The organism is Burkholderia sp. Ac-20365, from assembly GCF_017104715.1.
Taxonomy (GTDB): domain Bacteria; phylum Pseudomonadota; class Gammaproteobacteria; order Burkholderiales; family Burkholderiaceae; genus Paraburkholderia.
In genome coordinates this window covers 57,672-114,418 of sequence record NZ_JAAGPI010000022.1, presented here as the reverse complement: position 1 = coordinate 114,418, position 56,747 = coordinate 57,672, and the positions used below count along the sequence as shown (strand labels likewise).

54 protein-coding genes (1 of these 54 only partly in view) are annotated in these 56,747 nt (G+C 63.2%); 18 read left to right on the top strand and 36 right to left on the bottom strand.

The window, feature by feature from the left end; all coding sequences use genetic code 11:
* From G3O01_RS29155 to G3O01_RS29115, 9 genes are all read right to left on the bottom strand, one after another.
* Positions 1-32: the 5' end (the start) of a CopD family protein gene (locus G3O01_RS29155; protein ID WP_205810061.1), read on the bottom strand. Its footprint begins 391 nt before the window's first position; only the first 32 of its 423 coding nucleotides appear in the window; it begins with the start codon at positions 30-32; its stop codon lies off the left edge, out of view.
* A gap of 26 nt (positions 33-58) precedes the next feature.
* Positions 59-1,330, bottom strand: a complete 1,272-nt coding sequence (locus tag G3O01_RS29150; RefSeq protein WP_205810060.1) for a glutamate-5-semialdehyde dehydrogenase — start codon at positions 1,328-1,330, stop codon at positions 59-61.
* 243 nt (positions 1,331-1,573) lie between these two features.
* Entirely contained in the window at positions 1,574-2,719 is a 1,146-nt protein-coding gene (gene holA / locus G3O01_RS29145) for a DNA polymerase III subunit delta (RefSeq protein WP_205810059.1), read from the bottom strand.
* Positions 2,720-2,743: 24 nt separating this feature from the next.
* Positions 2,744-3,295 (bottom strand): LPS assembly lipoprotein LptE, encoded by a 552-nt coding sequence (gene lptE / locus G3O01_RS29140; protein WP_205810058.1) that lies wholly within the window; start codon positions 3,293-3,295, stop codon positions 2,744-2,746.
* 36 nt (positions 3,296-3,331) lie between these two features.
* The gene (gene leuS / locus G3O01_RS29135; RefSeq protein WP_205810057.1) at positions 3,332-5,926 is read right to left on the bottom strand and encodes a leucine--tRNA ligase; all 2,595 of its coding nucleotides are present in this window, start codon (positions 5,924-5,926) and stop codon (positions 3,332-3,334) included.
* A 262-nt stretch (positions 5,927-6,188) separates the two neighbouring features.
* Positions 6,189-6,659: a biopolymer transporter ExbD gene (locus G3O01_RS29130; RefSeq protein ID WP_205810056.1), complete on the bottom strand. Its 471-nt coding sequence runs from the start codon at positions 6,657-6,659 to the stop codon at positions 6,189-6,191.
* A 27-nt stretch (positions 6,660-6,686) separates the two neighbouring features.
* Complete coding sequence (locus tag G3O01_RS29125; RefSeq protein ID WP_205810055.1) at positions 6,687-7,412, bottom strand: MotA/TolQ/ExbB proton channel family protein; 726 nt, start codon at positions 7,410-7,412, stop codon at positions 6,687-6,689.
* Positions 7,413-7,475: 63 nt separating this feature from the next.
* Positions 7,476-8,273, bottom strand: coding sequence for a 4-hydroxy-tetrahydrodipicolinate reductase (gene dapB, locus G3O01_RS29120; RefSeq protein WP_205810054.1), 798 nt, complete (start codon positions 8,271-8,273; stop codon positions 7,476-7,478).
* Between the two features lie 166 nt (positions 8,274-8,439).
* The gene (locus G3O01_RS29115; RefSeq protein WP_205810053.1) at positions 8,440-9,300 is read right to left on the bottom strand and encodes an outer membrane protein assembly factor BamE; all 861 of its coding nucleotides are present in this window, start codon (positions 9,298-9,300) and stop codon (positions 8,440-8,442) included.
* A 150-nt stretch (positions 9,301-9,450) separates the two neighbouring features.
* Here G3O01_RS29115 and fur point away from each other — a divergent pair, with 150 nt between their 5' ends.
* A complete protein-coding gene (fur, locus tag G3O01_RS29110) occupies positions 9,451-9,879 on the top strand; it encodes a ferric iron uptake transcriptional regulator (protein ID WP_012401967.1) in 429 nt (142 codons plus the stop codon).
* Positions 9,880-10,009: 130 nt separating this feature from the next.
* Here fur and G3O01_RS29105 read toward each other — a convergent pair whose 3' ends face one another.
* The 3 genes from G3O01_RS29105 to G3O01_RS29095 all read right to left on the bottom strand — a co-directional run bounded on the left by G3O01_RS29105 (position 10,010) and on the right by G3O01_RS29095 (position 13,011).
* A complete protein-coding gene (locus G3O01_RS29105; RefSeq protein ID WP_205810052.1) occupies positions 10,010-10,522 on the bottom strand; it encodes an ureidoglycolate lyase in 513 nt (170 codons plus the stop codon).
* A gap of 41 nt (positions 10,523-10,563) precedes the next feature.
* Positions 10,564-11,574, bottom strand: a complete 1,011-nt coding sequence (alc, locus tag G3O01_RS29100) for an allantoicase (protein ID WP_205810051.1) — start codon at positions 11,572-11,574, stop codon at positions 10,564-10,566.
* Positions 11,575-11,682: 108 nt separating this feature from the next.
* Positions 11,683-13,011 (bottom strand): C4-dicarboxylate transporter DctA, encoded by a 1,329-nt coding sequence (locus G3O01_RS29095; RefSeq protein ID WP_205810050.1) that lies wholly within the window; start codon positions 13,009-13,011, stop codon positions 11,683-11,685.
* A 239-nt stretch (positions 13,012-13,250) separates the two neighbouring features.
* Here G3O01_RS29095 and G3O01_RS29090 point away from each other — a divergent pair, with 239 nt between their 5' ends.
* Positions 13,251-13,943: a FadR/GntR family transcriptional regulator gene (locus G3O01_RS29090; RefSeq protein WP_205810104.1), complete on the top strand. Its 693-nt coding sequence runs from the start codon at positions 13,251-13,253 to the stop codon at positions 13,941-13,943.
* An 859-nt stretch (positions 13,944-14,802) separates the two neighbouring features.
* Here G3O01_RS29090 and gap read toward each other — a convergent pair.
* Complete coding sequence (gene gap, locus G3O01_RS29085; protein WP_205810049.1) at positions 14,803-15,813, bottom strand: type I glyceraldehyde-3-phosphate dehydrogenase; 1,011 nt, start codon at positions 15,811-15,813, stop codon at positions 14,803-14,805.
* Between the two features lie 109 nt (positions 15,814-15,922).
* Positions 15,923-17,941 (bottom strand): transketolase, encoded by a 2,019-nt coding sequence (gene tkt / locus G3O01_RS29080; protein ID WP_205810048.1) that lies wholly within the window; start codon positions 17,939-17,941, stop codon positions 15,923-15,925.
* A 638-nt stretch (positions 17,942-18,579) separates the two neighbouring features.
* Here tkt and G3O01_RS29075 point away from each other — a divergent pair.
* Both G3O01_RS29075 and G3O01_RS29070 read left to right on the top strand, forming a co-directional pair.
* A complete protein-coding gene (locus G3O01_RS29075) occupies positions 18,580-18,993 on the top strand; it encodes a glyoxalase/bleomycin resistance/extradiol dioxygenase family protein (RefSeq protein WP_205810047.1) in 414 nt (137 codons plus the stop codon).
* Between the two features lie 19 nt (positions 18,994-19,012).
* Positions 19,013-19,753: a 16S rRNA (uracil(1498)-N(3))-methyltransferase gene (locus tag G3O01_RS29070; RefSeq protein ID WP_205810046.1), complete on the top strand. Its 741-nt coding sequence runs from the start codon at positions 19,013-19,015 to the stop codon at positions 19,751-19,753.
* A gap of 148 nt (positions 19,754-19,901) precedes the next feature.
* Here the strand turns inward: G3O01_RS29070 and G3O01_RS29065 are convergent, their stop codons facing one another.
* The 3 genes from G3O01_RS29065 to G3O01_RS29055 form a co-directional block, all read right to left on the bottom strand.
* Entirely contained in the window at positions 19,902-20,465 is a 564-nt protein-coding gene (locus tag G3O01_RS29065) for a barstar family protein (protein ID WP_205810045.1), read from the bottom strand.
* A 16-nt stretch (positions 20,466-20,481) separates the two neighbouring features.
* Complete coding sequence (locus tag G3O01_RS29060; protein WP_205810044.1) at positions 20,482-20,883, bottom strand: ribonuclease; 402 nt, start codon at positions 20,881-20,883, stop codon at positions 20,482-20,484.
* Positions 20,884-21,288: 405 nt separating this feature from the next.
* Complete coding sequence (locus G3O01_RS29055) at positions 21,289-23,583, bottom strand: NADP-dependent malic enzyme (protein WP_205810043.1); 2,295 nt, start codon at positions 23,581-23,583, stop codon at positions 21,289-21,291.
* A 250-nt stretch (positions 23,584-23,833) separates the two neighbouring features.
* On the opposite strand from G3O01_RS29055, the gene thiL reads away from it, so the two are divergent.
* The 4 genes from thiL to G3O01_RS29035 are packed head-to-tail and all read left to right on the top strand — an operon-like array spanning position 23,834 to position 26,518.
* Positions 23,834-24,829: a thiamine-phosphate kinase gene (thiL, locus tag G3O01_RS29050; RefSeq protein ID WP_205810042.1), complete on the top strand. Its 996-nt coding sequence runs from the start codon at positions 23,834-23,836 to the stop codon at positions 24,827-24,829.
* Positions 24,819-25,460: a phosphatidylglycerophosphatase A gene (locus tag G3O01_RS29045; RefSeq protein WP_241024344.1), complete on the top strand. Its 642-nt coding sequence runs from the start codon at positions 24,819-24,821 to the stop codon at positions 25,458-25,460. Before thiL ends, G3O01_RS29045 begins: the two co-directional genes overlap by 11 nt.
* Positions 25,461-25,493: 33 nt before the next feature.
* Positions 25,494-25,994 (top strand): CinA family protein, encoded by a 501-nt coding sequence (locus G3O01_RS29040; protein WP_007743603.1) that lies wholly within the window; start codon positions 25,494-25,496, stop codon positions 25,992-25,994.
* 14 nt (positions 25,995-26,008) lie between these two features.
* Complete coding sequence (locus G3O01_RS29035) at positions 26,009-26,518, top strand: cupin domain-containing protein (protein ID WP_205810041.1); 510 nt, start codon at positions 26,009-26,011, stop codon at positions 26,516-26,518.
* Between the two features lie 34 nt (positions 26,519-26,552).
* On the opposite strand, the gene pyrF is transcribed toward G3O01_RS29035, so the two are convergent.
* The 16 genes from pyrF to mpl form a co-directional block, all read right to left on the bottom strand.
* Entirely contained in the window at positions 26,553-27,368 is an 816-nt protein-coding gene (gene pyrF / locus G3O01_RS29030) for an orotidine-5'-phosphate decarboxylase (RefSeq protein ID WP_205810040.1), read from the bottom strand.
* Positions 27,369-27,494: 126 nt separating this feature from the next.
* Positions 27,495-28,556 (bottom strand): aldose 1-epimerase, encoded by a 1,062-nt coding sequence (locus G3O01_RS29025; protein WP_205810039.1) that lies wholly within the window; start codon positions 28,554-28,556, stop codon positions 27,495-27,497.
* Positions 28,557-28,747: 191 nt separating this feature from the next.
* Positions 28,748-29,665 carry an SMP-30/gluconolactonase/LRE family protein gene (locus G3O01_RS29020; RefSeq protein WP_205810038.1) on the bottom strand — a complete coding sequence of 306 codons (918 nt, stop codon included), beginning with the start codon at positions 29,663-29,665 and terminating at the stop codon, positions 28,748-28,750.
* Positions 29,662-30,462 carry an SDR family oxidoreductase gene (locus G3O01_RS29015; RefSeq protein WP_205810037.1) on the bottom strand — a complete coding sequence of 267 codons (801 nt, stop codon included), beginning with the start codon at positions 30,460-30,462 and terminating at the stop codon, positions 29,662-29,664. Before G3O01_RS29015 ends, G3O01_RS29020 begins: the two co-directional genes overlap by 4 nt.
* A gap of 62 nt (positions 30,463-30,524) precedes the next feature.
* Positions 30,525-31,541: an L-arabinose ABC transporter permease AraH gene (gene araH / locus G3O01_RS29010; protein WP_205810036.1), complete on the bottom strand. Its 1,017-nt coding sequence runs from the start codon at positions 31,539-31,541 to the stop codon at positions 30,525-30,527.
* A 98-nt stretch (positions 31,542-31,639) separates the two neighbouring features.
* Positions 31,640-33,154 carry an L-arabinose ABC transporter ATP-binding protein AraG gene (araG, locus tag G3O01_RS29005; protein ID WP_205810035.1) on the bottom strand — a complete coding sequence of 505 codons (1,515 nt, stop codon included), beginning with the start codon at positions 33,152-33,154 and terminating at the stop codon, positions 31,640-31,642.
* A gap of 163 nt (positions 33,155-33,317) precedes the next feature.
* Complete coding sequence (locus tag G3O01_RS29000; RefSeq protein WP_205810034.1) at positions 33,318-34,316, bottom strand: arabinose ABC transporter substrate-binding protein; 999 nt, start codon at positions 34,314-34,316, stop codon at positions 33,318-33,320.
* Positions 34,317-34,497: 181 nt separating this feature from the next.
* A complete protein-coding gene (locus G3O01_RS28995; RefSeq protein ID WP_205810033.1) occupies positions 34,498-35,274 on the bottom strand; it encodes an SDR family oxidoreductase in 777 nt (258 codons plus the stop codon).
* Entirely contained in the window at positions 35,271-35,951 is a 681-nt protein-coding gene (locus G3O01_RS28990) for a 2-dehydro-3-deoxy-6-phosphogalactonate aldolase (protein ID WP_205810032.1), read from the bottom strand. The genes G3O01_RS28995 and G3O01_RS28990 overlap by 4 nt, the downstream gene beginning before the upstream one ends.
* Positions 35,952-35,981: 30 nt before the next feature.
* Entirely contained in the window at positions 35,982-37,013 is a 1,032-nt protein-coding gene (locus G3O01_RS28985; protein ID WP_205810031.1) for a 2-dehydro-3-deoxygalactonokinase, read from the bottom strand.
* On the bottom strand, positions 37,010-37,963 hold the full coding sequence (locus tag G3O01_RS28980) for an IclR family transcriptional regulator (protein ID WP_205810030.1): 954 nt from the start codon (positions 37,961-37,963) through the stop codon (positions 37,010-37,012). Before G3O01_RS28980 ends, G3O01_RS28985 begins: the two co-directional genes overlap by 4 nt.
* A gap of 398 nt (positions 37,964-38,361) precedes the next feature.
* Positions 38,362-39,093 (bottom strand): monofunctional biosynthetic peptidoglycan transglycosylase, encoded by a 732-nt coding sequence (mtgA, locus tag G3O01_RS28975; protein ID WP_205810029.1) that lies wholly within the window; start codon positions 39,091-39,093, stop codon positions 38,362-38,364.
* Positions 39,094-39,141: 48 nt separating this feature from the next.
* Positions 39,142-40,023 (bottom strand): shikimate dehydrogenase, encoded by an 882-nt coding sequence (gene aroE / locus G3O01_RS28970; protein ID WP_205810028.1) that lies wholly within the window; start codon positions 40,021-40,023, stop codon positions 39,142-39,144.
* On the bottom strand, positions 40,020-42,125 hold the full coding sequence (locus tag G3O01_RS28965; protein ID WP_205810027.1) for an RNB domain-containing ribonuclease: 2,106 nt from the start codon (positions 42,123-42,125) through the stop codon (positions 40,020-40,022). The genes aroE and G3O01_RS28965 overlap by 4 nt, the downstream gene beginning before the upstream one ends.
* Before the next feature lie 117 nt (positions 42,126-42,242).
* Positions 42,243-42,845, bottom strand: coding sequence for a YqiA/YcfP family alpha/beta fold hydrolase (locus tag G3O01_RS28960; protein WP_205810026.1), 603 nt, complete (start codon positions 42,843-42,845; stop codon positions 42,243-42,245).
* On the bottom strand, positions 42,842-44,251 hold the full coding sequence (gene mpl, locus G3O01_RS28955) for a UDP-N-acetylmuramate:L-alanyl-gamma-D-glutamyl-meso-diaminopimelate ligase (RefSeq protein WP_205810025.1): 1,410 nt from the start codon (positions 44,249-44,251) through the stop codon (positions 42,842-42,844). The genes G3O01_RS28960 and mpl overlap by 4 nt, the downstream gene beginning before the upstream one ends.
* Positions 44,252-44,455: 204 nt before the next feature.
* Between mpl and G3O01_RS28950 the strand changes: the two genes are divergently transcribed.
* From G3O01_RS28950 to G3O01_RS28905, 10 genes are all read left to right on the top strand, one after another.
* Positions 44,456-45,109: a UDP-N-acetylmuramate--alanine ligase gene (locus G3O01_RS28950; protein ID WP_205810024.1), complete on the top strand. Its 654-nt coding sequence runs from the start codon at positions 44,456-44,458 to the stop codon at positions 45,107-45,109.
* Positions 45,110-45,135: 26 nt separating this feature from the next.
* The gene (locus G3O01_RS28945) at positions 45,136-45,681 is read left to right on the top strand and encodes a TlpA disulfide reductase family protein (RefSeq protein WP_205810023.1); all 546 of its coding nucleotides are present in this window, start codon (positions 45,136-45,138) and stop codon (positions 45,679-45,681) included.
* 194 nt (positions 45,682-45,875) lie between these two features.
* Entirely contained in the window at positions 45,876-46,340 is a 465-nt protein-coding gene (aroQ, locus tag G3O01_RS28940; protein ID WP_205810022.1) for a type II 3-dehydroquinate dehydratase, read from the top strand.
* A 68-nt stretch (positions 46,341-46,408) separates the two neighbouring features.
* A complete protein-coding gene (gene accB, locus G3O01_RS28935) occupies positions 46,409-46,882 on the top strand; it encodes an acetyl-CoA carboxylase biotin carboxyl carrier protein (protein ID WP_205810021.1) in 474 nt (157 codons plus the stop codon).
* Between the two features lie 132 nt (positions 46,883-47,014).
* On the top strand, positions 47,015-48,382 hold the full coding sequence (accC, locus tag G3O01_RS28930; protein ID WP_205810020.1) for an acetyl-CoA carboxylase biotin carboxylase subunit: 1,368 nt from the start codon (positions 47,015-47,017) through the stop codon (positions 48,380-48,382).
* A gap of 3 nt (positions 48,383-48,385) precedes the next feature.
* On the top strand, positions 48,386-49,288 hold the full coding sequence (gene prmA / locus G3O01_RS28925) for a 50S ribosomal protein L11 methyltransferase (RefSeq protein ID WP_205810019.1): 903 nt from the start codon (positions 48,386-48,388) through the stop codon (positions 49,286-49,288).
* A gap of 69 nt (positions 49,289-49,357) precedes the next feature.
* Entirely contained in the window at positions 49,358-51,133 is a 1,776-nt protein-coding gene (locus G3O01_RS28920) for a DUF3426 domain-containing protein (protein WP_205810018.1), read from the top strand.
* 93 nt (positions 51,134-51,226) lie between these two features.
* Entirely contained in the window at positions 51,227-51,727 is a 501-nt protein-coding gene (gene tpx / locus G3O01_RS28915) for a thiol peroxidase (protein ID WP_205810017.1), read from the top strand.
* A gap of 119 nt (positions 51,728-51,846) precedes the next feature.
* The gene (locus tag G3O01_RS28910) at positions 51,847-52,791 is read left to right on the top strand and encodes a carbohydrate kinase family protein (RefSeq protein WP_205810016.1); all 945 of its coding nucleotides are present in this window, start codon (positions 51,847-51,849) and stop codon (positions 52,789-52,791) included.
* 88 nt (positions 52,792-52,879) lie between these two features.
* The gene (locus tag G3O01_RS28905) at positions 52,880-53,368 is read left to right on the top strand and encodes a glycine zipper 2TM domain-containing protein (RefSeq protein ID WP_205810015.1); all 489 of its coding nucleotides are present in this window, start codon (positions 52,880-52,882) and stop codon (positions 53,366-53,368) included.
* A 966-nt stretch (positions 53,369-54,334) separates the two neighbouring features.
* On the opposite strand, the gene G3O01_RS28900 is transcribed toward G3O01_RS28905, so the two are convergent.
* The 3 genes from G3O01_RS28900 to G3O01_RS28890 form a co-directional block, all read right to left on the bottom strand.
* Entirely contained in the window at positions 54,335-54,925 is a 591-nt protein-coding gene (locus G3O01_RS28900; protein WP_205810102.1) for a histone H1-like DNA-binding protein, read from the bottom strand.
* Positions 54,926-54,956: 31 nt separating this feature from the next.
* On the bottom strand, positions 54,957-55,286 hold the full coding sequence (locus G3O01_RS28895; RefSeq protein WP_205810014.1) for a hypothetical protein: 330 nt from the start codon (positions 55,284-55,286) through the stop codon (positions 54,957-54,959).
* Between the two features lie 79 nt (positions 55,287-55,365).
* Positions 55,366-56,583 carry a ribonucleotide-diphosphate reductase subunit beta gene (locus G3O01_RS28890; protein ID WP_205810013.1) on the bottom strand — a complete coding sequence of 406 codons (1,218 nt, stop codon included), beginning with the start codon at positions 56,581-56,583 and terminating at the stop codon, positions 55,366-55,368.
* Positions 56,584-56,747: the final 164 nt, after the last annotated feature.

Here is a 56,747-nt window from a genome sequence, read left to right as displayed (position 1 = left end):
ATGTGAAACGTCTTGATCCAGAGCATCGACATTCCTTGTTCTTGTTTTGTCAGCCGGTTTATTGACGGCCTTCGCCATGCCCCAGCACGACGTATTTCATCGACGTCAGCCCTTCCAGTCCAACCGGCCCGCGCGCATGCAGCTTGTCGTTCGAGATGCCGATTTCAGCACCCAGTCCGAATTCGAAACCGTCGGCAAAACGCGTCGATGCATTGACCATCACGCTCGCCGAATCCACTTCTCGCAGGAAACGCATCGCGCGATCGTGGTCTTCCGTGACGATCGCGTCCGTGTGATGCGAGCCGTATTCGTTGATATGTTCGATCGCCTGATCGATACCGTCGACGACCTTGACGGCCAGCACGGGCGCAAGATATTCGGTGCGCCAGTCTTCTTCCGTCGCATCGACGAGGGGCGCGACACCAGCGGATTCGAGCACCTTGCGCGCCGCCGGATCGACGCGCAGTTCCACATCCTTCTCGCGATATAGCTTGCCGAGCGCCGGCAGCACTTCAGCCGCAATGCCGCGTGCAACCAGCAGCGTTTCCATCGTGTTGCAGGTGCCGTAGCGATGCGTCTTCGCGTTGTCGCACACGGTCAATGCCTTCGCGATATCCGCGCGATCGTCGACATACACGTGGCAGATGCCGTCGAGGTGCTTGATCATCGGCACGCGACCTTCTTCGATCAGGCGCGCGATCAGGCTCTTGCCGCCGCGCGGCACGATCACATCGACGTACTCGGTCATCGTGATCAGCTTGCCGACGGCCGCGCGATCCGAGGTTGCGACCACCTGCACGGCCTCTTGCGGCAAGCCCGCTTTTTCGAGCCCTTCGCCGATCAGCTTCGCGAGCGCCGTATTGCATTCGAGCGCTTCAGAACCGCCACGCAAAATCGTCGCGTTGCCGGACTTCAGGCACAGCGCGGCTGCATCGATCGTCACGTTCGGGCGCGATTCGTAGATGATGCCGATTACACCGAGCGGCACGCGCATCTGGCCGACCTGAATACCGCTCGGCCGATACTTCATGTTGCTGATTTCGCCGATCGGATCGGGCAGCGCGGCCACTTGCCGCAGACCTTCGACCATCGTTTTCAGTGCCTTGTCCGACAGCGTCAGGCGATCGATGAACGCGGCGTCATGCCCCTTGTCCCGTGCGCGTGCGAGATCGCGCGCATTCGCTTCCTTGAGCGCGTGCGTCTCACGCTCGATGGCAACAGCAACGGCTTCGAGCGCGGCATTCTTCGCCGCCGTCGACGCTCGCGCCATCGCACGCGATGCGTGACGTGCGCGGCGACCGAGGTCGGTCATGTACTGATCGATATCCATGATTATTCCCGTTGTGCCGCGTGATGCTTCAGTTTCCTCTGAAGTGCGGCTGACAATTTCTGAAAGCGGAACGATGCGACGATTGTATGACGTGTGACACTTGTCTGCTCGTGCGAGCGGCGTCGTGTCACGGGCTGGGGAAGGCTGGCGCGCTGCGTTTGAGACAGATCTGGGTGTCTCGCCAATGCGCTTGAGTTACTTCAGAAAGCGCTCAGCGATCGGATCCGTCAGCCGTGCGACAGCCTACGACGGTCGGCGCATTGGCGCCGGTCGTGCCGGTGCTGGCGCGGGCCTGCCCGGCGCGGGACGCATCGGCGCGGCGCGCGACTGTGAGGCTGACGCGCCCGCCACGGCCATCGCGAGTTCGAAGAGCCCTGCCCACGGATCGGGTGGCGGATCATTGCGATGATTGCCAGGCGTGCCGCCCGACAAACCCTTCACCTGCCGATCGAGCTTCGCAGCAAGCGCCAGTGCCTTTTCCAGCGACGCCTCCGTCACACGCGACAGCGCCGGCCCGACGAGCCGCTCGCGCGGTCCCCACACGCGGTTTTCGCGCAGCAGCATCGCGAGCGGCTTGCCCGCCTCGACGCCGCGCTTGATGCGCAACAGCGTACGAATTTCTTCGACGACGGCCCACAGCACCAGCACGGCCGCTTCGCCTTCGCCCTTCAGGCCATCGATCATCCGCGACAGACGGCCGACATCGCCCGCGAGCATCGCTTCGTTCAGCTTGAACACGTCGTAACGGGCGACGTTGAGCACGGCGTCGTGAACCTGTTCGAACGTCAGCGCGCCCGACGGATACAGCAGCCCGAGTTTCTGGATTTCCTGGTGCGCGGCGAGCAGATTGCCTTCGACGCGCTCCGCGATGAACTGCAACGCACGTTTGCCCTCTTCGCCCGGCGCGACGCGCTGCCCTTGCTGCGCGAGACGCTGTCCGACCCAGCCAGGCAATTGCGCGCGTTCGACGGGATCGATCTTCAGCGCGACGCCGGCATCGGCGAGCGCGGTGAACCAGGCGGCCTTCTGCGTCGCCGCGTCGAGGCGCGGCAACGTGACGAGCGTCAGCACATCCGGATTCGCCGATGCCGCCAGTGTCTTCAGTGCGTCCGCGCCTTCCTTGCCGGGCTTGCCCGTCGGAATGCGCAATTCGACCAGTTGACGGTCGCCGAACAGCGACATCGACTGGCTCGCGCCGAGCAGCGAGCTCCAGTCGAAACTGCGCTCAACCGTGAACACGGTGCGGTCCGTAAAACCGCTCGCGCGCGCCGCCGCGCGGATGCGGTCGCACGCTTCCTGCGCGAGCAGGTGCTCGTCGCCGTACACGACGTACAGACCGGCGAGACCTTTCGCGAGATGCGCTTCGAGCGCGTCAAGACGCAGTTGCATGGCGGCGGATGAACGAGAGGCGGATCAAAGCGGCGGCGGCGGCAGAGGCGCGCGCGGATTGACGCCGGGCACTTCCTGGCCTGGCGCCGGATGCAGCGAATGCACGACGGCGAGACGGCGCATCAGCTGATCGACGGCGTCGTTCTGCATGTCGGCGTAGAGCAGATCCGATTCGGAGGCCTTCGCCTGCGAGAACTGGTCGCTATACGTCATCGCGCGGTTCAGGTGAATCGCGCTAGGCGGAATCAGCACGGTGCCGTCCGCGCCGCGCACGGTGTAGTTCAGCCAGTAATCGAGTGCGTACTCTTCGACCACACCGAGCGAGTTCAGCGTCAGCACACTGTTGCCGCGTCCTTCGGAAATCGACAGGACCGCGTCGGCGTTGGCGGACGACGTCACGATTACGGTATCGCTGCCACCCTGCACCATACGGGTCAGCCGAGCAGCGACAGGCGCCGACGCGCCCGTGATAGCCAGGCGCTTGAACGCATAGTCCTGCTGCCCGCGCAGCTGGAAGCCGCACGCGGACAGCAGCACCGCGCTGCACGCCAGAGTCAAAAACGATCTGCGAGTCACATGAGCTCCTGGTTCGCAGTTAAGGCGGCGCATCCGTCAGACGACGATGTTCACGAGACGGCCCGGCACGACGATCACTTTCTTCGCCGGCTTGCCTTCGCTGAACTTCGCGAACATCTCGTGCGCGAGCGCTGCAGCCTCGATCGATTCCTTCGATGCGTCCTTGGCGACCGTCACGGCGCCGCGCACCTTGCCGTTCACCTGCAGCACGAGTTCGATCTCGCTTTGCTCCAGCGCCTTTTCGTCGACCTTCGGCCACGGCGCGTCGAGCAGCGTGCCGAACTCTGCTTCGTAGCCGAGTTCCTGCCACAACTGGAACGTGACGTGCGGCACGACCGGATACAGCACGCGCAGCAGCACGCCGTACGTTTCGCGCAGCACCGCGCCGCTTGCGCCCTTCGCGCCTTCGATCGCGTTGAGCATCTTCATCGCCGCCGACACAACCGTGTTGTACTGCAGACGCTGATAGTCGAAGTCAGCCTGCTTCAGCACGCTGTAGATTTCGCGGCGCAGCGTCTTGTCGGTGTCGGCGAGCTTCGCGGCGTCGAATGCGGCGCGCTCGGACAGCGCGGCTTCGTTCGCCTGACCGAAGGCCCACACGCGGCGCAGGAAGCGGCTCGCGCCTTCCACACCCGCGCCCGACCACTCGAGCTGCTGCTCGGGCGGTGCGGCGAACATCGTGAACAGTCGCGCGGTGTCCGCACCGTACTGGTCGATCAGCACCTGCGGATCGACGCCGTTGTTCTTCGACTTCGACATCTTCTCGACGCCGCCCAGCACGACCGGCTGGCCGTCGGCATTCAACGTCGCGCCGAGCGGGCGGCCCTTGTCGTCGTGCGTGACGGTGACGTCGGCCGGGTTGTACCAGGTCTTCTTACCCGCGTCGCTTTCGCGGTAATACGTTTCGTTGAGCACCATGCCCTGCGTGAGCAGGTTCTTCGCCGGCTCGCCGAACTTCACGATACCCAGATCGCGGCAGACCTTCGCCCAGAAACGCGAATACAACAGGTGAAGAATGGCGTGCTCGATGCCGCCGATGTACTGATCCATCGGCATCCAGTAATCGGTGCGCTCGTCGACCATCGTCTTCGCATCCGGCGCTGCATAGCGATAGAAGTACCAGGACGAATCGACGAACGTGTCCATCGTGTCCGTTTCGCGCTTCGCAGCCGCGCCGCAGGTCGGGCACGTGCAGTTCAGGAACGCTTCCGACTTCGCGAGCGGATTGCCCGTACCGTCCGGCACGAGATCTTCCGGCAGCACGACAGGCAGATCCTTCTCCGGCACAGGCACGTCGCCGCACGACGGACAGTGGATGATCGGGATCGGCGTACCCCAGTAGCGCTGGCGCGAAATGCCCCAGTCGCGCAGACGCCACGTGACCTGCTTGTCGCCGAGGCCGAGCGCCTTCAGATCAGCAGCGATTGCATCGACGGCTTCCGCGTACTTCAGGCCGTCGTACTTGCCGCTGTTGATCAGGATGCCGTTTTCCTTGTCACCATACGACTCCTGCCATGCGTCAGTCGAGAACGTCTGGCCTTCGACTGCGACGACCTGCTTCACAGGAATGCCGTACTTCTTCACGAACGCGAAGTCGCGCTCGTCGTGTGCGGGCACGCCCATCACAGCGCCTTCGCCGTAGCTCATCAGCACGTAGTTGCCGATCCACACTTCGACTTTTTCCTGCGTCAGCGGATGCGTGACGAAAAAGCCCGTGGCCATGCCCTTCTTTTCCATCGTCGCGATGTCGGCTTCGGCGACACCGCCGTGCTTGCATTCGTCGATGAACGCCTGCAGTTCCGGACGGCCTTGCGCGAGATGCGTCGCAAGCGGATGTTCAGCGGCAACGGCGCAGAACGTCACGCCCATGATCGTGTCGGCGCGCGTCGTGAACACGCGCAGCAGCTTCTGCTCGCCGTCGAGTTCGTACGGAAAACCGAAGTTCACGCCGAAGCTCTTGCCGATCCAGTTCTGCTGCATGATCTTCACGCGCTCGGGCCAGCCGAGGCCGTCGAGATCGTTCAGCAGTTCATCCGCGTACTGCGTGATGCGCATGTAGTACATCGGGATTTCGCGCTTTTCAACCAGCGCGCCCGAACGCCAGCCGCGGCCGTCGATCACCTGCTCGTTCGCGAGCACGGTTTGATCCACCGGGTCCCAGTTCACCGTGCCCGTCTTCTTGTACGCAATGCCCTTTTCGAGCATCTTCAGGAAGATCCACTGGTTCCACTTGTAGTAGTCCGGGCTGCACGTGGCGACTTCACGCGACCAGTCGATAGCAAGGCCCATCGACTGCATCTGCTTCTTCATGTACGCGATGTTGTCGTACGTCCACTTCGCGGGCGGCACGTTGTTGGCCATTGCCGCGTTTTCGGCGGGCATGCCGAACGCGTCCCAGCCCATCGGCATCAGCGTGTTGTAGCCGTTCATCCGCAGATAGCGGTACATCACGTCGTTGATCGTGTAGTTGCGTACGTGCCCCATGTGCAGCTTGCCCGACGGATACGGCAGCATCGAAACGCAGTAGAACTTGGGCTTGTCGGCCTTTTCCGTCGTTTTGTACGCGTCGGTGGCGCGCCATTGTCCTTGCGCGGCGGATTCGACGTCGGAGGGAACGTATTTTTCGTGCATGGTGTGATGGGATCGCTATTCGGTGCCGCGGTTCAGGTGCTTCGGCACCGCACGGTGCTCTGCGTGATGAAAATCTGGTCGGGTCCCCTTTCGTCAAGGGGAAAGGGCTGATTATACCGTTCGGCCGGGCTCACGCCGCGCGCGATTGAGCGCAGGCGCCGCGTTTTGCGCGCAAATTAGGCGCGATGGACGATGGAAGCGGGCTTTTGGCCCGGTGGTGATCCGCTGCGGCCTGCTCTGGCCAGGTACGGCTTACGTCTGCTTACTGCGCCGCCGATGCAGCGACCGGCTGCGCCGGCTGGCCCGCTTTGGCGTCGGCCGCCGGCGGTTCCGTCACGAAACCGATGCGCTCGAGACCCGCCTGCTGTGCCGCGCCCATTACCTGGGCGATCACTTCGTAGCGCGTCGAGCGCTCGGCGCGCAGGTGAATTTCAGGCTGTTCCTTCTGCTTGCCGGCTTCGTTGAACTGCGCGCGCATCTGCTCCAGCGTGATGGGCTTGTCGTTCCAGTAGAGCTTGCCCGCTGCATCGATCGACAGCGTGACGGTCTGCGGCGTCTCGCGCGCTTCGGCGGCCGCGACGCGCGGCAGGTCGAGCCGGATCGCATGCGTGAAGAGCGGCGCGGTGATGATGAAAATGACAAGCAGCACGAGCATCACGTCGATCAGCGGCGTCATGTTGATGTCCGCCATCGGTGCGGCTGTCTTGTGCCTGTCGAGTCCGCCGAATGCCATATCTCGCGCCTTTCGTCCGATAAGCCGTCAGGCCTGCGTGCGCGCGGGCGCCCGCGAGGCGCGGCCGTCGCGCGGCGCGTCTCCGCGTGTGTCGTCGGGTGCGCAGACGTACGCGTGCAGATCGTGCGCGAAGCCGTCGAGTTCTTCCGACACCTGCCGCACCATCCGTCCCAGCACGTTATAGGCGAGCACAGCGGGAATCGCGACGACGAGGCCGAAGGCCGTCATGATCAGCGCTTCGCCGACAGGACCGGCGACGTTCTCGATCATCGCCTGCCCGCTTTGCGCGATGCTGCCGAGCGCGTGATAGATGCCCCACACGGTGCCGAGCAACCCGACGAACGGCGCCGTGCTGCCCACCGACGCGAGCAGCACCTGACCGAACTCGAGCCGCCGCTGCGAGCGGTGCAGCGCCTGGCGCAACGCCCGCAGCACGCGTTCACTGCGCTCAACGCGCGCAAGCAGCACGCCCGGCGTCTCGACTTCAGAGGCCTGCAGCGCCGCTTCAGCCAGCGGAGAAAAGATATGCTCGCGGTCCGCGAGACGCAGCGTGGCGACGCCTTCGGCAAGCGTCGGCGCCTGCCAGAATCGCGCAACGGCGCGCGGCCCTTGCCGCTTCGCGCGGCTCAGCATCCAGCTTTTGACGATCAGGAAACACCAGCTCGCAACAGACATCGCCAGCAGCACGTACGCGACGCCATGCGTGATGGCGTCGCTGGTTTGCAGGTAGTGGATGATGCCGGTGTTTGCCATCTGACCTCTTCGGTCGCCTCAGCAGAAGCGCTTTGGCGGGTGAGAGCAGGCTCACGGGCTGGCTTAGCGCAAGCCGAGCACGTCCTGCATGTCGAACAGGCCGTTCGCGTGGCCTTCGAGGAAGCGCACCGAGCGCACGGCGCCTTGTGCGTACGACAGACGGCTCGCCGACTTGTGCGTGATTTCGATGCGCTCGCCGATGCCCGCAAACAGCACCGTATGATCGCCGACGATATCGCCGCCGCGAATCGCCGAGAAACCAATCGTGGATGGATCGCGTTCGCCCGTCACGCCTTCACGCGCGTAGACGGCGCAATCTTCGAGCTTGCGGCCGAGCGCGTTGGCGATTACTTCGCCCATCGTCAGCGCCGTGCCCGACGGCGCATCGACCTTGTGACGATGATGCGCCTCGATGATCTCGATGTCGTAACCCTGCGAGAAATGCTTCGCGGCGAATTCGAGCAGCTTCATCGTCACGTTCACGCCGACACTGAAGTTCGACGCGAACACGATGCCGACTTTTTCCGACGCGGCGTGGATCTGCGCCTTCTGCGCTTCGTCGAAACCCGTCGTGCCGATCACGAGCTTCGTGTTCGTGCGCAGCGCGGCTTCGATGTGCGCGAGGGTGCCTTCCGGACGCGTGAAGTCGATCAGATAGTCGGATTGCGCGAGCACGGCGTCGATGTCGTCCGACATCAGCACGCCCGTCTGCTTGCCGAGGAACGCGCCCGCGTCCTGGCCGAGTTGCGGCGCGCCCGTGCGGTCGAGCGCACCCGACAGCGTGACTTCAGGATCGTTGAGGACGGTTTCGATGAGCATCCGGCCCATGCGGCCCGATGCGCCGGCGATGGCAATTTTCATGGGTAGTCCTGCAAGCAGCGCCCGTGGATTGCGTCGGCAGGCAGCGCGCCGACGGGCGACAAAAGAAACCAAGCGAAACGAAGCGAGCGGCAGCCGGATTGACAGCGCATCGCGGCAAGACACATGACGGACGGACACGCCGCCCGTCATGTTAGGGACAACGGAATCAGCCGCCCGTTCCCGTGCCCGTTTGCGTCGAGGAAGACTGCGACGATTTGGCGGCCGTGTCTTTCGATTGACCGTTGTTGCTTTCCGGGCCAGTCGGGCCGACCGGGTTGTCGCTCGGCACGCCCTGCATCTGCGGAGGCGGCGGACGCGTGAAGCGGAATTGAGGCTGGCCCGGCTCCGTTGCGTTCTGCGGCACACCGCCGTTCGATGCCGGCGTGTTCGCGCGCACCGACGGCGTCGCGCCCGGCGCGGGCGACTGCACCGCGTTGGTCAGACGGTTCGCGGCCTGCGCGGCTTGAGCGTTCGGATCGACGGCGGGCAGAGTGCCTGCCTGAGCTGCGTCGGACGTGGCCGAGCGCACGGTATCAGGCACCGTCACGCCCGCAGGCGCCGCTGCTGCGGCCGCCGGCGCGCTTGCCTCGCCCGTTGCACTGGCGACGACAGGCGCAGCCTTCGTCTTCTTGCCCGTGCGATCGCCGTCGATTTCCGCGAGCAGTTCGAGGTTGGACGGCAGATCTTCACCGCCTGACCAACTCGCCACGCGATCGCCCGTGAAATTCACAACGAAGTCACGCTGCTGCACGACGGCCGTCGAGCCGCGCTTGAAATAGAAGACGTAGTCCCAGCGGTCCGCGTGGAACATGTCGGACAGAAGCGGCGTGCCGAGTACCTGCTTGACCTGGGCGCGCGACATGCCAACCTGCATCTGCGCGGCCGCTTCCTTCGACACGAAATTGCCTTGAACCACAGTGATCCGGTACGGCGTGATGCTTTGGGCAACACGCTGCGTCAGGCTGTCATACGTGGAACATCCAGCAAGAACCGCCACCGCTGCGGCGACGATCAAGGTGCGCCGCATGCGGGTCCCCCGGTTGATCAATAGAGCTTTTGGAATCATTTCCCTCACCGTGCGGGCTCCCCGAGCCGCGCGTGTTTCCGTGTAAGATGACCTGAACAGCAATTCACATTACTATTAGAACCCTGCATTGTACTCTAGGGATCCCTTGCCATGACCAATCCAACCGATCTGAAAAATATCGGACTCAAGGCGACCCTACCGCGCCTCAAGATTCTGGAAATCTTTCAGCACAGCCCGGTGCGCCATCTGACCGCCGAAGATGTCTACCGCAATCTGCTGCATGAAGAGCTGGATATCGGGCTCGCTACGGTGTACCGCGTGCTCACGCAGTTCGAGCAGGCGGGCCTTCTGTCGCGTAGCAACTTCGAGTCGGGTAAAGCCGTTTTTGAGCTGAACGAAGGGACGCACCACGACCATCTGGTGTGTATCGATTGCGGTCTCGTCGAAGAGTTCTTCGACCCCGAAATCGAAAATCGCCAGCAGGCGATCGCCAAAGAGCGCGGCTTCAAGCTGCAGGAACACGCGCTCGCACTGTACGGCGCGTGCACCAAGGACAAATGCCCGCATCGCAAGCACTGACGGGCGTTTCCGGGCAAGCCGCATTGTACGGCCCGCACGGTCCCGCCCAGTAAGACGTAGAAAGGCCCGGTCAGATTCGTCGACCGGGCCTTTTTGCTTTCTTCTGCTTACCAACGCGTTTGAACGCGTGTCAGACGTCCGCCGTTTCGAACGATTCACGCTCCAGCCGCCACGTCTGCGGCAATGCCAATTCATCGCAGTTCGGCCCGTCTCCACCTCGGTCGACGATCAGGAAATCGCTCACTCGCTCCAAGGCGAGCAGCGGATGATGCCAGACGCCTTTCGCGTAGTTGACGCCCTGCCAGCCGCGCGTCGAGAACGCTCTTAACTTTGTCGGATCGAGGTCGCCTGCCGGTGCGACGACGATCAGATAAGGCGCATCCGACAATGGCACGAACGCCTGACTGCCGAGCGGATGCCGCTCCATCATCGCGATGTCGATCGGCCATGCACGCGGTTGCGCGCGAAACACGTTGATCAGCGGACGACCGCCTTGCGTGCTCACGTCGACCTTGGCGAGATCGTGAAAACGCTCGGTGGTGCCTTCGTTGATCGGGTAGTGGCGCGCGCCGTCCAGCTCGATCACGTCGCCGAACGGGGCGAACGCTTCGCGGGTGAGGCGCTCGATGCGCAGTGTGTTCATGGCCGTCTCCGAGGTCCGTGCAAGTTCAGTGGCTGGACGCGTTACTCGAGTTCGCCCCACAGACGCAGCCGCGACACGCCGCCGTCCGGGTAGATGTTGAAGCGCACGTGCGTCACCGGGCCGAGCGCGGCCAGTTCGGCGCTGAACGTGTGGATGTTGTCCATTTCCAGCTTCTGCTCGGGCAGCAGGACCGGCCAGAACATCGCTTGCGTGACGAGCGAATCGTCGGTGCCACCCGTGACGGACGCCGCCTGCAGCGAGCAGCGATCGGGGAAATTGCCCTTGAAGTGCGCGGTATCCACTTCGACCTTGCGGATCACGCCCGGCCGCGCGAGCGCAACGATCGCCCAGTCGTTGCCCGGCTCGCGGCGTCGGCGCGTTTCCCAACCGTCGCCCATATTCACGCCGCGTCCCGGCATCAGCATCTGCGAGGCCGGCCCGAAATGCTGGTTGTTCGCCGCGACGAGATACGCGCCGTTTTCGACTGCGGCCAGATCGAGCAAAGTGCCGCGTTCGGCGCGCTCCCAGTCGCGCTTCGGCTGGCCGTAGACGCGCAACCGCGCGAGGCCGCCATCCGGATACAGGTTCACGCGCAGATGCGTGAAGGCGCGCGTATCGCTGACTTCGACGTAGTGATGCTGATTGCCCTGCAAGGTCGTCGCGGGGACGATGGCTTGCCAGTCGGCGTTATCGGCGGGCGTGTCGTCGGTCGAGTAGCAGGCTTCGATCGATGCAGCCGGCGGGAAATTACCCGTGAAGTGGCTCGTATCGAGATCGACGCCATGCACGATGCCCGGCCGCGCGAGGCGCACGACGCAATAATCGTGGCCCGTCGTGCGTTTGCGGCGCGTTTCCCAGCCGTCCATCCATTTGCCGTGATCGTCGTATTTGCCGGGGATGAAGACGGCCGGCTGCGGGTCGAGCATGCGTTCCTTCGGCGCGAAGAATTCGTCGCTGGCGAAGAGCGCCTTCGCGCCCAGACGCGGGTCGGCGAGGTTCATGTAGCGGCGCGTGAAAGCAGGTGCGTTCGGATCGAGAATCGGATTGGCCATGATCGGTTCGGTGTTCGGTCGATTGAGGTGAGGAGCGGCGGACCGTCGGGCCCGCCGCGCTTGCCATAGGTGGTCGGTCAGATGGCGGAAAGTGGTGTCGCAGTGGTCTCAGACGGCGTGCGCCGGATTCGCGTGGCCCGTGTCGTGGTCCGGATCGGCGCTGGCGGGTACGAAGCGGTAGTCGCTATCGAGATTCAGCACGCGGTGGGCGCGCGCCCTGTCGATGTCGTTCTCCCACACGCCGACGACGACGGTCGCCACGCAGTTGCCGATCAGATTGGTCAGTGCGCGGGCGATGCCGACGAACCAGTCGACAGGCAGGATCAGCACGAGGCCGAGCACGGGAATCGCGGGAATCGCCGAGAGCGTTGCGGCAAGAATCACGATCGCCGAGCCGGGAATACCGTGCGCGCCCTTCGACGTAATCAGCGACACCAGCACGACGACGATCAGATCGTGCATCGACAGCGGCGTGTTGGTAGCCTGCGCGATAAAGATGACGGCGAGCGTCAGATAGATCGAGAAACCGTCGAGGTTGAAGGAGTAGCCGGTCGGAATCACGAGGCCAACCGTCGAATCCTTCACGCCCATCCATTCGAGCTTGCGCATGATCTGCGGCAGCACGGCATCCGACGAAGCAGTGCCGAGCACGATCGACAGTTCTTCACGCAGATAGCGGATCAGCTTGAAGATGCTGAAACCGGCGAGACGCATCACGACGCCCAGCACGACAGCGACGAACACGAAGCAGCTCGCGTAAAAGACGATGACGAGCATGCCGAGCTGCTTGAGCGACGCGACGCCGTAGGTGCCCGTCGTGAACGCGATTGCGCCCAGCACGCCGAGCGGCGCGAGCTTGATGATGAAGCTCATCACACGGAAGAACACTTGCGACAGCTCGTCGATCAGGTCGTTGACGCGCTGCGCACGCGGCCCGAGCAGCGACAGCGCAGAGCCGACCAGCACGGAGAACACGAGAATCTGCAGGATGTCGCCCTTCGCGAAGGCATCGATTGCCGTGTCGGGGATGATCTTGAGCAGGAAGCCCGCCGTGTCTTTGAGGCTCTTCGCATGCTCCGTGTAGGTGGCGAGCGAAGCGGCGTCGAGCGAATGCAGGTCGATGTTCATGCCGACGCCCGGCCGTGTCACGTATGCGAGCACCGCGCCGATCACGAGCGCGATCGTCGTCATGATTTCGAAGTAGACGACGGCCTTCAGGCCGACGCGCCCCACTTTCTTCAGATCGCCCGCGTGAGCCATGCCGCTGACGACGACGCAGAACACGATCGGTCCGATCACCATCTTGATCAGCTTCAGAAAACCGTCGCCCAGCGGACGAAGCGACTGCGCGAAATGTGGAAATAGCGCACCGAGCACGATGCCCGCTACGAGAGCGATCACGACACGGCCAAACAGCGAATTGAAGAACTTCAACACGGCTTTCTCCCGGTCAAAATGGGGTCTTGAATCACCTGTTCATACTGGTCCGACCAGTAGTGTTATGGCGAATAGTAGGAAGCCGATATAGTGAGGTCAAGGATCGCAGTGGCGGTGTTTACCCGAACAGGTCTGACCGGCCTTCTCGCGCTTGGCTCGCATGCCTGCGGCAGGTTGCACGCGATAGCGGAAGCCGTTCTACAATGCTGGTCAGACCGCACCAAACCGCCGCCGACATCATGAAAAACGTGCCGCACACCGTCACCGACGCTGCCATCGCGACAATCCGCGAGAGGATCGAGAGCGGCGTTTATCCTGTCGGCTGTCTGTTGCCGGCGCAGCGGCAGTTGTCGGAGGAAATGGACATCAGCCGGGCGTCGCTGCGCGAGGCGTTATCGACGCTCGAAGCGCTCGGCATGCTGACCATCCGGCCTGGCAAAGGCGTGTATGTGCAGTCGGCGAAGGCGTCGTCGGCGCATCCATGGCGTTTCGCCGATCAGTCTTCGCTGCCTGACACTTATCAGATGCGCTTCGCGCTGGAGGGTTTTGTCGCCCGGATGGCGGCGCTGGCGATTGGTGATGACGATGTCGAATGGTTCGAGGAGAACATTGCTTCGTTGCATGGCGCGCTGACTCAGGGCGAGCTTGATGATGCGGCGCAGCTGGATTTTGATTTCCACATGCGGATTGTTGCGATTGCCGGGAATGCCGCGATTGAGTCTATTTTGCGGAGTAGCGCGGACATCATGAAAGAAAGTCAGCGGATGCCGTTTTATCGGCGTGAACTGGTGTTGTCTACTTTCCATGAACACCGCGCGATTCTTGATGCGCTCAAGGCACGCGATCCACATGCCGCCGGGCTTGCTATCGAGAAGCATATTGCTAATGCTGCGCAGCGGGCTGGGGTTTATTTTCCTACGCCTTTGGCGTGAAGTTTTTTTTGGGGGTGCTGGGGTTTGGGGTTTTGGGTGGTTTGCTGTCTTGCGATGCTGGTTTGGTTTTTTGTGTTTGGCGCTGGCATCCGCGTTTTGCCTTCGTGCTTCAAGCGTTGCCCCTGTGCGGGGCGGCACTTACTTTCTTTGCCGCCGCAAAGAAAGTAAGCAAAGAAAGCGGGCTAACACCGCCCGTTCTTGACCTCCGCCTGAGGGCCCCCAACGGGTCTTCCGCTTCACACGGCAACCGCTCCGTTTGAATGCGCGTTGCCAACGCCTTGAATAATCGCCTCACCCGCTTCAATCACCCGTAGCGCAGCCAGCGGCAGCGACTGGTTACGGCCGCCCAGGTGGCAAACTGTGTGTAGGTCGTAGTACTCCACACCTCAGCGCTCTTACGACACCGATCGTGATTTTCAGTCCGGAGTGAGTGCGCGTAAGCCGCGACAGCCTACACACAGTTTGCCGCTATAGAACGCTGGCGATTTGGTCGCACGTGTGGCGACGCGGGAGTGTGAAGCGGGTGAGGCGCTCAATAAGAGCGCTGGCAACGAGCATTGAATGGCAGAACGCCGTGTGAAGCGGAGGACCCGTCGGGGGCCCTCAGGCGGTGGTCAAGCACTTGCGGTGTTAGCCCGCTTTCTTTGCTTACTTTCTTTGCGGCGGCAAAGAAAGTAAGTGCCGCCCCGCACAGGGGCAACGCTTGAAGCAGGCAAGACAAAACGCGGATGCCCGTGACAACAAAAGCAAACCACCCCAGCGTCGCAAGACAAAACCAGAAAACCAAAACCCAAAAGAAAAAGCCGCCCGCAGGCGGCCTTCCTTCGCTAAAAGCGAAAAAGCAAAAAAACCAAAAACCTTACTTCGCGTTAGCGAACGCCACAGCCGTATCCAACATGCGGTTCGAGAAACCCCACTCGTTGTCGTACCAGCTCGACACCTTCACCAGACGGCCCGACACCTTGGTCAGCGTTGCATCGAACGTCGACGAAGCCGGGTTGTGGTTGAAGTCGATCGACACCAGCGGCGCTGCGTTGTAACCCAGAATGCCCTTCAGCGCGCCTTCCGATGCTTCCTTCATGATCGCGTTGACTTCATCGACCGTCGTGTCGCGCTTGGCGATGAACGACAGGTCAACGATCGACACGTTGATCGTCGGGACGCGAATCGCGTAACCGTCCAGCTTGCCGTTCAGTTCCGGCAGCACCAGGCCGACAGCCGATGCAGCACCCGTCTTCGTCGGGATCTGGCTGTGCGTAGCCGAGCGCGCGCGGCGCAGGTCTTCGTGGTACACGTCCGTCAGAACCTGGTCGTTCGTGTACGCGTGGATCGTGGTCATCAGACCCGTTTCCAGGCCGATCTTGTCGTTCAGCGGCTTGACGAGCGGTGCCAGGCAGTTCGTCGTGCACGATGCGTTCGAGATGACCGTGTGCTCAGCCTTCAGCACGTTGTGGTTCACGCCGTAGACGATCGTCGCGTCGACGTCCTTGCCGCCCGGCGCCGAGATGATCACCTTCTTCGCGCCGCCCTTCAGGTGGGCGCTCGCCTTTTCCTTCGTTGTGAAGAAGCCCGTGCACTCCATCACCACGTCGACGCCCAGCTCGCCCCACGGCAGTTCAGCCGGGTTGCGGTTGGCCAGCACGCGGATCTTGTCGCCGTTGACGATCAGGTTCTCGCCGTCGACGGTCACTTCGCCCGGGAACTTGCCATGCGCCGTGTCGTACTGCGTCAGGTGCGCATTGGTCTTGGCGTCGCCGAGGTCGTTGATCGCAACGATCTCGAGGTCGTGCTTCTTGCCGTTTTCATAGAAGGCGCGCAGCGTGTTGCGGCCGATCCGGCCGTAGCCGTTGATTGCGACGCGAATCGTCATGTTCTATCTCCTGATGGCTAAAAAAACTCTTCCGTGATGCTTCGGCTGATGCGCGTTGTAGCTGCCGTGCGCACCGCGCTGAACGCGGCACGCACAACGCGATGCGCAATTAACCGAGTGCGGCCTTGGCCGTCTCGACAACCTTCTCGACGGTGAAGCCGAAGTATTTGAACAGCGCGCCGGCAGGTGCCGACTCGCCGAACACGTCGATGCCGACGACGCCGCCTTCCAGGCCCACATACTTGCGCCAGAAGTCCGTCACGCCGGCTTCGATCGCGACGCGGCGCACGCCGTGCGGCAGCACGCGCTCGCGGTACTCGGCGTCCTGCTGGTCGAACACGTTGGTGGACGGCATCGACACGACGCGCGCTGCAATGCCTTCACGCGCCAGCGGCTCGACCGCCTTCATCGCCAGCTCGACTTCCGAGCCGGTCGCGATCAGGATGATCTTGCGTGCCGGGATGTCGTCGTTCCAGTCCTTCAGCACGTAGCCGCCCTTCGCGACGTTCGCGATCTGCTGCTCGGTGCGCGGATTGAATTGCAGGTTCTGACGGCTGAAGATCAGGCACGACGGGCCATGATGTTCGACAGCCTGCGTCCAGGCCACAGCCGTTTCAACCGTATCAGCCGGACGCCACACCTGCATATGCGGAATCAGACGCAGGCTCGAAACGTGTTCGATCGACTGGTGCGTCGGACCGTCTTCGCCGAGGCCGATCGAGTCGTGCGTGAACACGAAGATGGACGGCGCCTTCATCAGTGCGGCGACGCGCAGCGCGTTGCGGCTGTAGTCCGAGAACGTCAGGAACGTGCCGCCGAATGCCTTGTGGCCGCCGTGCACGGCGAGGCCGTTGATGGCCGCGCTCATGCCGAATTCGCGCACGCCATAGTTGACGTAGTTGCCCGCCGCGCCGTTTTCGCCGACGCGCACGTACTTCGCCGCCTTCCAGTTGGTCAGGTTCGAGCCCGTCAGGTCAGCCGAGCCGCCGACCAGTTCCGGCAGCACCGCTGCGAGACCTTCGATGGCCTGCTGCGACGCCTTGCGGGTCGCGATGGTTTCAGCGCGCTCGTTCGCGCCGGCGATGATCGCCTGTGCCTTCTCCGCCCAGTCGGCGGGCAGCTTGTTCGCCATACGGCGCTCGAAATCCGCGGCTTCTGCCGGGTACTTCGCGCGATAGGCGGCGAACGCGTCGTTCCACTCGCCTTCGAACTTCGCGCCCTTCTCCTTCGCGTCCCACGCTGCGTAGACTTCTTCCGGAATCACGAACGGCGGATAATGCCAGCCGAGCTTCTCGCGCACCGCCGCGACTTCCTTCTCGCCCAGCGCCGAGCCGTGCACGTCGTGCGTGCCGGCCTTGTTCGGCGAGCCTTCGCCGATGATGGTCTTGCAGCAGATCAGCGTCGGCTTGTCCGACAGCTTCGCTTGCTTGATCGCAGCGTCGACGGCTTCGACGTCGTGGCCGATCACGTGCGGAATCACGTTCCAGCCGTATGCTTCGAAGCGCTTGGGCGTGTCGTCGTGGAACCAGTGAATGACTTCACCGTCGATCGAAATGCCGTTGTCGTCGTAGAACGCGATCAGCTTGTTCAGCTTCAGCACGCCCGCCAGCGAGCAGGCTTCGTGCGAGATGCCTTCCATCAGGCAGCCGTCGCCGACGAACACGTACGTGTGGTGATCGACGATCTTCGCGTCAGCCTTGTTGAATTCGTTCGCAAGCAGCGACTCGGCCAGCGCCATGCCGACCGCGTTCGCCAGACCCTGACCCAGCGGACCCGTGGTCGTCTCGACGCCCGGCGTGATGCCGTATTCCGGGTGACCCGGCGTCTTCGAATGCAGCTGGCGGAAGTTCTTCAGCTCTTCCATCGGCAGGTCGTAGCCAGTCAGATGGAGCAGCGAATACAGCAGCATCGAGCCGTGACCGTTCGACAGCACGAAGCGGTCGCGATCGGCCCATTGCGGGTTCTTCGGATTGTGGCGCAGGTGACGCGACCACAGCGCAACGCCGATCTCGGCCATACCCATGGGCATGCCGGGGTGACCGGAGTTCGCTTGTTGAACGGCATCCATGGACAGCGCGCGGATCGCGTTGGCCATCAGGGAGGTGGGGGCGGGAGACGAGGTCGTCATGTCGATTCCGGAGAATGGTCCAAAAAGCGGAAGCGCCGTTGGTGGTCCGGAAGCCCGGCGGCAGTCTGCTTCGGCGCACGGTGCGGCGCCGGGAGACGCGAGGCGGACGGAGCAAACGGACAGGGCTGCAAAGCGGGATATTCTAGCAGATAGCCGCGCTCGTCTTCGGCCATAGGACAGGCGTTTCGGCACGATCCGGCGCGCATGGATGCACCGCCCGCGCCGCCTGCCGGTGCGATCGCACGAGGCACGCGGGCCGCGTCCAATCGCCATGCCGGACGAATTGCCCTCTCGTCCCGTGTCCGCGCTTGATATCGCGCAAATCTTCAGAACTTTCTACCCGCTGTCTGAATCTTTCCGAGAGCGGTCGGTGTCAAGGAAGCGGCAAAACAGGCGCGAACGACTCGATTTGGGCCGCGCGAAGCTGCGAAAATCCCGCCAGGCCTGACGCCGGAAATATCGCTGCGTGCTTCTTTATTCGCTGTTCGTCGCGTATCCAAGGATAAACTAAGCCGATTCTTAGAGCGCTCGCAGTGAGAGTGCTGCAAAATTCATCGCTTCTTCGGCACCGGGCGCCGTCAGGCAGGCGCAGGTAGCGAAGGCGATGGCATAACGACCTACTGGTTCAGGAGAGTTCGATGACTGCCCCACGCCCCGCCGGAGTGCCGTGGCTCACGCCGTATCTGACCGTCCGCGACGCCCGCACGTCGATTGCGTTCTTCGAAGCGGCGTTTGGCTTCCGTGTCCGGGACAGCGTGCACGACGACGGCGTCGTCATGCATGTCGAGATGACCTATCAGGATCAACTGATCGTGATGTTCGCCCCGGAAGGCGCGTTCGGCTCGACGGCGCAAACGCCGAAAAGCGCAAGTGTCACGGCACCCCAATCGTTTTATCTTTATGTCGACAATGTCGACGCAGTCTACGCCCGCGCCATCGCGGCCGGCGCCAGGTCGCTGAGCGAACCGCAAGATCAGTTCTGGGGAGATCGCTTTGCCCAGATCGAAGATCTCGACGGCTATCGCTGGGCGTTAGCCTGCCATCTGTCTTGAGTGAATGAGAACTTTCCTTATGCCTCGCTTCTTCGTCGGCACCCCGTTCAAAACCGACGACATCGTTTCCCTCCCCGATGAAGTCAACCGGCACGTCCGGGTTCTGCGCCTGCAACCGGCCGACACCATCAGCCTGTTCAACGGCACCGGCGGCGAGTACGGCGCCGAAATCGTCGATATGGACCGGCACGGCACCATTGTGCGGATCGGCGAGTTTCGCGATATCGAAGCCGAACCTCCGTATCACCTGACGCTCGCGCAGGGCATTGCCGGCAGCGACAAGATGGATTGGCTGATCGAAAAGGCCACCGAACTTGGCGCATCCGAATTCGTGCCGCTGACAACGACGCGCAGCGTCGTGCGCCTTGCCGGTGAACGCGCGCAGCGCCGCCAGGCGCACTGGCAGCGGATCGTGCAGGCTTCGTGCGAGCAATGCGGGCGCAACCGCATGCCCGAAGTGATGCCGACACGCGAACTCGCCACCTGGCTCAGTTCGATGCCGAAGCAACCCGTTGAAGGTGAATTGCGTCTGCTGCTGTCGCCGCGCGCGAGCGTGCCGTTCTCGGAGCTGCCGAGCGAGCCGCCGAAGGTTCGCGCGCTGGTGCTGGTCGGGCCGGAAGGCGGTTTTTCTGCCGCCGAGGAAGCGGCTGCGGCCGGCCACGGTTTCACCGCTGTCGGACTTGGCCCGCGCGTGTTGCGCACCGAAACGGCTGGAATCGCGGTGCTGTCTGCGCTGGCTGCGCGTTGGGGCGGCTGGTAACCGCTACATTTCGAGGCGCCTGCATCCGCGACGGACAAGTCGCGCCTGAAATGCAAAAGGCCCGCCAGTGATGGCGGGCCTTTTAGTTTTCATCGTGCAGCGGATCGCGCAATTTACATTCCGATAACGCCACGTTGAGACCAGATCGTCACGCGAATGAATAAAACACCCGGAACGCCACTTTGCGCTCAGCCCAGAACTCCGCCGCTTCACGGAACACGTCGAGCAGCGTCTCGCGCCCTTCCTTGTCGAACTTGGTCGCGATCGGCAGCGCTTCGAGCACAATCACGAAGCCCGGTTGCGAACCAGCCTTGTGCACGAGATCGGTCAGCGAATCGTACAGCGCGTCGTAATTCTTGCCGAAATGCTTCGGGAACAGAAAAGAGGTCGCGATCGTCTCCATCACTTCCTGCTTCGACTGGGCGTTGCCCACGAACGCGTAGAGAAAATGCTGACCGAGCCGACTGGCTTCGTCGGCGAGATCCTGCACGCGGAACGCGCGGATCGACTGCACGATGTTCGGTCGTACGGTCTGGAAAAGACTCATGCGCTCCTCTTCCGATGAAAGGCCCGTACTGGCTTCGTTCTGGACGTCACGGGCCTGGCCGGCATCGCGCATCTGCATGACGCGCTGAAACATATTGCCGTCGCCGCCGGGCGCGAAAAAATCCGTCGCGACTTTCGAGTCGTGCGCGTAGACGTTGTCGCTCATGCCGATTATCCCGATGTCATTCAATAATGCGATTAAAACTGGCGTAGTGGTCGTCTGAGTAGTAGCAATTGGTGGTCCGCCTGAACGGTCCTCCACAGACTATGCGGCGTGCGCCGCGGTCACGGGCGCCTGGCGTGGGGACGGTGTATTCGTGGTAATAGCCGCGCCGGTGCGGCGGCAGCAACCGCTCACGATTGCCGAATACGACGCCGTCCTTCTCATACGGATAAGGCCCGCCAGCTGCAATCAAGTTCAATGTCCTGACTGCTTCGGGCGGCAATTGCGCCGCCGCGACGGTGCCTCCGACCTGTCCCTGCTGTGCTTCCCGGGCCATGGCGCCTGCCGGAAAACCGGCGGCAAGACCGCCGACCGTCAAGGCGGCGATCAGCACGCCGTCGCGGAGCCACTTGCGTGCCATGAATCAGGATTCCCGCTGTTAACTAACGAGTTTGACGACCATGAAAGTCGTAAGGGTATCGCTAATGTCTTTTGGAATCAATGTTCATTGGTCGGACGAATGGTCGGCCAAGCGAAATCTGACAGGCGTCGAAGCCCGAATTGACAAATCTTGACAGCGATTTTATCTCGCACGAGATAAAGTTATCGCAGGGCACGATGTTGGACGACTTTCATGCCTCGTCGTCCCGACAGTCCACGAATGGATTCCTGTCACGCGTCTGCCTTTTTTGCGGGATGGCTAATCCCCAGCCATTGCTCGAAGGCGTGCCCATTGCGGGCACGCCTCTTTTTTTGCCTGCTTTTTTGCCAGCGCGGGCTAAAAACCAACAGCCCGCGCCGTTACGACTTCAGCGCTGTATGTGACTTAGCGCGTCGCGTTCACGTCGGCGACGAGCAACGCCGTCATGTTGACGATCCGGCGAACCGTCGCCGACGGCGTCAGCACGTGCACCGGCTGCGCCGCGCCGAGCAGGATCGGCCCGATCGCGATGTTGTTGCCGGCTGCCGTCTTCAGCAGGTTGTACGAGATGTTGGCGGCATCGATGTTCGGCAGCACCAGCAGGTTCGCGTCGCCTTCCAGCGTCGAATCCGCGAGGACTTCCTTGCGCAGGTTCGCGTCGAGCGCCAGGTCGCCGTGCATTTCGCCGTCCACCTGCAGATGCGGCGCACGTTCCTGCAAGATAGCCAGCACATCGCGCATTTTCTGTGCAGAAGGCGCATTGCTCGTACCGAAGTTCGAGTGCGACAGCAGCGCAATCTTCGGCTCGATGCCGAAACGACGCACTTCTTCCGCTGCCATGACCGTGATCTCGGCCAGTTCTTCCGCCGTCGGATCGACGTTCACGTGCGTATCGACGAGGAAAATCTGGCGGTTCGGCAGCACTAGCGCGTTCATCGCTGCGTAGACCTTCGCGCCTTCCTTCTTGCCGATCACCTGATCGATGAAGTGCAGGTGGCGGTGCGTCGTGCTGACCGTGCCGCAGATCATGCCGTCGGCGTGACCCTTCTTCACCAGCATCGACCCGATCAGCGTCGTGCGGCGGCGCATTTCCAGCTTCGCCATCTGCTCGGTGAAGCCCTTGCGCGCCATCATCTTGTGATACGTCTGCCAGAAGTCGCGGTAGCGTTCGTCGTGATCCGTGTTGACGATCGTGTAGTCCTGGCCGTTCACCAGACGCAGGCCGAACTTGGCGATGCGTTGCTCGATCACAGCCGGACGGCCGATCAGGATCGGCTTCGCGAGCTTCTCGTCGACGACGATCTGCACCGCGCGCAGCACGCGCTCTTCTTCGGCTTCCGCGAACACGATGCGCTTCTTCTCCGGCTCGACGCCACGCGCCAGCTGGAAGATCGGCTTCATCGTCGTGCCGCTGTGATAGACAAATTGCTGCAGATGCTGCTTGTACGCTTCCATGTCCTCGATCGGACGCGTGGCAACGCCGGCGTCCATCGCAGCCTGTGCGACAGCGGGCGCGATCTGGACGATCAGGCGCGGATCGAAAGGCTTCGGAATCAGGTATTCCGGTCCGAACGACAGATCCTGAATGCCATACGCCGTCGCGACGATGTCAGATTGCTCCTGACGCGCCAGTTCCGCGATCGCGTTGACCGCGGCAATTTCCATTTCCTTCGTAATCACCGTCGCGCCGACGTCAAGTGCGCCGCGGAAGATGAACGGGAAGCACAGAACGTTGTTGACCTGGTTCGGATAGTCGGTACGGCCCGTTGCGATCACGGCGTCCGGGCGCACTTCCAGTGCGAGTTCCGGCAGGATTTCCGGCGTCGGGTTGGCCAGCGCGAGAATCAGCGGCTTGTCGGCCATCTGCTTGACCATGTCCTGCTTGAGCACGCCACCGGCCGACAGGCCGAGGAACACGTCCGCGCCGCCCATCACTTCGGCCAGCGTGCGTGCGTCCGTTTCGCGTGCGAAGCGCTCCTTGTCCGGGTCCATCAGCTCCGTGCGGCCCTTGTAGACCACGCCTGCGAGGTCCGTCACGTAGATATTCTCGATCGGCATGCCCAGATCGACGAGCAGGCTCAGACACGCCAGCGATGCCGCGCCCGCGCCGGAAGCCACTAGCTTCACTTCCTTGATGCTCTTGCCGACCACCTTCAGGCCGTTCGTGACAGCCGCCGCGACGACGATTGCCGTGCCGTGCTGGTCATCGTGGAAGACGGGAATCTTCATGCGCTTGCGGCATTCGCGTTCGACGATGAAGCAGTCCGGCGCCTTGATGTCTTCCAGATTGATGCCGCCGAAGGTCGGCTCGAGCGCCGCGATCACCTCGACCAGCTTGTGCGGGTCCGATTCGTTCAGCTCGATGTCGAACACGTCGATACCGGCGAACTTCTTGAACAGGACAGCCTTGCCTTCCATGACCGGCTTCGACGCGAGCGGCCCGATGTTGCCGAGGCCAAGCACTGCCGTGCCGTTCGACACGACACCGACCAGGTTGCTGCGCGCCGTGAAGCGCGCGGCGTTCAGCGGATTCTCGACGATCGCCTCGCACGCGAACGCGACGCCCGGCGAGTACGCCAGCGCGAGATCGCGCTGGTTGATCATCTGCTTGGTGGGCGCGATCGCGATCTTCCCGGGGGTCGGGAATTCGTGGTAATCGAGAGCGGCTTCACGGAGTTTGGTATTGACGGGAGTCGACATAAGCGAACTTGGAAGTGCGGATTAGAATAGGTGTTCGACGGCATTGTAGCGCCAATCCCAAAAGTCGAACCCTGCAATCCGGGTGCAAGTGCCGCGACCGAAACAGCGTGAAAGGAAAGCGCCTGGCTTGGTCGGCAGCCACGCCGCGACTACAATGCGCGCCTTTAGCGTCGTGTTAGCTTCCAATCGCGTTTCTTGAGCGCATCCGTTCACCCGCTTTCGCTGTCATTCGCACTCATACGCCCTGTCTATGCTTTCAGAGTTTTCGCTGATCGACCGATTCTTCGCGCGCCGCGCGTCCGGTTCGACTTATCCGCAGCGCGCCCCGCTTGGGATCGGTGACGATTGCGCGTTGCTCGCGCCGCCCGTCGGCGAGATGCTGGCCATTTCGACGGACATGCTGGTCGAAGGCCGCCACTTCTTTCCCGATGTCGATCCGAAGGCGCTCGGCCACAAGGCGCTCGCGGTAAACCTGTCGGACCTCGCGGCGATGGGCGCGAAGCCACAGGCGTTCACGCTCGCGTTCTCCTTGCCGAAAGCCGATGCCGACTGGCTTTCCGCGTTCAGCGACGGTCTGTTCGAACTCGCTGAGCGCCATGGCTGTGAGCTGATCGGCGGCGATACGACGGGCGGGCCGCTGAATCTGTGCCTCACCGTCTTCGGCGCGGTGCCGCCGCAGCTTGCGCTGCGCCGCGACGCCGCGCAGCCCGGCGACGATATCTGGGTGTCGGGCACGCTAGGCGATGCGCGCGCGAGTCTCGGCGTGCAACGCGGCGAGTGGTCGGCCGACGCCAGCGACGCTGCGACATTCCGTCGCGCCATGGAGTGGCCGGAGCCGCGCGTCGCGCTCGGTCTTGCGTTGCGCGGGATCGCGCGCGCCGCGCTCGACATCTCCGACGGCCTCGCGGGCGACCTGATGCACATCCTCGAACGCTCGCAGGTGAATGCCACCGTCGACGCCGACGCACTCCCGCGCTCGGACGCACTGCGCCGTCTTTCCACCGATCTCCAGCGCCGCTGCACCATCGCGGGCGGCGACGACTACGAGCTGTGCTTCACCGCGCCGTCGTCTGCGCGCGACGCCGTCGTTGCAGCGGGTCAACAGGCGCATGTGCCCGTGACGCGCGTCGGTACAATAACTCCGCTCGACGCGGCCGGCGCCGCGCCCGCGATCGCGTGGCGCGACGCGTCAGGCGCTCCACTCACACTGACGTTGCAAGGCTTCGATCATTTCCATGCAGAATGAATCCTCGCTTGGCCCGGCCGGAAACTTCTCCGACGCGCCAACAGGCGGACAACCCGGCTCATCGGGCGAGACGCCCAGCGGAACACGCGAAGGCGTATCCGAAGGCGCCTCGAGCGGTGCGCCGCAGGGCAAGCCGCGCGCGCCGCAGCCGCGCCGTGCGACCGCGCGCTTCATGCTTTCACATCCGTTGCATATCCTGTCGCTGGGATTCGGCAGCGGCCTGTCGCCGATCGCGCCCGGCACGATGGGAACGCTGTTCGCGTGGGCATCGTTCGCTGCGTTCAGCGCGCAACTGACCGTCATCGAATGGGGCATTCTGATCATCGCCGGTTTCATCGGCGGCATCGGGATTTGCAGCTTTACGGCGAACCGGCTCGGCATCGACGATCCGTCGCCCGTGGTGTGGGACGAAATCGTCGCGTTCTGGCTCGTGCTGCTGATGGTCACGCCCGCCACCTTCACCGGGCAATTGTGGGCATTCATCGTCTTCCGCTTCTTCGACATGGTGAAACCGCCGCCCATCCGCTATTTCGACCGCAGACTGAAAGGTGGTTTTGGCATCATGTTCGACGATCTCGTCGCGGCGTTCTTCACGTTGCTCGTGATTGCGCTGTGGCGGATGTCGGTCTGATTTTTCCCGCGTTTCTCTTAACCCGAGTCAAGCATGGCTACCGATTCCGTCGTTCACCAACTCGCCATCCGCGCCGGCAACCGTCTGCGCGACGAGCGGCTGATGCTTGCCACGGCTGAATCCTGCACGGGCGGCATGGTCGCGACGGCCATCACCGATATTTCCGGCAGCAGCGGCTGGTTCGAGCGCGGCTTCGTCACGTACTCGAATCAGGCGAAGAGCGAAATGATCGGCGTGCCGCCCGATCTCATCGAGAAACACGGCGCCGTGTCCGAACCGGTCGCGCGGGCAATGGTGGAAGGCGCGTTGCGCAATTCGCGCGCGCAGGTCGCGCTGTCGATTACGGGCGTCGCGGGTCCTGGCGGCGGCACCGAGACGAAGCCGGTCGGCATGGTGTGCTTCGGCTGGAGCAACCGGCTGCATACCGTCGTCGAAACGCTCGTGTTCAAGGGCGACCGTGAGCGTGTGCGCGTGCAGGCGGCGACGCATGCGTTGCGCGGGCTGCTGACCTTGCTCGACGAACGCGAACGCTGAGCGAGCAGGCAATCATGGCCCGTCATATCGACCGCGATGAACTGATTCGCCGCTTCGATCTCCAGCCGCATCCCGAAGGCGGATTCTTTCGCGAGACGTACCGTTCAGCGGATGCCGTGCATCGCGAAGGTTCCGCCGACTCCCGTTCCGCTTCGACGGCAATCTATTACCTGCTGTGCGACGGCGCGCATTCGGCGTGGCATCGCATCAGGTCCGACGAAGTCTGGCATTTCTACGCGGGCGATCCGCTCAACGTCTACGTGCTCGAAGACGACGGCTCGCTGAGCGTTCACCGCCTCGGCAACGCGCTAGAGCATTCAGATTGCGTGTTTCAGGCAGTGGTGTCGTCCGGCCGCTGGTTCGCCGCGCAATGCGACGATGCGACGAGCGTTGCGCTCGTCGGCTGCACGGTCGCGCCGGGATTCGAGTTCAGCGAGTTCGAGATTGCGGATGTCGATGCGCTGTTGCGCGAGTATCCGCGGCACCAGGATCTGGTCGCGAAACTCGGTCCGGCCGGCGCTTGAGCAAGGCCGGCCTTCACTACATTCAAGCTGCGTCTTAGAGAAACGCGTTGATGCGATCGCGCGTATCCTTCGCGGCCTGCGCGGCGGCCTCGACCCAATCGTCGCCCTTTCCCGCATACAGGATCGCGCGCGACGAGTTGATCAACATGCCCGTACCTGCTGCCGTGCGGCCCGCGTTGACGGTCGCCTCGACATCGCCGCCTTGCGCGCCGATGCCCGGAATCAGCAGCGGCATATCGCCGACGATGCCGCGCACCACTTCGATTTCCTTCGGGAACGTCGCGCCGACTACCAGCCCCAGCTGGCCCTTCGCGTTCCACTTTTCCGCCGCGAGCTGCGCGACCACCTGATACAGCGGACGTCCGCCTGTCTCCAGGAACTGCAGATCCGAGCCGCCCGGATTCGACGTACGGCACAGCACGATTACGCCCTTGCCTTCGTGATTCAGATACGGCTCGATCGAATCGAAACCCATGTACGGATTCACCGTGACGGCATCGGCGCGATAACGCTCGAACGCTTCGCGCGCGTACTGCTCGGCCGTGCTGCCGATATCGCCGCGCTTCGCGTCGAGAATCACGGGCAGACCCGGATGCTTCAGATGAATGTGCGCGATCAGCTGCTCGAGCTGGTCTTCGGCGCGATGCGCGGCGAAGTAGGCGATCTGCGGCTTGAACGACGAAGCGTAAGGCGCGGTCGCGTCGACGATCTTCTTGCAGAAATCGAAGATGGCGTCCGAACGGTTGGCGTACGCGCCGGGAAACTTCGACGGCTCAGGATCGAGGCCGACGCACAGCAGCGAATTCGTCGTGTGCCATGCGTGGTCGAGCGTCTGGATGAATGTGGACATAGGAAATCTCGCGGCGCGCGAATGCGGGTAACTGATGAGCCGCGTATTTTACTCGCGACGCCGCTTGCGGGCTGATTCTGGGCTGCTTCCGGGCCGGGTTCCTGCGCCAGCCCTGCTTAAGCTCGCTTACTGCCCGCGCTTCGCCGCACGCCCGCCCGCCGCCGCCCGCAGCCCCGTGCGCTCGACCGCGAAGCTGAACGAACGCACGAGCCGCTCGCCGCGCCCGAGCATCGTCATGCCGTTTTCGGCCGCGCCGCCCGGCAGGTTCATCGCGTTGATCGGATGATCGACGGGTTCGAAGCAGAAGAAGTCCTTCGACGCCGGCGTGTAGAGAATGTAGTACTCAGTGTTCGACGACATCGTCAGCGACAGGCGGCGCTTCGGCCACACGACCGTCGCGTGCCCGCTCCAGCCGGTGAACGCGTGATTGACGACCGTACGCGGCAACGGATACGCGACGCCGAACTGCCACGCGGGCGGCACGGGCACATGGCGCACCGGCAGCCAGTCTTCGCCCGACAGCCACAAGCCCGCAGCCGCCGCCGACAACTGCGTGTCGGCATCGCGCACCAGAAACGGATGCACGCCGACGCCGAACGGCATCGCTTCGCGCCCCGTATTTTCGACTTCGAGCGTGATGACGAGCGTCGAGCCGTCGAGCGCGTAAGTCTGCGTCGCACGATACGCGTACGGCTTGCCGTCTCGGCGATCGAGCGTGAGCGTGACGCTTTCGGCATCGGCGGCGGCGATGTCCCACTTCGCGAGCCAGCCGTCGCCGTGAATGGGCAGCGATTCGCCCGCGCGGTTGAGCGGCACGTCGATAGCGCGCTCGCCCAGCATGAATTGCCCGCCGCCGATCCGGTTCGAATACGGCAGCAGCGAGTAACAGGCGAGATCGTTTGCATCGGTGTTGCCGTCGACGTGACGGCAGCGCCGGAACACGGGCACGAGCGTGCCTTCGTTGCGGAAGTCGAAGCGCGTGATGCCGCCGCCCAGCGCGGGCGCCACATCGAGACGCAGCAGCGAATTGGCGAGCGTCACGCAGGCGACATCGGCGGCACTGCCCGCGCCGACGGCCACTGCGGATGTGCTCGGCCCGGCGAGCACCGGCTGCACGGTGGCCGCGAGCCGGGCGCGCCGCGCGCGGGATTGTGGAGAAGACGGGACAGCGGAATTCGCGACAGTCATATCAAACTCCCACGAGAGGCATCGGACAGCGTTATCGGCGCATCGGAGAACAGATGGCTGCTTGTGCGGGCGACACGTCGTAGCGGCCGCTTCCTGATTCTTTGCTGCATGTACTGTTGCCCCAACTTCATTGCTTTCGGGGCGTGAACTGCCCTGCTGCGGATACTACGGAAATCTTTCGCCCAATGGCGTCAGGTGTTGCGTTTCGTCACAGGCGATCCCTTGAACACGGGTTCCGGCAGACCGCGCCGGCCCTGCGTCGCGACGTACACACCGCCGGCGCGCGTATCGCCCGCCAGCGCCTGTGCATCGAGCCCGACGCGCGCGCTCGTCACATACAGCGTGCCGAGCTGCGCGCCGCCCAGCGCGACGCAGCTTGGCTGCACGGTCGGCACGTCGACGCGCTCCGTCTCGACGCCGCTCGCGTCGTAGCGCACCACGCGCCGCCCGCCCCACTGCGCATTCCACAGCCCGCCTTCGCTATCGACGGTCGAACCATCCGGCTCGCCCGTCTTGTCGGTCAGCTTCACGAACAGGCGCTCGTTCGCGACGCTGCCGTCTGCGAGGTAATCGCACGCGCGGATTTCCAGCGTCGGCGAATCGCAGAAGTACATCGTCGTGCCGTCGGGGCTGAACGCGATACTGTTCGAAATTGCCGGCGATGGCAACGACAAACGTTCGAGTGTCAGATCCTGATTCAGTCGATAAAACCCGCCGACCGGCTTCACCGGCGACGCTTCATCCTTCGTACCGAACACGAAACGTCCCTGACGATCGCAGCGGCCGTCGTTGACGCGCGTGTTCATCCCAGGTTCGACATCGACGATGGGTTCGATCTCGCCCGTCGCAAGGTCGAAGAACGCCAGCCGCGACGCGAGGCCCAGCAACATGTAATGCGGATCGGCGCACAACGCGAAGGTCGACAGCCGTTCGGGCATGCGCCAGAACGTGCTGCGGCCATCGCGCGGATCGTAACGCCACAGCCGCGCGCCTTCAATATCCGTCCAGTAGAAGAGACCGCTGCGCGCGTCCCACGTTGCGCCTTCGCCCAGCGTGCACTTCGAATCGACGAGCAGCGCGGCCTGGACGTTGGTGATCGTGTCGCTCATGCCCACCCTCCGTCGACGATGACTTCCTGCGCGGTGATCATGCGGCTGTCGTCGGCGGCGAGGAACAGCGCCATGCGCGCGAGATCTTCCGGCAGCAGTTCGCCGTCGATGCACTGACCCTGTTTGATCGCGAGCCGTCCGGCGTCGTCGAGCCACAGGCGCTTCTGCTTTTCCGTCATCACCCAGCCCGGCAGCAGCGAATTGACGCGAATGTTGAACGGGCCGAGATCGCGCGCGAGACCTTTCGTGAGCCCTTGCACCGATGCTTTTGCCAGCGTGTACACCGGGTAGCCGCCGTTCTTCAGCATCCAGCTGATCGAGCCGAGATTGATGATCGAGCCGCGCCTGGCCGCCTTCATGTCTTCTGCGACGGCTTGCGCCGCGAAGAACTGATGGCGGATATTGACGGCGATGCCTGCGTCGAACGATTCGGGCGTCACGTCTTCGATCTTGTGACGCTTGTCGTTGGCCGCGTTGTTCACCAGCGCTTCGATCGGGCCGAGCGCCGAGCGAACGTCGGCGATGGCCTTCTTCAGCGCGTCGATATCGGTCAGATCGACGCGCAGGAACAGCGGTTTGTGGCACGAATCGCCGAGTTGATCGGCGAGCGCGTCGCCCGCCGTTTCATCGATATCGAAGAACGCGACGCGCGCGCCCTGCGCGACGAAATGCTCGACGAACGATGCGCCGATGCCCGTCGCGCCGCCCGTGATCAGCACCGTGCGATCCACGAGGCTCGGATAGCGCGCGTAGACGCCCTGTTGTTCACGCGCGTTCGCGCTGGCGGGAGACGACATCGTTCGGTTTCCTTCTTCTGACTTGATTGCTGATGTAAAGCGCGACGAAAAATCAGTCACGCTCAGTCACGCGAGCCGCGGTTCTTCAACTGGTCCAGCAGCACCGCAGCGAGCAGGATCGCGCCGCGCACGAGGTACTGATAGAACGCGTCAATGTTCATCAGGTTCATCACGTTTTCGACCGTGCCCATGATCAGCACGCCGATCACCACGCCCGAAATCGTTGCGCGTCCGCCGAGCAGCGATACGCCGCCCAGCACGCACGCCGAAATCACGTTCAGCTCGAAGCCTTCCGCGGCGTTCGGCTGACCCGACGTGATACGCGACGCGAGAATCACACCTGCCAGCGCCGTCACCGCGCCCTGGATCAGGAAGATGTAGACGCGCGTGCGTTCCACATTGATACCCGCCAGACGCGACGCTTCCGGATTGCCGCCGATTGCCAGCGTGTTACGCCCGTACACCGTCGAGTTCAGCATCACGCCGAACACGATGAAGCAGACCAGCGTCACCCAGATCGGCAGCGACACGCCGAACATCGACAGGCTGCCGAGCGCGATGAACGTATCCGACGACACGCCCACAGCCTGACCGTGCGACACGATGAAGCCGAGGCCGCGCACGATTTCCATCGTTGCGAGCGTCGTGATCAGCGCGTTGATGCGCAGATACGCGATCACCGCACCGTTCACGAAGCCGATCACCGAACCCGCGACCACCGCCGCGATGATCGCGATGAACGTATTGCCCGTCGCGTTCAGCACCATCGCGCAGAGCACGCCGGCGAACGCGACCGTCGAACCGATCGACAGATCGAAGTCGCGCGACGCGAGACAGAACATCATCGTGCACGCGACCATGCCGATCTGCGAGATCGACAGCGCGAGGCCCAGCATATTTTCGATCGAGAAGAAGTGATCGACGGTCAGCGACATCGTGACGAACATCACGACGAAGATCACGATCAGGCTGTACTCCGTGATCTGCTGCCACCACTTCTGCTTGTCGTTGGCTTGCGGAATCAGCGCATCAGCGGCGCTCTTGGCGGCCTGTTGCGCGAGGTTTTCTCTGGCTTGCATTTGGTTCACTCCTCCCGTTCCCCACGGGTTACAGGTCTGTTGTAGATCCTGTCAGTTACAGATGTCTTGCAGCTTTCGTTTCATCGGGCGCGAGGCAGTCACGCCGCCTGCGCCGTCGTCGAACTCTTCGGCAGCGCGAGGCTCAGCACCGATTGCTCGGTCGCGGCACTGCGCGGCAGTTCGCCGGAAATACGCCCCTGACGCATCACGATGATCCGGTCGGACACGCCCAGCACTTCCGGCAGTTCCGACGAAATCATCACGATTGCGCAGCCGCGCTCGGCCAGCTCGTAAATCACGTTGTAGATCTCGTGCTTCGCGCCGACGTCGATACCGCGCGTCGGTTCGTCGAGAATCACCACACGCAGATCCGGCTCGGCCAGCCAGCGCGACAGAATCGCCTTCTGCTGGTTACCGCCCGACAGAAAACGGATCTTCTGGCGGCGGCTCGGCGTCTTGATCTTCAGCAGCTTGATGAAGCGGTCAGCCGTCTCGGCTTCCTTCTTGCGATCGAGAAAGAGCCCCGCCTTCAGATAATGACGGCGGCAGCTGATATTGATGTTCTCCGCCACGGAAGCAATCGCGACGATGCCTTCTTCCTTGCGGTCTTCCGGACACAGCACGATGCCCTGACGGATCGCTTCGCCCGCGCTCTTCACCTTGATCGGCTTGCCGTCGAGCACGAGTTCGCCGCCCTTCTTCGGATCGTCGCCGTAGATCAGGTGCATCAGTTCGCTGCGGCCTGCGCCAACGAGACCAAAGAAGCCGACGATCTCACCGCGCCGCACGTCGAAGCTCGCGGGCTCCGTCAACGGTTTGCCTTCGATGTTCTTCACCGAGAAGCGCACTTCGCCCAGTTCGCGCGCGCGATAACCGTAAATGTCCGAAATCTCGCGGCCGACCATTTCGCTCACGATCGTGTCGCGGCTCACGCCTTCCAGCGTTGGATGCGACGCGACCTTGCGGCCGTCGCGGAAAATCGTGCACGCGTCGCACAGCTGATAGATCTCGTCCATCCGGTGCGAGATGTAGATCAGCGCGCGGTTGTCGGCGCGCAGGTTGCGCACCAGCTTGAACAGCACTTCCGTCTCGCGGTGCGACAGCGAACTGGTCGGTTCGTCGAGCGCGATCACGCGAGCGTTGCGCATCAGCGCCTTGCAGATTTCGACCATCTGGCGTTGCGCGATGGAGAGCTTGCGCAGCTTCGCGTTCGGATCGAGATCCACGCCCATCGCCTGCAGCTGCTCGCGCACATAGCGCTTCGCGTCGCCCTTCTTCACGAAGCCGACCGTATTCGGCAGGCGGCCGAGCAGCAGGTTTTCGGACACCGTCAGGTCCGGCACGTACTGCAGTTCCTGGTGAATCACCGCGATCCCCGCGCCGATCGACGCGCCCGCATTCGCGAAGCGCACTTCATTGCCGTCGATCATCACGCGGCCGGAATCCGGCTGATATTCACCGCCAAGAATCTTCAGCAGGGTCGATTTCCCTGCGCCGTTTTCGCCCATCAGGCCATGCACCTGGCCCGCGTGCACGTCGAAAGAGATGCCGTCGAGCGCACGCACGCCTGGAAACACCTTGCCGATATTGTCAAAACGCAGCGTCGCTGACACTTTGCCTCCTGTTACTTCGATTGAACCGTCGCGCTTCCAAAGGCAGCCGCGATGGCTTGTCCCTCTGCTTCTGATCCGTTCCTGCTCGCGCGTCCCGTCATTCGCCGACGGGACGCGCGGCACATGAATGCCGCTCAGCAGCACTCACGCGCATGCGCTTCGCTTACTTCGACGCGAGGCCCATCTTTTCACGCACTTCGCCGACGTTGTCGCGCGTGGCCAGCATGCCCGTCGTCAGCGTGAGCTTCGGCGGTTCCTTGCCTTGCGTGATCCACGAGTACATCAGTTCCGACGTCTCTTCGCCGTGGCGCTTCGGGCTGATGATCACGGTGCCGAAGAAGCCAGTCGGGTTCGGCTTCTTGAACTCGTTCAGTGCCGAGTCCGAACCGCCGATACCGATGCCGATCATGTTGTCCGCCTTGAAGCCGCGGCCTTCCGCTGCGCGCACCGCGCCGAGCACGGCTTCGTCGTTCAGGCCGTAAGCGACCCAGTGCTTGAAGTTCGGGTTCTTCGTCAGCGCGATGTTCGCCGCGTTGAACGCGTTTTCCGTGTCGGTCTTCGATTGCGGCGCGGCGATGATGTTCGCCTTCGGGAAGCCCGCTGCGATCAGCGCGTCGGTGGCGCCTGCCGTGCGGTCATGCGCGGTCGGCAGCTGTTCGTAGGTCACGTCGATGGCGCCGACGTCCTTCATGTCCCAGCCACGCTTCTTGATTTCAGCCGCGATGCCTTCACCGACCTGCTTGCCGATGTTGTAAGCCGAGATGCCCATATGCGGCACCGACTCGATCGGCTTGCCTGCGCCGTCGACCAGACGGTCGTCCACCGTCATCATCTTCAGGCCGTCAGCCTTCGCCTTCGCGACGATGCCCGGTCCGAGCTTGACGTCCGGCGTGCAGATCACGAAGCCTTGCGCCTTTTGCGCAGCGAGGTTGTCGATTGCGCTCATGACCTTCTCACCCGACGGCGCGCCGATCTTCACGAGCGTGAAGCCCTTTTCCTTTGCGGCCGCTTCGGCGAACTTCCACTCGTCCTGGAACCACGGCTCTTCCGGCTGCTTCACGAGGAAGCCGATCTTGACCGGGTCGGCGGCTTGCGCAACGGGTGCGTTGAACAGCACCGCCGTCGCCGCTGCTGCCAGCGTGAGGAAAATTCTGCGTTTCATGATGCGTGTCTCCTGACTAATGAGTAACGAGAAGGTTATCGGCCGCGTCTTCTTGTACCGCCACCGACGCACGCGGCCAGCGCGTCAGGCGGTTCACGTCGCCACCTCGTTTCACAAGGCGGCTTTGCTGCTTTTTCTGTTCCTTCGCTACTGCTTTGTTCTGCTTTGTTCTTTGTACTGCTCAGTCGTGATAGAGCGCCGAGCGCCCGCCATCGACGGTGATGCAACTCGCGTTGATGAAAGGCGCTTCATCCGATGCGAGGAAGACGGCTGTCATCGCGACTTCTTCCGGCTTGCCGATGCGGCCCATCGGCTGCAAGTCGAGCGTTGCCTGTTTTGCGGCGGCGGGATCGTTCTGGCCGTCCCACCAGTCGCGCGTCAGTTGCGTTTCGATGTAGCCCGGCGCAATCGCATTCACGCGCACGTTGCGCGGCGCGTATTCGATGCCGAGCGCACGCGTGAGGCCAATCACACCGTGCTTCGCAACCGGGTACGGAAAGCAGCCCGGAATGATCTTGAACGAGTGCGTCGACGCGATGTTCACGATGCTGCCCGCGCCGCGCTCGACCATGCCCGGCAACACCGCGCGGCAACCGTTCCATACGCCGTCGAGGTCGACGGCGAAGCAGCGGCGCCAGTCGTCGTCGGTCATCGTGAGCGGATCGCAGAACACATTGATGCCGGCGTTGTTCACCAGCACGTCGATCGCGCCGAATGCCTTTTCGCCTTCGCTCACCGCACGCTGCACGGAGGCCGATTGCGTGACATCGGTTTGCACGGCGAGCGTCTTGCCGCCCGTTTGCGCAGCGATGTCGGCGGCAGTCGATTGCGCGGTTTCGAGGTCGAGTTCCGCGAGCACGACAGCCGCGCCTTCGCGGGCAAACGCCGTCGCGATCGCTGCGCCGATGCCGCGTCCCGCACCCGTCACGAGCGCGACCTTGCCTTGCAGCCGATTCATTTCTTCACGCCCGCGCGTGCGATGCGCAAGCCGTTGATGAACGCCTTCGCATGCGCTGCCGTCGTTGTCGCCGGCTGGCCGGGTTTGTACAGCGCCGAGCCGAGTCCGAAGCCATTCGCGCCTGCGCTGAGGAACGGTCCCATGTTGTCCGGCGCAATCCCGCCGACGGGGAGGAGCGGCACGTCCTTGTGAACCACCGCGCGCCACGCCTTCACGACCTGGCAGCCGAGTTGCTCGGCCGGGAACATCTTCAGCACGTCGGCGCCGTTCTTCAGCGCGATGAAGGCTTCCGTCGGCGTCGCGACACCCGGCGCGCACGCCATCGCGAGCGATTTCGCCGTCGTCACGACTTCGGGATCGCTGTGCGGCATCACGATCAGTTCGCCGCCCGCTGCTTTCACGTCGTGCACGAGCTCGCCGCGCAGCACCGTACCCGCGCCGATGATCGCGTCGGCGGGCAGCGCCTGGCGGATCGCCGCGATGCTGTCGAACGGGTTCGGCGAATTGAGCGGCACTTCGATGATGCGAAAACCTGCTTCGTAGAGCGCGCGGCCATGATCGGCGGCATCGGCGGGCGTGATGCCGCGCATGATCGCGACCAGCGGACATGCTTCGAAGGCGGCCATCAGGCCGGCGTGCGGCTGGTACGGTGCGGGCAGATTCAGATCGAGCTTCATGACAGTTCCTTTGGTTCGTAGCGCGCCGGGTCAGGTCGCGCGCGCGGCGTCCGACGCCTCGCTGACGAGACCCGCTTGCGCCGCGATGCGCCACAAGCCGCGCTCGGTGGCCTGCTTCACGAGTTCCGCCTGATGGCAGCCGAACTGCGCGAGCGCGAGTTGATAGCGTTCGCACAGCGCCTCGTTGCCGATCAGTTGCAGCGAGCCGCCCGCGAGCGTCGATTGCTGTTGCGCGAGCGCCGCTTCGAGGCCGCTCAGTTCGTGGCCGATCAAAAGGCCGGACAGATAATCGGGTTGCTGCTCACGCGCCAGCTGGCCGGTGAGGCCCAGCGTGCGCGTGCTGAAAATCGTCGCGAGTACGCCCGCACGGCCCTTGTCGCGCGCGACTCGCACGCCGCGCAGGAAGGCCTCGGTGTCGGGCCGGTCGGGCGTGACCATCGTGCGGCCGAGAATCGTGTGCTCGGAGAGTGCGGCGAATACTTCGCCCGTCATGAACGTGTCGAAGCGTTCGATCTGCGCGTCGCGCACCATCACCCACTTCGCGTGCGTGCCGGGCAAGCCGATCAGCAAGCCCTTGCCCGCCGCCGACGGTTCCGCGCAAGCGAGCGCGCCAAAAATCTGCGTTTCCTCGCCGCGCATCACGTTCGGCAGTTCGCCGTTCTGCAGCACGCCGGGCACGATGTTCAGCGCCACGCCGCGCGCCGTCTGCACGCGTACGATGCCGGCGACGAGCGCATCGGCGCTCGCGGGCGCATTTACGTAAGGCGCCTCTTTCCAGCCTTGCGCGCTGCCGACCATGCCTGCAGCGATCACAGGCAGATCAGGCGTGCTGTCGAGCCACGCGCCGACGACAGCGTCGAACGCAGCGTCGAAACCGCCTTCGGCCGCCGGGCGCGGCAGATTCATGATGCCCGCCGTCGACGCACGCGTTTCCAGCACGGCGCCGTTCGCATCGAACAGATACGCGCGCAGCGAGGTCGTGCCCCAGTCGAGCGCGATCAGTGCGGGAAGGCCCGCCGTCTGCGCTTGTTCCATGGACAGGTTCGAGCCCGTCTGAGTCATCGTTTGATCCTGCGGGTAGTCGGTTGCGGAACACGCCAGCCCAGTTCTTCCGAAATCGCGCGCGCTTCGCGCTGCACGACAGGAATCAGCTCGTCCATGCGCTCGAGCGACATGTAGGGAATGGTGCTTGCCACCGACAGCGCCGCGACGATCGCGCCCGACGCATCGCGCACGGGCGCCGCCACGCAGCGGATCGACGCTTCGTTCTCTTCGAGGTCGAAGGTGAAGCCGCCCGCCGAATAGTTCGTCATGCGCTGCATGAAGGTCTGCTGGTCGGGCCGGTTGTCAGGCTTGAAGCTGACGCCCGCGAGCGCGCGGCGCGACGCGTCGAACAGCGACTGCCACTGGTCCGGACCGAGGTCGAGCATCATCGCCTTGCCGATACCCGTCGACGCGAGCGGCATCCGGTGACCGACGCGCGAACGCATTTCGAGGCCGCGCGTACCGGGAATCTTGTCGATGTACAGCACGTCGTCGCCGTCGCGCACGCCGAGGTGAATCGTGTCGTGCGTGAGTTCCGCGAGCGCGGCCAGATGCGGGCGCGCGACGGTCGTCAGCGGCATCTGTTCGAGCGCGATCGTGCCGAGTTCGATCAGCTTCGGGCCGAGCAGATAGCCGCCCTGCACCTGGCGCAGATAGCGCGCCTGCACGAGGCTGCTCACCAGCCGATGCGTGGTGCTGCGCGTCGTGCCGAGCGCGGCGCCGAAGGTGCGCAGGTCGCGCACGCCTGCGGCGGCGGCTTCGAGAATCGCGAGGCCGCGCAACAGCGTCTGCGTGCCGGCTTGCTGCGGCGTGATGTCGAGCAGCGTGCTCGGCAGGCCGATCGAGTCGGTGGGCGGCGTCGGCAGGACAGCGCCGTTCGCGGGCCGCGCGGCGGGCTTGCGCGGGGCTTCGACTTCATGCGCCTCAGGCGCTTCGGACTCGACGTGAGAGGTCATCGCTTTGTTCATGGCGACTGGCAACGGACAAGAGGTGAATTACTGCGAAATGCCGGCGTGACGGTTCGCGTCGGGTGCGGATCGATGCTGCGGGTGCGTGGCTGCGGACGTCACGAGCTTCGCGTGCGGACGATGCAGCAAGGTGCTGGAAGGCATGGCGTGGTGTCTCCGATTTTCGTCCCGCCTCATGCGCCGCGCTTGTTTCGCTGGCGATGAGGCGGTGTGTCTGGCCGGTTTCGGCCTTGTTGAACCGGATTGTAGGGCGCTTTTTTGAGATTCACCAACATATGAGCGTCGCGTCCATATTTTGGGAATTATGCGTTTTTGAGTTGCGGGCGACCACGCGCCAACGAAAAACGGCGGCTCCCTGTCGGGAAGCCGCCGTGTTGCTGTTGCGTTGGGTTATTCGCCTAATCGGGCAATTCCGCCGCGCCCATTCTGCGGGCGATCACCCGCGCGCGCTGCGTCAGGTAGGCCGAACCGCGATGCTCGTCGAAGTATTTCGGCCGCGGCAGCATCACCGCGAGCCGCGCCGATTGTCCCGCCGTCAGTTTCGCCGCCGACGTCTTGAAGTAATAACGCGCCGCCGCTTCCGCGCCGTACACGCCATTGCCCCATTCGACGGAATTCAGATAGATCTCGAAGATGCGCTCTTTATCCATCAGCGTCTCGAGCATCCACGTGATGATCAGTTCCTGGCCCTTGCGGATATAGCTCTTCTCACGCGACAAAAACAGATTGCGCGCGAGTTGCTGCGTGATCGTGGAACCGCCTGCGACGATTCTGCCGCGCGCCTTGTTCTTCTCCCAAGCCTTGAGAATCGCGTCGGTGTCGTAGCCGTTGTTCGTCGCGAAGTTCGCATCTTCCGACGCGATGATCGCGCGCTTCAGATTGCGCGAGATCTGATCGTAGGGCACCCACGTATGCTGGATCGAAAGATCCGGACGTTCTTGTGAGAGACGCCAGGCATCGGAGCGCATGAACGCCGTCGATTGTGGATTCACGTAGTTCCACACGGCGATCTGCGCGACATAGAAAAGCTGCGTCGCGATCCACGCGACGACGAAGACCGTGGCGACGTACATCGCCCAGCGCGCCGGACTCGCAGCCCGCTGCCCCTTCGCGCGCGTCGTCTTCGTCATTGTCGTGACCATGATGTCGTGGGGACCAACCAGCGAACGCGCGGCGTCTTAAGCGCTTTGCGGCGCGTTCAGCATCTCGCGCAAGGCGGCGAGCACGGGTGCGCCGTCGGGACGCACGCCGCGCCACACGAAGAACGACTCCGCCGCCTGCTCGACCAGCATGCCGAGGCCGTCGGCTGCGCGCGCGCCGAGCTTCGTCGCGTGCTGCATGAAAACGGTCGGCTGCGCGCCGTACATCATGTCGTACGCGAGCGTGCCGGCGCCGAACGCACCGTCATCGCATTCGGGCAGCGATGCATCGAGACTGCTCGCGGTCGCGTTGACGATCACGTCGTAAGCGCCTGCTTCGATCGCCTGCGCGCTGCCGCCTGTGAGACGGCACGCGGCATCACGGGCCGCGCTCGCGAACTGATCGACGAGCATCTCGGCCTTCGACGCCGTGCGGTTCACGATAGTGACGGACTGCGGCTTGCGTTCGAGCATCGGCAGCACGACGCCGCGTGCCGCGCCGCCCGCGCCGAGCAGCAGCACGCGCGCGCCTTTGAGCGACACGCCCAGATTCACTTCGATGTCGCGCACGAGACCGAAGCCATCCGTGTTATCGCCGTAGACACCGCCGTCCTTTTCGAAGCGCAGCGTATTCACCGCGCCCGCCGCCGCCGCGCGCGGCGACAACGTGGTCGCGAACGCGTGCGCATCGAGCTTGAACGGCACGGTGACGTTCATCCCACGCCCGCCTTCGTCGATGAAAGCGCGCACGTTCGACACGAACTGGTCGACAGGCGCGAGCAAGCGGCCATATTCGACGGGTTCGCCCGTCTGCTCGGCAAAACGCGCGTGGATCAGCGGCGACTTGCTGTGCGCGATCGGGTTGCCGATCACCGCGTAACGGTCGCGCTGGGTCGCCTGCGTTGTCGAATTCGCGCTCATTGGCCTTGCTCCGTCGCGTGTTGCTTGGGCTCGTTCTGGTCGGCGGAAGCTGGCGCGTCGGTGTCGGCGGGCTGTTCGCCTTCGGCCGGAGCCGTGTCGGCTTCTGCCTGTGCTTCGGCTTCGCTTTCGGCGGATTCGTCGGTGGCGTCGATGATTTCTTCTTCGGCCTCTTCCTCTTCTTCCGTGCCGCTCGTGACCGTCGGCGCGTCGACCACGTGTAGCAGACGCACGGAAGCCTCGACCGTCAGTTCATCGACCGACATCACTTCGAGCATCAGTCGCGTGCCGCGCGCATGCACGCCGAGACCCGGCACGTGCAGCAGCAACGGCACGTCTTCGAGCCGCACGAGATCGCCCTTCACGACGGCCGCGACCACCTGCTTCTTGTTTTCCTGCGTGAGCCAGCGCAGACACCAGAAATACTCCATGCGGCGCTGGTGATCGGCGTACGCGGTGTAGGTGTCGTCGAAACCCTGCACGACGGCGAACAGGTCCGCGTCCTTCGGCTTGAACGGCGCGGCGAGCTTGGCGGTCACGCCATGTTGCACGCACGCGATCAACTGCCACTGGTTGACGAGGTCGACATAACGGCGCAGCGGCGACGTGCTCCACGCATACTGCGCGACGCCCAGGCCTTCGTGCGGCGCGGCCGTCGTCTGCATGCGGGTGCGCTTCGGGCCCGTCGGCGCGCCGAACGCGCGCTGCGAGCGGTAGATGCCCGGCACGCCATGATCGTGCAGGAACGCGCCCCACGTCGAGTTCGCGAGAATCGCGAGTTCGGCGACGATCGTATCGAGCGGCGAACCGCGGCGGCGCGGCGTGATCGAGATGTGCTCGCCTTCGACGTAGAAGTTGAAGTCGGTATTGCGCTGCACTTCGCGCTTGAGGCCATAACCGGCGCGCGCAACCTGGCGCTTTTCGAACAGCGCCTGCGCGAACGGCCACAGCACGGCGATGTCTTCCTTGTGCGGATAGTCGCCCGTGCCGTTGGCCAGCGCTTCTTCGTTGACGACTTCGTCGAGCGTGTTGTGGCGCAGATTGTTCTTCACGTAGACGAGTTCGGCGCGCGTTTCACTCGCGACGATTTCCTGCGTCTCGCGATTCACGATGCTGTACAGCGACAGAGCCGGGCGCAGACCGCCTTCGGCCAGCGTGAACCGGTCGACCACGCCGTCCGGCAGCATCGTGATCTTGTCGCCCGGCATATAGACGGTCGACAGACGGCCGCGCGCGATGGCATCGACGGCATCGCCGCGTTCGATGCCCAGCGCCGGAGCCGCAATGTGAATGCCGATCCGCACACGGCCATCGGACAGATGCTCGACGGAGAACGCATCGTCGATTTCCGTCGTCGTTACATCGTCGATCGAAAACGCTTCGATTTCGGCTTGCGGCAGATCTTCGGGCAACTCGCCGATCGTCACGGCCGGGAAGCCCGTGCCGTGCGGGAAGAATTCCGACAGGAAGCGCGCTTCATGCAGCGCGCGCGGAGACGAAATGCCGCCGCACTCGAGCATCAGACGCGCCATCGAAATACCGCGCGCCGCTGCGGCCGCTTCGAGCGCCTTGTATTCGATCGAATTCTTGTCCGGCTTCGTCAGCAGGCCGAGCGCCTTGCTCTGGAAACCTTCGGGCAGACGGCCCGCCTTCAGTTCCTCTTCGTAACCTTGCTGCACGAGCGCCTGTTGGCGCTTGCGCTCGAGCGACGCGAGCGCCATTTTCAGCTGCTCTTCCGGCGCGCGCTGATACTGGCCGCGCCCCTTGCGGCGGAAATAGATGGGCGAGCCATGCATGCGCAGAACCAGCGCGGCGCGCTCGACGGCGCCGAACGCATCGCCGAAATACTCCGCGCCGAGCGTCGCGAACGGAAACTCGTCTTCCGGCGCGCATTCCCACAGGAAGTCCAGGTCGATGTCCTGCGCGACGGTGTCGGCCTGTTCCATCAGTTCAGCCGCTGTCGGCTTCTCGAACTCGATCAGCACGTCTTTCGCGCGCACCTTCGCGCGGCGTCCGCCCGGCAACTCGACCTGGAACGCATCGCCCTGACGCGACAGCACGCTGCCCGCCTTGAAACTACCCGATTCCTCGAAGAAAACGTTCACTCAATACTCTCGTTCTGGCTTGCGTCGGCCGGCGCGCGGTGCTGCATGCTGCTGCGCGCGTCGGCGTCGTGTTCTGTGTGGTGTTCCCCCATGCGCGCGGCGTGGGCGGACATCGGATCATGCCGCCTCGCGCGGGGCGGGCGGCTCGGCGTCGGCGGCGTCGCAAAATGCGAGCACGTCGTCGACATAGTCGGGAAATTCGCTGATCGCGTGGTCGCTGCCTTCGATCAGCTTCGTCCGCACGCCGGGATAGTGCGCGAGCATTTCGCGGTAATCGAGCACTTCGTCGCCGGTGGCAGCAAACAGATAATAGCGTTCAGGATGCGTGATATGCGCAACGGCTAGCGCACGCAACTCATCAAGATGATGCGGTTCGACGACGATGCTGCCGCCGCCATGCCACAACGGCTGTTCGCCGAGATAGTGGCTCAGGTCGCGCTGCGGCACGACGGCGGGATTCAGCAACACGGCGCGCCAGCCATGCTTCTCGGCCAGATGCGTGGCGAAATAGCCGCCAAGCGAACTGCCGATCACCGTCACATCAGCCGGTTTTTGAGCGGCGACCCGTTCTTCGACGAGCGCCACCGTTTCGAGCGGCGACACGGGCAGCATCGGACAGCACCATTCGTCGCCCCGGCCAAGCGCCGCGAGACGCTCGGCCATCACGCGCGCCTTGAACGAATTCGGCGACGAGCGAAAGCCGTGCAGATAGAGAATCACGCGACGCCCCGCGCCTGCGCCGCCGGACGCGCCGACAGCGCGTCGAGCAGTTTCTGGTGCACGCCGCCAAAGCCGCCGTTGCTCATCACGAGCACCTGGTCGCCCGGCTGCGCGGCCGCGACGACGGCTTTGACGAGCGCGTCGATGTTGTTGAACGCCTGCGCCTTGTCGCCCATCGGCGCGAGCGCTTCGGCAAGATCCCAGCCGAGCGCGTCCTTGCCCGACGACGCGCCGTAGCCGAATACGAGGTCGGCGTCGGCGAGACTGGCGGGCAATTGCGCCTTCATCACGCCGAGTTTCATCGTGTTCGAGCGCGGTTCGAGCACGGCGAGAATGCGCGTATTGTCGCGGCCAATGCGTGTGCGCAAGCCAGCGACGGTGGTTTCGATCGCGGTCGGGTGATGCGCGAAATCGTCGTACACCGTCACGCCGTCGACGCTGCCGCGCACTTCCATGCGGCGCTTCACGTTGCGGAAGCTCGCCAGCGACTTCGCTGCCTGCGCGGGCGGCACGCCGATATGACGCGCGGCGGCGATCGCCGCGATGGCGTTCATCCGGTTGTGATCGCCCTGCACCTGCCAGTCGACTACGCCGACGCGCTCGCCGTTGTGGTACACGGCAAAACGTTCGTCGACCGCGACGCCGTCTTCAGCGGGCAACGCCTGCCAGCCGCCTTCCACACCGAAACGCTCCACTTCACTCCAGCAGCCGCGCGTCAGCACGCGGTCCAGCGCGTCCTCGCGACCGTTCGAAATGACGCGGCCGATGCCCGGCACGGTGCGCACAAGGTGATGAAATTGCGTTTCGATCGCCGCGAGATCGGCGAAGATGTCCGCGTGATCGAATTCGAGATTGTTCAGGATCGCCGTGCGCGGCCGGTAGTGGACGAACTTCGAGCGCTTGTCGAAAAACGCCGTGTCGTACTCGTCGGCTTCGATCACGAAGAAGCTCGAATCGGTCAGCCGCGCCGACACGCCGAAGTTCAGCGGCACGCCGCCGATCAGAAAGCCTGGGTTCATGCCCGCGTCTTCGAGCAGCCAGGTGAGCATCGAGGTCGTCGTGGTCTTGCCATGCGTGCCCGCCACGGCCAGCACCCACTTGTCGCGGAGCACGTGTTCGCCAAGCCACTGCGGACCGGACGTGTACGGCAGGCCGCGATTGAGGATTTCTTCCATCAGCGGATTGCCGCGCGTCACGACGTTGCCGACCACGAACAGATCCGGCTTCAGGTCGAGCTGCTCGACGCCCCAGCCCTCGATCAGCTTGATGCCTTGCGCCTCGAGCTGCGTGCTCATTGGCGGATAGACGCCGGCGTCGCAGCCCGTCACCGTGTGACCGGCGTTGCGCGCGAGGACCGCGAGACCACCCATGAACGTGCCGCAGATGCCGAGGATGTGAATGTGCATAAAGCTGTCGCGCCGCAAGGCGTGTTTTGCGTGGAGAAAGACGTGCGCCGGGGACAGAAAAGCCCGCGTGCAAAGGACGACTATTGTAACCGACAGGCCCGTCCGATCTTGATCGGACGTGCTTTTCCGGTTCACCGCCGAGTGCCTTCGGAGGGGTGTGGCGGCGTAAAAAGACCGTCAGACTTTCTCTAGTATGATTGACGGATGGTTCGCAAATCACATTTCGATCCGCAGCGCGTGCGCGAGGAAATCGCCATCGCGGCTGCGCGAATGATCGCTGAAGACGGTCTCGACTACTCGACGGCCAAGCGCAAGGCTGCGCGGCAGGTCGTCGGGGAAACGCGCGTCGCTGGCGAATGGCTGCCGGATAACGACCAGATCGAGGAAGAAATCCGCGAGTATCAGTCATTGTTCCAGGGCGACAGCCAGCCGGCCGTGCTGCGCCGCTTGCGCGAAGTCGCGCTCGACTGGATGCAACGGCTCGCGCCGTTCAATCCGTATCTGACTGGTGCAGTCCTGGGCGGCACAGCCGGTGAACATTCCGATATTCATCTGCAGGCGTTCTGCGATAACCCGAAGGAAGTCGCCATTTATCTGCTCAACGCCAACGTACAGTATGACGTTTCCGAAACCCGGCACTTTGCGGGACGCGGCTACGTCGAAACCTTGAGCTTCCTCTGGCGTCCGATGAACGAAGGCCGGGACGCCGAACCCGTGGGCATCCACGTCGCGCTCTATAGCACCGACGATCTGCGCGGCGCCGTACGCGCCGATGCACGCGGCCGCCTCGCGCGGGCCGATGTGCGCGCCGTCCAGGCGCTGATCGACGAAAGCGACGCCGCGCCTTCCACGAACTGAACACTCTTAACAGACAGACTCTCTATATGAAGCGGATTCTGGCAATCGCGGCGGTGGCCGTCGTCGCGACAGCAGGTGGCGCCATCGCGGGCCACTGGCTGCTCGGCAACAACGATCTCGCGGGTGTCGCGAACGCGGCCCCGGCCGACAACAATGCCGTCAATCAGCTGTGGGCGGCGAAAGTGACCAACGCCGACGGCGCGCCGCAATCGCTCGCGGGCTTCAAGGGACACCCGGTCGTCATCAACTTCTGGGCGTCGTGGTGCGGACCGTGCGTCGAGGAAATGCCGTCGCTGTCGGCGCTGCACAAGGAATACTCGAAGAAGGGCATCGAGTTCGTCGGTCTCGGCGTCGATTCCGACAAGAACATCAAGGCGTTCCTCCAGAAAGTGCCCGTCAACTACCCGATCTACGTCGCCGGATTCGGCGGCGCCGACCTGGCACGTGCATTCGGCAACAACGCGGGCGGTTTGCCTTACACCGTCGTAATTGACGCCAAAGGCGTTGTACGGTCGACAAAATTAGGTCAGATCAAGCCGGACGAGCTGAAACGCACGCTCGACGCGCTCTGATATCAACAACTTTTTGACATTTAATTGAGAAACTTTCGCCTCAGGTTGGACGATATTCACAATAAGATGTCAGAAGTTCGGCAAGTTGCTGCTATCCTGGCAAGGTCGCGAGAGGTGCCGGGCGCTCGAGAAACTAGACAAATTTCTCTAATCAGCGCTAAAGTGCGGCCAATTCCACGGAAAACGAACCGACCATGACGCGACTGCTGGTTCTGCACGGCCCCAACCTCAACCTTCTCGGTACCCGGGAACCTGAGGTCTATGGCCGCGTCACGCTCCCGCAGATCGATCAGGCGCTGGCAGACCGCGCAGCGGACGCCGGCATTGAACTGGCCACCTTCCAGAGCAATCACGAAGGCGCGCTCGTCGATCGCATCCAGTCCGCTCGAACCGAGAAGACCGATTTCATTCTGATCAACCCGGCTGCGTACACGCACACCAGCGTGGCGATCCGGGACGCCCTGGCGGGCGTCGGCATCCCGTTCGTCGAGATTCATCTCTCGAACGTGCATCGTCGAGAGCCGTTCAGGCATCACTCGTATTTCTCCGACCAGGCAGAGGGCGTGATTTGCGGCCTCGGCTGGAAGGGCTATCTGTACGCACTCGAATATGCGCTCGACCGGTTGGCCGCTGGGACGGCCGGATCGCCGCGCAACTGACAACCCAAAACACGAATTCGGCGCCAGCGGCAACCCGCTGGCGCTTCACGCATTGAAGGGGAAAGCCCATGGATCTACGTAAACTGAAGACTCTGATCGACCTCGTCTCCGAGTCCGGCATCTCCGAACTCGAAGTGACCGAGGGCGAAGGCAAGGTGCGCATCGTCAAAAACGCACCGCCCGTTTACGTCCAGCAGCCTGGCAACTTTGCGCCGCAATTCGCCGCGCCGGGCATGGCGCCCGCAGCTCACGCAGGTGAAGCAGCCGGCATCGCCGCGCCCGCTACGCCCGCCGCAGCAGCACCGCAAGGCCACGTCGTGACGTCGCCGATGGTCGGCACGTTCTACCGCGCACCGTCGCCGGGCGCCGATCCGTTCGTGCAGGTGGGCGATACCGTCAAGGAAGGCCAGACGATCTGCATCATCGAAGCGATGAAGCTGCTGAACGAGATCGAATCGGATGCGGCTGGCGTCATCAAGGAAATCCTCGTCGAGAACGGCCAGGCAGTCGAATACGGCCAGCCGCTCTTCGTGATCGGCTGATACGGCGCAGGTTAGCCGTTTGCCATCCGCGCGCCCTCCTTCTCCGGGCGCGCAACCGATCCTCTGAGGCAGCCGCCCGCCCCTTCGAACCAACCGGGCCCGCGGCGCCCATTGATGAGTCGAATATCCGCTATGTTTGAAAAAATCCTCATTGCCAATCGTGGCGAAATCGCGCTCCGCATCCAGCGCGCGTGCCGCGAACTCGGCGTCAAGACGGTCGTCGTCTATTCCGAAGCCGACAAGGAAGCCAAGTACGTGAAGCTCGCCGACGAGGCGGTCTGTATCGGACCGGCGCCGTCGAACCTCTCGTACCTGAACATGCCCGCGCTGATCAGCGCGGCGGAAGTCACCGACGCCGAAGCGATTCACCCCGGCTACGGCTTCCTGTCCGAGAACGCGGACTTTGCCGAGCGCGTCGAGCAATCGGGCTTCGTGTTCATCGGCCCGCGCCCCGACACCATCCGCATGATGGGCGACAAGGTCACCGCGAAGCAGACCATGATCAAGACGGGCGTGCCCTGCGTGCCCGGTTCGGAAGGCGCGTTGCCGGAAGATCCGAAGGAAATCGTGAAGATTGCGCGCCAGGTCGGCTATCCGGTGATCATCAAGGCGGCAGGCGGCGGCGGTGGCCGCGGCATGCGCGTGGTGCACACGGAAGCCGCGCTCGTGAACGCCGTCAACATGACGCGCGAAGAAGCGGGCCGTGCGTTCGGCAATCCGCAGGTCTACATGGAGAAATACCTGGAGAACCCGCGGCACATCGAAATCCAGGTGCTGGCCGACTCGTTCAAGAACGCACTGTGGCTCGGCGAACGCGACTGCTCGATGCAGCGCCGTCACCAGAAGGTGATCGAAGAAGCGCCGGCGCCCGGCATCGCGCGCCGTCTGATCGAGCGCATTGGCGACCGCTGCGCGGACGCGTGCAAGAAGATGGGCTACCTCGGCGCAGGCACGTTCGAATTCCTGTACGAAAACGGCGAGTTCTACTTCATCGAAATGAACACGCGCGTGCAGGTCGAGCACCCGGTCACGGAACTGATCACGGGCATCGATATCGTGCAGGAACAGATCCGCATCGCGGCAGGCGAAAAGCTCGCCATCCGCCAGCGCGACATCCAGTTCCGCGGACATGCGATCGAATGCCGTATCAACGCCGAAGATCCGTTCAAGTTCACGCCGTCGCCGGGTCGTCTGACCTCGTGGCATATGCCGGGCGGCCCCGGAATTCGCGTCGATTCGCACGCTTATAACGGCTATTTCGTTCCGCCGAACTATGATTCGATGATCGGCAAGCTGATCGCTTACGGCGCGACGCGCGAACAGGCGATCAAGCGGATGCGCATCGCGCTGTCGGAAATGGTGGTCGAAGGCATTCAGACCAACATCCCGCTGCATCGCGAGCTGATGCTCGACGCGAAGTTCGTCGAGGGCGGCACGAGCATCCATTACCTCGAAAACCGGCTCGCGCAGAAACTGCAAGCCGCACCGGAAGAAGCGTAAGCAATGAGTTACCGGGAACTGGTCGTCGAACTCGCACGCGAGCACGCGGAAGCGTTGTCGGATGCGCTGCTCGAACTGGGCGCGCTGTCGGTGTCCGTCGAAGATGCGGATGCCGACACGCCCGACGAGCAGCCGCTGTTCGGCGAGCCCGGTCTCACGCCGGATCGCACCGCGTGGACGCATTCGCGCGTGATCGCGTTGCTGGCGCCGGAACACGAGCCGGCCGTGCTGCTTGCGGCCGCCGCGAATGAACTCGGTCTCGCCGATACGCCGTCGTTCAGCGTGCGCGAGGTCGAAGAACAGGACTGGGTGCGCCTCACGCAATCCCAGTTCGATCCGATTCCGATTGGCGAGCGTATCTGGGTCGTGCCGTCGTGGCACGACGCGCCGGATCCCGACGCACTCGTGCTCGAACTCGATCCGGGCCTCGCGTTCGGTACGGGCAGCCATCCGACCACGCGTCTTTGCATGGAGTGGCTCGAACAGAACGTGAAGCAGGATCAGTCGGTGCTCGACTACGGTTGCGGCTCCGGCATCCTCGCGATCCTCGCTAAAAAGTGCGGCGCGAATCCCGTCTTTGGTATCGACATCGATCCGCAAGCAGTCGAATCGGCACGTCACAACAGCGAGCGCAATCGCGCCGACGTCACGTACGGTTTGCCTGATGATTGCCCGCCGGGCGAGTTCGATATTGTCGTCGCGAACATTCTGTCGAACCCGCTGAAGCTGATGGCGTCGATGTTGTCGTCGAAGGTGAAGCCGGGTGGACGCATTGCGCTGTCGGGCATTCTCGCGCGGCAGGCGGATGAAGTAGCGCAGGTCTATCAGCAGTGGATCGACATTGCGGTGTGGCGCGAACACGAAGGCTGGGTATGCCTTGCGGGTACGCGACGCGAAAGCAATTAGAATAACGCATATTTGCTTGCTTCCGGCCCCATTCGGCTCCTTGGCGGCTAACCGGTCTTACGGCTCGATATGCTTCTAGCGACACGCTGTCCCTTCTGCGAAACCGTCTTCAGGCTCCAGCCGGAGCAGCTCACGCTGCGCCGCGGACTCGTGCGTTGTGGCCACTGCAAAGAAGTGTTCGACGCATCGAGCAGCCTGTTCGACGTGAGCAACGGCGCGAGCATCGACAAGGCCAGGCCCGTCACGATCGACGATGTGACGGCGCACACGCTCGATACGCTGGCGAATGGCGGTGTGACGGCTGTGCGGGAAGCGAAGCCTGTTGTCGAAGTGCCCTCCTCGCCCTCCTCGCCCTCCTCGCCTGTTGTCGAACGGGCCGCGCATGCTGCGACGCCTGCGGCAGATGTCGTCGCTGAGCATGTCGTCGAGCCGCAAGCTGGCAGCGAGGCGGCACACGTCGAAGAGCAGTCCGCCGCGCCTGCGGTGCAGCCGGGCGGCGAGGTAGCTGCAGCAGAACCGGCGCCCGCCGTTGAAGCCGAAGCGACGCCTGCCGCGCAAACCCAACACGAATCACCGGCGAATCCGCCCGACTTCCGCGCGGAAGAGTGGAACCCGTGGGCGCCAGCGCCCGACGCGTCGATCGACCGGCGAATCCGCCATAACGCGTCGACGATTCCGCTCAAGCCTGTCACGATTCCGAGTTCGGCACAGCCGCCGCTCAAGCTCGAACTCACCGAATCGCAGCCGATGAACCTCGAAAAGGCGATCGCGCGCAAACCGGTCGAGGCCGAGCCGCACAGCGAAGCGGCTGTCGATGCGGCATCGGAAATGCCCCTCGTTGTGCCCGTTGCCGAAACGCCTGCTGAACCGGCGTTCGAGCAAAAAACCGAGCCGCAAGCGCACGCGAAAACGGAGCCGACCTTCGACGCAGCGCCCGCGATCCACGAGTCCCAGGCGTGGCGTGAACCGGAGTCCCTTCGCGAACCGGCGCAAGCGCACCAGGATCTTTCAGCGCAAGAAGCGAAGCACGAACCCGAAGCACCGCTGCACGATCCGTTCGACGACGCGCTGCGCGAGTCGCGTCGCGACGAACCCGCGAAGTCCGTGCTGGACGACGAAGACCGCACCGTGATGCCTTCTGCCGAACACGCCGCGCATGCGGAACAAGGCGAACGTAGCCGCGAGCGCGAACCCTACTTCGGCGCACCGTCGGCGGAACCCGATCTCGAACCGCGCTTCGGCGCCGCCGCGCGCGAGCCTTACGGCGAACCCGGTCGCGAAGACTACAACCGCCCCTTCGCCGCCGCACCCGACGGCGACGACGCATTCGCCGTCACGCGCGAACCGCGCGCGCCCGAACCGAGCCGCATCGTGTGGCACATCCTGGGCGGCGTCGCGGCCGGCCTGCTCGGCGCCCTGCTGCTCGTGCAGCTCGCATGGTGGCAACGCGAAACGGTGATGGTCGCGTGGCCCGATGCGCAGTCGCTGTTCGTCAAGGCATGCTCGCATCTGGGCTGCAAGGTCGAGCCGCCGCGCGACATCGACGGCTTGCTGGTCGAGCCTTCGGACTTGCGCCAGATCGACGGCCCGCACAAACTCGAACTGAAGATGCCGCTGCGCAACCGTTTCGATCTCGCGCTCGCGTATCCCGCCGTCGAGCTGACGCTGCTCGACGAGAACAACAACATCGCCGTGCGGCGCGTGCTGTGGCCGCAAGACTATGTGAAACCCGGCACGCCGATTGCGGCGGGTCTCCCCGCCCGCACGACGCAGACAATGGTCGTGCGCCTCGACACCGGCGATGCCGTCGCCTCGAATTTCCGCGTGCAGATCTTCTATCCGTAACGGACAGCTCTGCGGCGCGCGCAGGTTATCCGCGCGCCCGGCAAACACCGGGCGCGCATCCCGTCAATCCCTGACGAATCTTCGGAGCACAACATGAGTCAAGTCACGCTGGGTGGCAACCCGATCGAAGTCGCTGGCACGTTCCCGTCCGTGGGCCAGGCAGCGCCCGCCTTCTCGCTCGTCGGCAAGGATCTGAAGCCGCTGACGCTCGCCGACTTCGCGGGCAAGCGCAAGGTGCTGAACATCGTGCCGAGCCTCGACACGCCGACCTGCGCAACGTCGACGCGCAAGTTCAACGAAGCCGCCGCGAAGCTGAGCAACACGGCTGTGATCGTCATCTCGGGCGATCTGCCGTTCGCGGCCTCGCGCTTCTGCACGACGGAAGGCATCGAAAACGTCGTGACGGCATCGACCTTCCGCGGCCATGAGTTCGCGCAGGCGTACGGCGTCGACGTGACGAGCGGTCCGCTGACGGGCCTGACGGCACGCGCTGTCGTCGTCGTCGACGAAAACGACAAGGTCGTGCACGCTGAACTCGTCGGCGAAATCAAGAACGAGCCGAACTATGACGCAGCGCTCGCCGCGCTGAAGTAAGCTTCTCACTGCGTCGACCCAGCGCCGCTCCCGTGTTGCATCGGGCGCGGCGCTGTCACATCGTCGCGCCCTTTTCTCTCTGATCGACACACCGATCCACATTTATAGGAACGCTCGCCTTGGCTACGCTGATTTGCGGCTCGCTCGCCTACGACAACATCATGACTTTCGAAGGGCGCTTTCGGGAGCACATCCTGCCGGAGCAGGTCCACATCCTGAACGTCAGCTTCCTCGTGCCGACGATGCGCCGCGAATTTGGCGGCTGCGCGGGCAACATCGCCTACTCGCTGCATCTGCTGGGCGGCGACGCACACATCATGGCGACGCTCGGCGCCGTCGATGCCCAGTTGTACATCGACCGTCTCGACACGCTCGGTCTGTCGAAGGAACACGTGCGCGTGCTGCCCGACACGTACTCGGCGCAGGCGATGATCACCACCGACCTCGAGAACAACCAGATCACGGCATTCCACCCGGGCGCGATGATGCAGTCGCACCTGAACCGCGCGGACCAGCCCGGCGTGAAGCTCGGCATCGTGGCGCCCGACGGTTTCGACGGCATGATCCAGCACTCCGAACAATTCGCGGAAGCGGGCATTCCGTTCATCTTCGATCCGGGCCAGGGGCTGCCCCTCTTCGACGGCGCGTCGCTGCGCCGCATGATTGAACTTGCCACCTACGTTGCAGTCAATGATTACGAAGCTGCGCTGGTGAGCAACAAGACGGGCTGGTCGATTGAAGAGATCGCGAGCCGCGTCGATGCACTGATCGTCACGCGCGGCGAACATGGCGCGCAGATTCATCATGCGGGCGGCATCGAAGAGATTCCGGCCGTCAAGGCGAAGCAGGTGCTGGACCCGACGGGTTGCGGCGATGCGTTCCGGGGCGGTTTGCTGCACGGCATCGAAAAGGGTCTTGGCTGGGCGACCACCGGCCGTCTCGCTAGCCTGATGGGCGCGCTCAAGATCGAACATCAAGGGCCGCAGAACTATGCGCCTTCGCGCGCGGAGATCAACGAACGGTTTGAGCAGGCGTTCGGGTACGCGCTGCCTGAGGGCGCGTGACGTTAGCGGGCAAAGCCCGCTATGCATACACCGCGCCTGACCGGTCGTGTTTGAGGGGCTCGAAACGGGCCCGTTTGGAGTCAAGGGAATGAAAACAACGAGTCGTACGTTGGGTCGCCTGGTACTGGGCGCGGTTATCGTCAGTTCGCTCGCCCTGACGGGCTGTGCGTACAACAGCAGTTCCGCCGATGTTTATACGTCGTCGCAGGCGCAGCGCGAAGAGACCGTGCGCATGGGCACAGTGGACAGCGTGCGGGCGGTGAAGATCAGCTCGAACAATGGTCAGCCGAGCGGCATTGGCGCGGTTGGCGGCGGCGCGCTGGGTGCGGTTGCGGGTAGCGCGATCGGCGGTGGACGCGGGTCGATTCTGACGGGTATTGTCGGCGGGCTGGCCGGCGCTGTCGCGGGCAACACGATTGAGAACAGCACGGCGATGCGGGATGGCGTCGAGATTACCGTGCGGCTCGATAACGGTGATCTGCGGGCTATTACGCAAAGCGCTACACGTGAGATATTTCGCGCTGGCGAGCGTGTGCGGCTGCTATCGAGTGGTGGGGTGACTCGCGTTACGCACTGACCTCTGATTGTTTTCCCTGCCGGCGGCGTGTAGGCGTCGTGTCGGCAACCTCACACGCATGTGCTCCCCTGTGCATGCGTTTTTTTTTGCCTTTTTGGTGGTTGGGGTGGTTTTGGGTTGCTTGTGTCGTTGCTGGCATCCGCGTTTTGTTACTGGTGCTTCATGCGTTGCCCCTGTGCGGGGCGGCACTTACTTTCTTTGCCGCCGCAAAGAAAGTAAGCAAAGAAAGCGGGCTAACACCGCCCGTTCTTGACCACTGCCTGAGGGCCCCCAACGGGTCCTCCACTTCACACGGCGTTCTGCCATTCAATGCCCGTTGCCAACGCCTTGAACTGGCGCCTCACCCACTTCGCTCACCCGTAGCGCAGCCAACGGCAGCGAATGATTGCAGCCGCCCAGGTGGCAAACTGTGTGTCGGTCGTAGTGCCTCGCACGTTCGCGCTCTTACGACACCGATCGTGTTTTTCAGTCCGGAGTGGAGCGCATACGTCGCGAGAGCCGACACACAGTTTGCCGCTATAGAACGTGGAAGATTTGATCGCGCCAGTGGCGACGCGGGTGTGTGAAGCGGGTGAGGCGCCAGTTCAAGGCGTTGGCAGCGGGCGTTGAGAAGAGCGGCGCCGCATGAAGGAGAGGAACCGTTGGGGGCCCTCAGGCAAAAACTAGCACTGGCGGTGTTCAGCGGCTTTCTTTTGCCTACTTTTCTTTGCCGCGGCAAAGAAAAGTAGGTGCCGCCCCGCACAGGGGCAACGCCTGAAGCACGAAAGCAAATCGCGGATGCCAGCGAAACGACAAGCAAACCAAAACCCAACAGCACCAACCCCAAGCCGCCGGCAGGCAAAACCCAAAAAACCAAAACCAAAACCAAAAAAACAAAAAATCCCGCCACCAGTTCCCCAGCGACGGGATCAAGCTCAACTGAGCACCAAGACTCAGTCAAACGACGCACTCACGTGCGTCAAACGATTACGGACGGCTGCCCGTCGGGAACGGCCATGCCGCTGCCGGGTTCAGAGCCGTCTTCACCGTAGCAGCCGGCGCCGTCGAAGCAGCGGGCGCAGCCGGAGCAGGTGCTGCCTTCTTCGCAACAGCCTTCTTCGCAGGGGCAGCCTTCTTCGCAGGCGCAGCGGCCTTCTTCGCGGCAGCCTTCTTCGCAGGCGCAGCCTTTTTGGCGGCAGCCTTTTTAGCAGGCGCCTTCTTCGCAGCGGCCTTCTTCGCTGCAGCCTTCTTCGCCGGCGCTGCCTTCTTCGCAGCAACCTTCTTCACGGCAACTTTCTTCGCTGCAACCTTCTTCACAGCTGCCTTCTTCGCCGGCGCTGCCTTCTTCGCAGCAACCTTCTTCACGGCAACTTTCTTCGCTGCAACCTTCTTCGCAGCAACCTTCTTCACAGCTGCCTTCTTGGCCGGCGCTGCCTTCTTCGCTGCAACCTTCTTCACTGCGACTTTCTTCGCAGCAACCTTCTTCACAGCTGCCTTCTTCGCCGGTGCTGCCTTCTTCGCGACAACCTTCTTCGCTGCAGCCTTCTTCGCTGCCGGTTTCTTCTTGGCGAGTGCCATCATTTTCTCCTTCAGGTTTTGAGATGAGAGTTCAGTTCAAACTACACCCTTCGTCAAAACCCGCTTCCCGCAGACGCTTCTCAAGGCGGCCACTTCGAAGCGGGCTATTCATCGGCGTACGCAGCTCCAGCGCGCTTACGCTAATGAATACGGTAAGGCGCGCCGTGCCATCAACGGGCACAGCGCGCCAAGTCCAGTCGGCGTCGGATACCGACGCCGCGAATCGTTTGATCGAGCCGCCCGCTTTATGGCGAACGGCTTTTTCCGGGGGGAAGTTTGCCCATCCCACTGAAGGGTTCGCAAAGTGCCTGTGATCTTTATAGGCCGTGGTAATCCACGACACACCGGGCACGCTCTGCATCAGGCGATCATGCTCCTCACCAAACTTGCCGCGGCACGGCCAGCGGCAACCCCATCAAATACATACACGACGCGTTGGGTTATTCCCAGGACAGCGCGCCGCCGGTCTGATATTCGATAACCCGAGTCTCGAAGAAGTTGCGTTCCTTCTTCAGGTCGATCATCTCGCTCATCCACGGGAACGGGTTTTCCTCGTTCGGGAACAGCGGATCGAGACCGATCTGCTGGCAACGTCGGTTGCAGATGAAGCGCAGATAGCTCTTGAACATCGACGCATTGAGGCCGAGCACCCCGCGCGGCATCGTGTCTTCTGCGTAACGATATTCGAGGTCGACCGCCTGCTTGAAGATTTCGCGGATCTCAGCGCGAAACTCCGGCGTCCACAGATGCGGGTTTTCGAGTTTGATCTGGTTGATCAGGTCGATGCCGAAGTTGCAGTGCATCGACTCGTCGCGCAGGATGTACTGGTACTGTTCCGCCGCGCCCGTCATCTTGTTCTGACGGCCAAGCGCCAGAATCTGCGTGAAGCCGACGTAGAAGAACAGGCCTTCCATCACGCACGCGAACACGATCAGCGACTTGAGCAGCTTCTGGTCTGCTTCGAGCGTACCCGTCTTGAAGGCCGGGTCGGTCAGCGTGTGGATGAACGGAATCAGGAATTCGTCTTTGGCGCGGATCGACGACACTTCGTGATACGCGTTGAAGATTTCGCCTTCGTCGAGACCGAGCGACTCGACGATGTACTGGTAAGCGTGCGTGTGGATCGCCTCTTCGAACGCCTGGCGCAGCAGGAACTGGCGGCATTCGGGCGCCGTGATGTGGCGGTACGTGCCGAGGACGATGTTATTCGCCGCGAGCGAGTCGGCCGTCACGAAGAAGCCGAGGTTGCGCTTGACGATGCGGCGCTCGTCTTCCGTCAGCCCGTTCGGGTCTTTCCAGAGCGCGATGTCGCGGGACATGTTGATTTCCTGCGGCATCCAGTGGTTCGCGCAACCGGCCAGATACTTTTCCCACGCCCACTTGTACTTGAACGGCACCAGCTGGTTGACGTCAGTCTGGCCGTTGATGATGCGCTTGTCGGCGACATTCACGCGAGCTTCGGAAGCGACTGCCGGCGTATGCGCCGGCGGAGCGATTGCGATGTCGTTCGCGAAGACCTGTTGGGCCGAGGGAGCTTGATGAGCGGAACGCGTTTCGACTTGCGAACCGACAGCCGTTCCCGCAGCGTTGCGCAACACGTTTTGTTGCGAAGCACTCGAGGGAGTTACGGCAGTGATCTCGTCATCCCAGTTGAGCATAAATGTCACCATCAATTTAGATCGGTTTGTACCATCTTTTCACGAGCGTTAAAAGGGTCCGCTCATGAAAAATCCTGTTTTCGAATCGCGTTGCGACCTACATACAACACTTTGTTCTTCGGTATGTGAAGGTCACGCGTTGCGAGTCGATCGAAACGTGTGTC

Excerpts from the sequence above, each read along its gene's own strand:
- G3O01_RS29150 (WP_205810060.1), bottom strand. The coding sequence starts at position 1,330 with ATGGATATCGATCAGTACATGACCGACCTCGGTCGCCGCGCACGTCAC.
- holA (WP_205810059.1), bottom strand. The coding sequence starts at position 2,719 with ATGCAACTGCGTCTTGACGCGCTCGAAGCGCATCTCGCGAAAGGTCTC.
- leuS (WP_205810057.1), bottom strand. The coding sequence starts at position 5,926 with ATGCACGAAAAATACGTTCCCTCCGACGTCGAATCCGCCGCGCAAGGA.
- G3O01_RS29130 (WP_205810056.1), bottom strand. The coding sequence starts at position 6,659 with ATGGCATTCGGCGGACTCGACAGGCACAAGACAGCCGCACCGATGGCG.
- G3O01_RS29125 (WP_205810055.1), bottom strand. The coding sequence starts at position 7,412 with ATGGCAAACACCGGCATCATCCACTACCTGCAAACCAGCGACGCCATC.
- dapB (WP_205810054.1), bottom strand. The coding sequence starts at position 8,273 with ATGAAAATTGCCATCGCCGGCGCATCGGGCCGCATGGGCCGGATGCTC.
- G3O01_RS29115 (WP_205810053.1), bottom strand. The coding sequence starts at position 9,300 with ATGCGGCGCACCTTGATCGTCGCCGCAGCGGTGGCGGTTCTTGCTGGA.
- fur (WP_012401967.1), top strand. The coding sequence starts at position 9,451 with ATGACCAATCCAACCGATCTGAAAAATATCGGACTCAAGGCGACCCTA.
- G3O01_RS29105 (WP_205810052.1), bottom strand. The coding sequence starts at position 10,522 with ATGAACACACTGCGCATCGAGCGCCTCACCCGCGAAGCGTTCGCCCCG.
- alc (WP_205810051.1), bottom strand. The coding sequence starts at position 11,574 with ATGGCCAATCCGATTCTCGATCCGAACGCACCTGCTTTCACGCGCCGC.
- G3O01_RS29090 (WP_205810104.1), top strand. The coding sequence starts at position 13,251 with ATGAAAAACGTGCCGCACACCGTCACCGACGCTGCCATCGCGACAATC.
- gap (WP_205810049.1), bottom strand. The coding sequence starts at position 15,813 with ATGACGATTCGCGTCGCAATCAACGGCTACGGCCGGATCGGCCGCAAC.
- tkt (WP_205810048.1), bottom strand. The coding sequence starts at position 17,941 with ATGACGACCTCGTCTCCCGCCCCCACCTCCCTGATGGCCAACGCGATC.
- G3O01_RS29075 (WP_205810047.1), top strand. The coding sequence starts at position 18,580 with ATGACTGCCCCACGCCCCGCCGGAGTGCCGTGGCTCACGCCGTATCTG.
- G3O01_RS29070 (WP_205810046.1), top strand. The coding sequence starts at position 19,013 with ATGCCTCGCTTCTTCGTCGGCACCCCGTTCAAAACCGACGACATCGTT.
- G3O01_RS29065 (WP_205810045.1), bottom strand. The coding sequence starts at position 20,465 with ATGAGCGACAACGTCTACGCGCACGACTCGAAAGTCGCGACGGATTTT.
- G3O01_RS29060 (WP_205810044.1), bottom strand. The coding sequence starts at position 20,883 with ATGGCACGCAAGTGGCTCCGCGACGGCGTGCTGATCGCCGCCTTGACG.
- G3O01_RS29055 (WP_205810043.1), bottom strand. The coding sequence starts at position 23,583 with ATGTCGACTCCCGTCAATACCAAACTCCGTGAAGCCGCTCTCGATTAC.
- thiL (WP_205810042.1), top strand. The coding sequence starts at position 23,834 with ATGCTTTCAGAGTTTTCGCTGATCGACCGATTCTTCGCGCGCCGCGCG.
- G3O01_RS29045 (WP_241024344.1), top strand. The coding sequence starts at position 24,819 with ATGCAGAATGAATCCTCGCTTGGCCCGGCCGGAAACTTCTCCGACGCG.
- G3O01_RS29040 (WP_007743603.1), top strand. The coding sequence starts at position 25,494 with ATGGCTACCGATTCCGTCGTTCACCAACTCGCCATCCGCGCCGGCAAC.
- G3O01_RS29035 (WP_205810041.1), top strand. The coding sequence starts at position 26,009 with ATGGCCCGTCATATCGACCGCGATGAACTGATTCGCCGCTTCGATCTC.
- pyrF (WP_205810040.1), bottom strand. The coding sequence starts at position 27,368 with ATGTCCACATTCATCCAGACGCTCGACCACGCATGGCACACGACGAAT.
- G3O01_RS29025 (WP_205810039.1), bottom strand. The coding sequence starts at position 28,556 with ATGACTGTCGCGAATTCCGCTGTCCCGTCTTCTCCACAATCCCGCGCG.
- G3O01_RS29020 (WP_205810038.1), bottom strand. The coding sequence starts at position 29,665 with ATGAGCGACACGATCACCAACGTCCAGGCCGCGCTGCTCGTCGATTCG.
- G3O01_RS29015 (WP_205810037.1), bottom strand. The coding sequence starts at position 30,462 with ATGTCGTCTCCCGCCAGCGCGAACGCGCGTGAACAACAGGGCGTCTAC.
- araH (WP_205810036.1), bottom strand. The coding sequence starts at position 31,541 with ATGCAAGCCAGAGAAAACCTCGCGCAACAGGCCGCCAAGAGCGCCGCT.
- G3O01_RS29000 (WP_205810034.1), bottom strand. The coding sequence starts at position 34,316 with ATGAAACGCAGAATTTTCCTCACGCTGGCAGCAGCGGCGACGGCGGTG.
- G3O01_RS28995 (WP_205810033.1), bottom strand. The coding sequence starts at position 35,274 with ATGAATCGGCTGCAAGGCAAGGTCGCGCTCGTGACGGGTGCGGGACGC.
- G3O01_RS28990 (WP_205810032.1), bottom strand. The coding sequence starts at position 35,951 with ATGAAGCTCGATCTGAATCTGCCCGCACCGTACCAGCCGCACGCCGGC.
- G3O01_RS28985 (WP_205810031.1), bottom strand. The coding sequence starts at position 37,013 with ATGACTCAGACGGGCTCGAACCTGTCCATGGAACAAGCGCAGACGGCG.
- G3O01_RS28980 (WP_205810030.1), bottom strand. The coding sequence starts at position 37,963 with ATGAACAAAGCGATGACCTCTCACGTCGAGTCCGAAGCGCCTGAGGCG.
- mtgA (WP_205810029.1), bottom strand. The coding sequence starts at position 39,093 with ATGACGAAGACGACGCGCGCGAAGGGGCAGCGGGCTGCGAGTCCGGCG.
- aroE (WP_205810028.1), bottom strand. The coding sequence starts at position 40,023 with ATGAGCGCGAATTCGACAACGCAGGCGACCCAGCGCGACCGTTACGCG.
- mpl (WP_205810025.1), bottom strand. The coding sequence starts at position 44,251 with ATGCACATTCACATCCTCGGCATCTGCGGCACGTTCATGGGTGGTCTC.
- G3O01_RS28950 (WP_205810024.1), top strand. The coding sequence starts at position 44,456 with ATGGTTCGCAAATCACATTTCGATCCGCAGCGCGTGCGCGAGGAAATC.
- G3O01_RS28945 (WP_205810023.1), top strand. The coding sequence starts at position 45,136 with ATGAAGCGGATTCTGGCAATCGCGGCGGTGGCCGTCGTCGCGACAGCA.
- aroQ (WP_205810022.1), top strand. The coding sequence starts at position 45,876 with ATGACGCGACTGCTGGTTCTGCACGGCCCCAACCTCAACCTTCTCGGT.
- accB (WP_205810021.1), top strand. The coding sequence starts at position 46,409 with ATGGATCTACGTAAACTGAAGACTCTGATCGACCTCGTCTCCGAGTCC.
- accC (WP_205810020.1), top strand. The coding sequence starts at position 47,015 with ATGTTTGAAAAAATCCTCATTGCCAATCGTGGCGAAATCGCGCTCCGC.
- prmA (WP_205810019.1), top strand. The coding sequence starts at position 48,386 with ATGAGTTACCGGGAACTGGTCGTCGAACTCGCACGCGAGCACGCGGAA.
- G3O01_RS28920 (WP_205810018.1), top strand. The coding sequence starts at position 49,358 with ATGCTTCTAGCGACACGCTGTCCCTTCTGCGAAACCGTCTTCAGGCTC.
- tpx (WP_205810017.1), top strand. The coding sequence starts at position 51,227 with ATGAGTCAAGTCACGCTGGGTGGCAACCCGATCGAAGTCGCTGGCACG.
- G3O01_RS28905 (WP_205810015.1), top strand. The coding sequence starts at position 52,880 with ATGAAAACAACGAGTCGTACGTTGGGTCGCCTGGTACTGGGCGCGGTT.
- G3O01_RS28900 (WP_205810102.1), bottom strand. The coding sequence starts at position 54,925 with ATGGCACTCGCCAAGAAGAAACCGGCAGCGAAGAAGGCTGCAGCGAAG.
- G3O01_RS28895 (WP_205810014.1), bottom strand. The coding sequence starts at position 55,286 with ATGCAGAGCGTGCCCGGTGTGTCGTGGATTACCACGGCCTATAAAGAT.
- G3O01_RS28890 (WP_205810013.1), bottom strand. The coding sequence starts at position 56,583 with ATGCTCAACTGGGATGACGAGATCACTGCCGTAACTCCCTCGAGTGCT.